General features: G+C 67.9%; 50 protein-coding genes (1 of these 50 cut by a window edge). 21 read left to right on the forward strand and 29 right to left on the reverse strand.

What is annotated here, in order from left to right; genetic code table 11:
• Positions 1-108: 108 nt before the first annotated feature.
• From HNR24_RS11425 to HNR24_RS14415, 7 genes are all read right to left on the reverse strand, one after another.
• Positions 109-804 carry a hypothetical protein gene (locus HNR24_RS11425; RefSeq protein WP_182495846.1) on the reverse strand — a complete coding sequence of 232 codons (696 nt, stop codon included), beginning with the start codon at positions 802-804 and terminating at the stop codon, positions 109-111.
• Positions 805-1,081: 277 nt separating this feature from the next.
• Entirely contained in the window at positions 1,082-1,309 is a 228-nt protein-coding gene (locus HNR24_RS11430) for a hypothetical protein (protein WP_182495847.1), read from the reverse strand.
• 123 nt (positions 1,310-1,432) lie between these two features.
• Positions 1,433-3,169, reverse strand: a complete 1,737-nt coding sequence (locus HNR24_RS14410) for a TniQ family protein (protein ID WP_375139279.1) — start codon at positions 3,167-3,169, stop codon at positions 1,433-1,435.
• Positions 3,105-3,668, reverse strand: a complete 564-nt coding sequence (locus HNR24_RS14140) for a TniB family NTP-binding protein (RefSeq protein WP_310735438.1) — start codon at positions 3,666-3,668, stop codon at positions 3,105-3,107. The genes HNR24_RS14410 and HNR24_RS14140 overlap by 65 nt, the downstream gene beginning before the upstream one ends.
• A gap of 12 nt (positions 3,669-3,680) precedes the next feature.
• Complete coding sequence (locus HNR24_RS14145) at positions 3,681-4,172, reverse strand: hypothetical protein (protein WP_259392449.1); 492 nt, start codon at positions 4,170-4,172, stop codon at positions 3,681-3,683.
• Positions 4,172-6,154, reverse strand: coding sequence for a TnsB C-terminal domain-containing protein (locus HNR24_RS11445; protein WP_182495849.1), 1,983 nt, complete (start codon positions 6,152-6,154; stop codon positions 4,172-4,174). The genes HNR24_RS14145 and HNR24_RS11445 overlap by 1 nt, the downstream gene beginning before the upstream one ends.
• Positions 6,154-6,888 (reverse strand): TnsA-like heteromeric transposase endonuclease subunit, encoded by a 735-nt coding sequence (locus HNR24_RS14415; protein ID WP_182495850.1) that lies wholly within the window; start codon positions 6,886-6,888, stop codon positions 6,154-6,156. The genes HNR24_RS11445 and HNR24_RS14415 overlap by 1 nt, the downstream gene beginning before the upstream one ends.
• Positions 6,889-7,111: 223 nt before the next feature.
• Here HNR24_RS14415 and clpB point away from each other — a divergent pair, with 223 nt between their 5' ends.
• Positions 7,112-9,721, forward strand: a complete 2,610-nt coding sequence (gene clpB / locus HNR24_RS11455; RefSeq protein WP_182495851.1) for an ATP-dependent chaperone ClpB — start codon at positions 7,112-7,114, stop codon at positions 9,719-9,721.
• A gap of 87 nt (positions 9,722-9,808) precedes the next feature.
• On the opposite strand, the gene HNR24_RS11460 is transcribed toward clpB, so the two are convergent.
• From HNR24_RS11460 to HNR24_RS11470, 3 genes are all read right to left on the reverse strand, one after another.
• Complete coding sequence (locus tag HNR24_RS11460; RefSeq protein ID WP_058889544.1) at positions 9,809-10,384, reverse strand: dihydrofolate reductase family protein; 576 nt, start codon at positions 10,382-10,384, stop codon at positions 9,809-9,811.
• 148 nt (positions 10,385-10,532) lie between these two features.
• Positions 10,533-11,138, reverse strand: coding sequence for a methylated-DNA--[protein]-cysteine S-methyltransferase (locus tag HNR24_RS11465; RefSeq protein WP_058889545.1), 606 nt, complete (start codon positions 11,136-11,138; stop codon positions 10,533-10,535).
• Between the two features lie 60 nt (positions 11,139-11,198).
• Entirely contained in the window at positions 11,199-12,425 is a 1,227-nt protein-coding gene (locus HNR24_RS11470; protein WP_182495852.1) for an NAD(P)-dependent malic enzyme, read from the reverse strand.
• Positions 12,426-12,788: 363 nt separating this feature from the next.
• Here HNR24_RS11470 and HNR24_RS11475 point away from each other — a divergent pair, with 363 nt between their 5' ends.
• The 5 genes from HNR24_RS11475 to HNR24_RS11495 all read left to right on the forward strand — a co-directional run bounded on the left by HNR24_RS11475 (position 12,789) and on the right by HNR24_RS11495 (position 16,824).
• Complete coding sequence (locus tag HNR24_RS11475; RefSeq protein WP_182495853.1) at positions 12,789-12,992, forward strand: DUF3073 domain-containing protein; 204 nt, start codon at positions 12,789-12,791, stop codon at positions 12,990-12,992.
• 3 nt (positions 12,993-12,995) lie between these two features.
• A complete protein-coding gene (locus HNR24_RS11480; RefSeq protein WP_058889548.1) occupies positions 12,996-13,955 on the forward strand; it encodes a Sir2 family NAD-dependent protein deacetylase in 960 nt (319 codons plus the stop codon).
• 33 nt (positions 13,956-13,988) lie between these two features.
• Entirely contained in the window at positions 13,989-15,527 is a 1,539-nt protein-coding gene (locus HNR24_RS11485; RefSeq protein ID WP_058889549.1) for an MFS transporter, read from the forward strand.
• A gap of 61 nt (positions 15,528-15,588) precedes the next feature.
• Positions 15,589-16,203, forward strand: coding sequence for a TetR/AcrR family transcriptional regulator (locus HNR24_RS14325; RefSeq protein ID WP_058889550.1), 615 nt, complete (start codon positions 15,589-15,591; stop codon positions 16,201-16,203).
• Between the two features lie 9 nt (positions 16,204-16,212).
• Positions 16,213-16,824 carry a LysE family translocator gene (locus HNR24_RS11495; RefSeq protein ID WP_058889551.1) on the forward strand — a complete coding sequence of 204 codons (612 nt, stop codon included), beginning with the start codon at positions 16,213-16,215 and terminating at the stop codon, positions 16,822-16,824.
• Between the two features lie 40 nt (positions 16,825-16,864).
• On the opposite strand, the gene HNR24_RS11500 is transcribed toward HNR24_RS11495, so the two are convergent.
• Genes HNR24_RS11500 through HNR24_RS11515 form a run of 4 tightly spaced genes read right to left on the reverse strand, consistent with a single transcriptional unit; the run spans position 16,865 to position 21,271 of the window.
• Positions 16,865-18,385 (reverse strand): ATP-binding cassette domain-containing protein, encoded by a 1,521-nt coding sequence (locus HNR24_RS11500; protein ID WP_182495854.1) that lies wholly within the window; start codon positions 18,383-18,385, stop codon positions 16,865-16,867.
• On the reverse strand, positions 18,378-19,160 hold the full coding sequence (locus HNR24_RS11505; protein WP_058889553.1) for an energy-coupling factor transporter transmembrane component T family protein: 783 nt from the start codon (positions 19,158-19,160) through the stop codon (positions 18,378-18,380). Before HNR24_RS11505 ends, HNR24_RS11500 begins: the two co-directional genes overlap by 8 nt.
• Positions 19,138-20,142 carry an ECF transporter S component gene (locus HNR24_RS11510; RefSeq protein ID WP_058889554.1) on the reverse strand — a complete coding sequence of 335 codons (1,005 nt, stop codon included), beginning with the start codon at positions 20,140-20,142 and terminating at the stop codon, positions 19,138-19,140. The genes HNR24_RS11505 and HNR24_RS11510 overlap by 23 nt, the downstream gene beginning before the upstream one ends.
• Complete coding sequence (locus tag HNR24_RS11515; RefSeq protein WP_058889555.1) at positions 20,129-21,271, reverse strand: nucleoside hydrolase; 1,143 nt, start codon at positions 21,269-21,271, stop codon at positions 20,129-20,131. The genes HNR24_RS11510 and HNR24_RS11515 overlap by 14 nt, the downstream gene beginning before the upstream one ends.
• 147 nt (positions 21,272-21,418) lie before the next feature.
• Between HNR24_RS11515 and HNR24_RS11520 the strand changes: the two genes are divergently transcribed.
• From HNR24_RS11520 to HNR24_RS11535, 4 genes are all read left to right on the forward strand, one after another.
• On the forward strand, positions 21,419-22,471 hold the full coding sequence (locus HNR24_RS11520) for an iron ABC transporter substrate-binding protein (protein ID WP_058889556.1): 1,053 nt from the start codon (positions 21,419-21,421) through the stop codon (positions 22,469-22,471).
• Positions 22,472-22,540: 69 nt separating this feature from the next.
• Positions 22,541-24,076: an ABC transporter permease gene (locus HNR24_RS11525; RefSeq protein WP_058889557.1), complete on the forward strand. Its 1,536-nt coding sequence runs from the start codon at positions 22,541-22,543 to the stop codon at positions 24,074-24,076.
• Positions 24,073-25,347, forward strand: a complete 1,275-nt coding sequence (locus HNR24_RS11530; RefSeq protein ID WP_182495855.1) for an ABC transporter ATP-binding protein — start codon at positions 24,073-24,075, stop codon at positions 25,345-25,347. Before HNR24_RS11525 ends, HNR24_RS11530 begins: the two co-directional genes overlap by 4 nt.
• A gap of 75 nt (positions 25,348-25,422) precedes the next feature.
• Entirely contained in the window at positions 25,423-27,327 is a 1,905-nt protein-coding gene (locus HNR24_RS11535; RefSeq protein WP_182495856.1) for a heavy metal translocating P-type ATPase, read from the forward strand.
• A gap of 40 nt (positions 27,328-27,367) precedes the next feature.
• On the opposite strand, the gene HNR24_RS11540 is transcribed toward HNR24_RS11535, so the two are convergent.
• On the reverse strand, positions 27,368-28,105 hold the full coding sequence (locus HNR24_RS11540; protein WP_157075521.1) for a Crp/Fnr family transcriptional regulator: 738 nt from the start codon (positions 28,103-28,105) through the stop codon (positions 27,368-27,370).
• Positions 28,106-28,303: 198 nt separating this feature from the next.
• Between HNR24_RS11540 and HNR24_RS11545 the strand changes: the two genes are divergently transcribed.
• The 3 genes from HNR24_RS11545 to HNR24_RS11555 all read left to right on the forward strand — a co-directional run bounded on the left by HNR24_RS11545 (position 28,304) and on the right by HNR24_RS11555 (position 31,171).
• Entirely contained in the window at positions 28,304-28,537 is a 234-nt protein-coding gene (locus HNR24_RS11545) for a heavy-metal-associated domain-containing protein (RefSeq protein ID WP_106123558.1), read from the forward strand.
• 94 nt (positions 28,538-28,631) lie between these two features.
• Entirely contained in the window at positions 28,632-30,632 is a 2,001-nt protein-coding gene (locus HNR24_RS11550; RefSeq protein ID WP_106123557.1) for a heavy metal translocating P-type ATPase, read from the forward strand.
• Positions 30,633-30,745: 113 nt separating this feature from the next.
• A complete protein-coding gene (locus tag HNR24_RS11555) occupies positions 30,746-31,171 on the forward strand; it encodes a cupin domain-containing protein (protein ID WP_058889562.1) in 426 nt (141 codons plus the stop codon).
• Between the two features lie 28 nt (positions 31,172-31,199).
• On the opposite strand, the gene purM is transcribed toward HNR24_RS11555, so the two are convergent.
• The 7 genes from purM to HNR24_RS11590 all read right to left on the reverse strand — a co-directional run bounded on the left by purM (position 31,200) and on the right by HNR24_RS11590 (position 38,548).
• A complete protein-coding gene (gene purM, locus HNR24_RS11560; RefSeq protein WP_182495857.1) occupies positions 31,200-32,387 on the reverse strand; it encodes a phosphoribosylformylglycinamidine cyclo-ligase in 1,188 nt (395 codons plus the stop codon).
• The gene (gene purF, locus HNR24_RS11565; RefSeq protein ID WP_058889564.1) at positions 32,384-33,952 is read right to left on the reverse strand and encodes an amidophosphoribosyltransferase; all 1,569 of its coding nucleotides are present in this window, start codon (positions 33,950-33,952) and stop codon (positions 32,384-32,386) included. The genes purM and purF overlap by 4 nt, the downstream gene beginning before the upstream one ends.
• Entirely contained in the window at positions 33,939-34,262 is a 324-nt protein-coding gene (locus HNR24_RS11570) for a hypothetical protein (RefSeq protein ID WP_058889565.1), read from the reverse strand. Before HNR24_RS11570 ends, purF begins: the two co-directional genes overlap by 14 nt.
• 80 nt (positions 34,263-34,342) lie before the next feature.
• Positions 34,343-34,702 carry a sterol carrier family protein gene (locus tag HNR24_RS11575; RefSeq protein WP_182495858.1) on the reverse strand — a complete coding sequence of 120 codons (360 nt, stop codon included), beginning with the start codon at positions 34,700-34,702 and terminating at the stop codon, positions 34,343-34,345.
• Between the two features lie 13 nt (positions 34,703-34,715).
• Positions 34,716-36,092 carry an NAD-dependent succinate-semialdehyde dehydrogenase gene (locus HNR24_RS11580; protein WP_182495859.1) on the reverse strand — a complete coding sequence of 459 codons (1,377 nt, stop codon included), beginning with the start codon at positions 36,090-36,092 and terminating at the stop codon, positions 34,716-34,718.
• 223 nt (positions 36,093-36,315) lie between these two features.
• Positions 36,316-37,281, reverse strand: coding sequence for a DNA topoisomerase IB (locus HNR24_RS11585; RefSeq protein ID WP_182495860.1), 966 nt, complete (start codon positions 37,279-37,281; stop codon positions 36,316-36,318).
• A gap of 178 nt (positions 37,282-37,459) precedes the next feature.
• The gene (locus HNR24_RS11590; protein ID WP_083505027.1) at positions 37,460-38,548 is read right to left on the reverse strand and encodes an asparaginase; all 1,089 of its coding nucleotides are present in this window, start codon (positions 38,546-38,548) and stop codon (positions 37,460-37,462) included.
• A gap of 79 nt (positions 38,549-38,627) precedes the next feature.
• On the opposite strand from HNR24_RS11590, the gene purD reads away from it, so the two are divergent.
• A complete protein-coding gene (gene purD / locus HNR24_RS11595) occupies positions 38,628-40,865 on the forward strand; it encodes a phosphoribosylamine--glycine ligase (protein ID WP_182495861.1) in 2,238 nt (745 codons plus the stop codon).
• A 36-nt stretch (positions 40,866-40,901) separates the two neighbouring features.
• Here the strand turns inward: purD and HNR24_RS11600 are convergent, their stop codons facing one another.
• Positions 40,902-42,077, reverse strand: coding sequence for a MarP family serine protease (locus HNR24_RS11600; protein WP_182495862.1), 1,176 nt, complete (start codon positions 42,075-42,077; stop codon positions 40,902-40,904).
• 224 nt (positions 42,078-42,301) lie between these two features.
• Here HNR24_RS11600 and HNR24_RS11605 point away from each other — a divergent pair, with 224 nt between their 5' ends.
• Complete coding sequence (locus tag HNR24_RS11605; RefSeq protein WP_058889571.1) at positions 42,302-42,979, forward strand: Crp/Fnr family transcriptional regulator; 678 nt, start codon at positions 42,302-42,304, stop codon at positions 42,977-42,979.
• 164 nt (positions 42,980-43,143) lie between these two features.
• Here the strand turns inward: HNR24_RS11605 and HNR24_RS11610 are convergent, their stop codons facing one another.
• Genes HNR24_RS11610 through sp36 form a run of 3 tightly spaced genes read right to left on the reverse strand, consistent with a single transcriptional unit; the run spans position 43,144 to position 45,116 of the window.
• On the reverse strand, positions 43,144-44,475 hold the full coding sequence (locus HNR24_RS11610) for a carboxylate--amine ligase (RefSeq protein ID WP_259392451.1): 1,332 nt from the start codon (positions 44,473-44,475) through the stop codon (positions 43,144-43,146).
• Positions 44,465-44,938, reverse strand: a complete 474-nt coding sequence (locus HNR24_RS11615) for a RidA family protein (RefSeq protein WP_182495863.1) — start codon at positions 44,936-44,938, stop codon at positions 44,465-44,467. The genes HNR24_RS11610 and HNR24_RS11615 overlap by 11 nt, the downstream gene beginning before the upstream one ends.
• 10 nt (positions 44,939-44,948) lie before the next feature.
• The gene (gene sp36 / locus HNR24_RS11620; RefSeq protein WP_166645872.1) at positions 44,949-45,116 is read right to left on the reverse strand and encodes a Sp36 family protein; all 168 of its coding nucleotides are present in this window, start codon (positions 45,114-45,116) and stop codon (positions 44,949-44,951) included.
• Between the two features lie 104 nt (positions 45,117-45,220).
• Here sp36 and HNR24_RS11625 point away from each other — a divergent pair, with 104 nt between their 5' ends.
• From HNR24_RS11625 to HNR24_RS11640, 4 genes are read left to right on the forward strand one after another with little or no spacing between them, the layout of a single operon-like run.
• A complete protein-coding gene (locus HNR24_RS11625) occupies positions 45,221-47,521 on the forward strand; it encodes a transglycosylase domain-containing protein (RefSeq protein ID WP_220477225.1) in 2,301 nt (766 codons plus the stop codon).
• Positions 47,522-47,541: 20 nt separating this feature from the next.
• The gene (locus tag HNR24_RS11630) at positions 47,542-48,429 is read left to right on the forward strand and encodes a metallophosphoesterase (protein ID WP_310735439.1); all 888 of its coding nucleotides are present in this window, start codon (positions 47,542-47,544) and stop codon (positions 48,427-48,429) included.
• A gap of 12 nt (positions 48,430-48,441) precedes the next feature.
• Positions 48,442-50,325: an ABC transporter ATP-binding protein gene (locus tag HNR24_RS11635; RefSeq protein WP_058889575.1), complete on the forward strand. Its 1,884-nt coding sequence runs from the start codon at positions 48,442-48,444 to the stop codon at positions 50,323-50,325.
• Positions 50,318-52,249: an ABC transporter ATP-binding protein gene (locus tag HNR24_RS11640; protein WP_083505029.1), complete on the forward strand. Its 1,932-nt coding sequence runs from the start codon at positions 50,318-50,320 to the stop codon at positions 52,247-52,249. The genes HNR24_RS11635 and HNR24_RS11640 overlap by 8 nt, the downstream gene beginning before the upstream one ends.
• Positions 52,250-52,272: 23 nt before the next feature.
• On the opposite strand, the gene aroQ is transcribed toward HNR24_RS11640, so the two are convergent.
• Both aroQ and acs read right to left on the reverse strand, forming a co-directional pair.
• Positions 52,273-52,725, reverse strand: coding sequence for a type II 3-dehydroquinate dehydratase (gene aroQ, locus HNR24_RS11645; RefSeq protein WP_182495864.1), 453 nt, complete (start codon positions 52,723-52,725; stop codon positions 52,273-52,275).
• Between the two features lie 132 nt (positions 52,726-52,857).
• The gene (acs, locus tag HNR24_RS11650; protein WP_182495865.1) at positions 52,858-54,870 is read right to left on the reverse strand and encodes an acetate--CoA ligase; all 2,013 of its coding nucleotides are present in this window, start codon (positions 54,868-54,870) and stop codon (positions 52,858-52,860) included.
• Between the two features lie 118 nt (positions 54,871-54,988).
• Here acs and nth point away from each other — a divergent pair, with 118 nt between their 5' ends.
• Together nth and HNR24_RS11660 are read left to right on the forward strand one after the other, a co-directional pair.
• Entirely contained in the window at positions 54,989-55,771 is a 783-nt protein-coding gene (gene nth, locus HNR24_RS11655; RefSeq protein ID WP_058889577.1) for an endonuclease III, read from the forward strand.
• The gene (locus HNR24_RS11660) at positions 55,764-56,549 is read left to right on the forward strand and encodes an NUDIX hydrolase (protein WP_220477226.1); all 786 of its coding nucleotides are present in this window, start codon (positions 55,764-55,766) and stop codon (positions 56,547-56,549) included. The genes nth and HNR24_RS11660 overlap by 8 nt, the downstream gene beginning before the upstream one ends.
• 83 nt (positions 56,550-56,632) lie before the next feature.
• Here the strand turns inward: HNR24_RS11660 and HNR24_RS11665 are convergent, their stop codons facing one another.
• A protein-coding gene (locus HNR24_RS11665) for a PIG-L deacetylase family protein (RefSeq protein ID WP_182495866.1) crosses the window boundary here: on the reverse strand, positions 56,633-56,893 show its 3' end. The gene runs 477 nt beyond the window's last position; the window shows 261 of its 738 coding nt (coding positions 478-738); its start codon lies off the right edge, out of view; its stop codon occupies positions 56,633-56,635.

Consider the following 56,893-nt stretch of genomic DNA (forward strand, 5'->3'; position numbering starts at 1 on the left):
GTCATGGGAAGAGCCCTATGTTGGGATCTTCCAGTCGTCGGTCCGTCATGGTGAGGATCGAGCGAAGCGATACGTGAGATTCGCTCCTTGAGGACCTCATCACTGCCGTCACGCGACCGACGCTTCGAGCCTGATGAGATGGACACTGCGTTTATTAAACTGCCGGATGGGGGAGAACCAACCGTCGATGTTCTTTGGCTCCGCGTTCTCGTCGCATGGTTCGCCGGGGCTTGACTGACACGCTTCGCAGGGCCGGTTCTCAACGGCGAGGTCGTACAGTTTAGTCAGTTCTTCGCGTTCCTCTGGGGTGAGGTGTCGCCAACATGCTGGGCCACGTGTCCGGCCTGGCCACGTGACTGTCCGGGTCTGGCAATTATTGCCACGCCCGCACGTAGATGAAGCCGCGGCATGTTGTCGGTACGACCTGGCCACGTGCTTGGCGTAGTTGCTGTCGGCCTGGATGCGAAAACCTAGGCTATCTGGGCTCGCCTGTTCCATCAGTCTGAAGGCTTGATTGATAGTGAGCGGGGTCGTCCAGAAGTTGCCGCGCGGCGTCGTGGCCGCCACAGAGACGCCGGAGTCGATGAGGCGCATGACTTCGAGGGCACTGGCGAGCTCAGCACGCAACGATTCCCTCGCGTCGGTCATGGCCTGGGTGGTGGGCAGTTCGAGATCTGGCTGAGCGTTCAGATAGTCCTCAAACGCGCTGCCGAACCGCAGGAGCTGCTTGTCGAGTTCCTGGCCAATTTTGGCAAGTCTCAGGAGCTCTTTGGAACCACCAGAAGTTGCTGCAGTCATGTTCATGGGCTCTCCGTCTGGGCGACTGGAGTTGGGAAGGTACCCCGTTCGCACGTTCGCCTCGATCGCTCTTGAGCCTATTCCTGGTAGACGCGGAGCGCCAGAGACTGCAAAGCCCCGTTCCCGGGCGAAGAAGGGCAAAGCGCACCTTAAACCGGTGGTGCGTTTGCTCCAGTGATGACTGATGCCCGAGGAGACACGAGCCGTGGCAACAACGGGCACTAGCTTCATTCCGTAGGTCAGGAGCGCAGCCTTCCCAAGGGGAAGCCCATGAGCAGTCTCCTCAGAAAAGGTACTTGTGGAGCTCCGGGTAGAACCCAAATACTTCGAAACCTCTGAATTCGCGGAGCATTTGGTCCTGGTTAATTTCTAGCCATGGGGTGTTGAGCGTGTAGAGCAGCTCTTTATCGTTGTCTCCGCCGCCGCGCAGGTTCCTGATATCAGTAGCATCGTGTACTGCCAGCCAGTGCTCTTCCAGGGTAATTCTTGGGCACAGTGCTCGATAGTTCATCCGCTCCTCACGCAAGGCCTCGGCGAGATCGCTTGCATGCTCTTCGTGAGCTCTAGACCGATGCATGGCGGCGGAAGCCCGTGGGTCAAACGCGGGAAACGTCAGGGGTCTCTTGTCATCTCTTCAAGGGGGAGTCCAGTAGAGCGGTTCGTCGAAGTACGTCTCCAAGGCGCAGCTCAACCGGTTGAGCAGGGCGGGCGCTGGGGTTCGAGGTGTGACGCGTCGAGCCAGATTCTCGCGCTGCTGAGGTGGAATGAGATTGCAGCTACTTTGAGTGGAGAAAGACCACATCCACAGCAGCTCGTCGTCGTCCAACCCTTCCGTCACCCCGAGCTGGGGGAGCAACATTCTGACTGCTTCTGGAGAAGGGAGAAGCTCCCGTCTCCGTTGATAGTTGATCGGCGGGGGTTCATCTTGGAGGGCCTCTGCCAGCTCGACGAACTTGGCCTGTAGGGAGCGCCACCCCGAAGGCTCTGCCAATCTCCGCCATGTCCTCGTCGCAAATCGTGCTGAGGCCTTGGTCGCGCCGAGGTCCTCTGCGATGGAGGCCAGGGTCATCGAACGGCCGACGTTGCAGATCGCCAGACTCATCGCGAACCGCTCGAAATCGGTGAGATCCCGATTCGCAACTTCGAGGCCGTCTGCCCACCAGAGCTGCGGCACTCGGTGGAGAGCCAACGCCGGAGTGCTCCACCGAGGAAAGTGGACTGGCGTCTCGCGTTGGGGGACCCTCACGCCTTGCGGTGCGCGAGGCCAAGTCGACTCCAGCTGGTACGTCAGATGCATAGTCAAAGGAAGCTGATCGCGAATGCTCTCGAGGAAGAGGGCTTGGATTATGGGATGGGCGGCCGGAAAGGGTATGCCCTTTGGGGCGGGCGTGATCATGCCGACGTGACCCAAGTGGCCACGCAGAATCCGATACTTCATGGCGTGTGCAGCAGCTTCACAAAGGGTGGGCTTATCCAGCACTTGGTAGGCGATGCTCAGGGCTGATCTGATGTTGTCCCGCGTGGGTTTGGTGGAGTGGTCGCCTGACAGGCCATGAACGAGGAATATCAGAGATTCTGCTGCCTCTTGGTTGGATGCGGGGAGGCCGGCGGCTCTTCTCGGTCCGCGGGGGTCTGAAGTGCCTTTGAACAGAAGAGCGCAAGCCGCGACGGTCATCGGATCAGCCTCAGGGCAACAGGCGTTACGAAGGTCTGCTCCGCACTTCGTGAGTTTAGTTCGGGCTCTTCTTTGAGGGTCTGGGCGGTTCTCGGGGCATTCGGTGACGGGTCTTTCGTTCATTGCCCACGCGGAGGTCGCGAATGGTTCTTGGCCGCAGGCATGACACGTTCCGGCGAGGAGAATGCGATGAATCGGGCACGCGACGGTGAGAGGGTCACGCCAAGCGATCCGCCAATATGGATCCGAAGCTAAGCACTGTGGACAGAACCGGCTTCCCTTCAGGCCGGGAGGACGCGGGGGATACACAAGGAAGTCGCCTAGCATTCGTGGTGGCTCCCTATAGTTCAGCAAATGGGCGAGTCGTGCTTCATCACTGAAGTTTGTTCTGAGTGCCACTTCGTTTTCAGTGGACGCCAGCGTCCGCTCGACGACCCGAAGGCGGTAGTAGGTGAGCTTGACTTGGAGTGCTCGAAAGAGCGCAGCGGGGGACATGCCGTAGCGGTGCGCCAGCCGGCCGGCCCAGCTCGTCAGAGTTTCGTCGTCAAGAATTGGGACTGCGATTGGCCAAGCTTCTAGATCGTCTCCACCTGGAACGACCCGCAGTCGCGGACGCCCGGCTGGGGTGCGTTCAGGCTGTGCGGCGGCTGGTTTCGGCTGCATTGTCCGCTTTCGCTGCGGCGAGGACGTCGGCATCAATATTCTCGACGCCTGAGCTGATGGCCAGATAGCTCGCGTGATCGAGCAACATCGTCAGTGAGCCGATGTTGCCTTGTGTTCGGATGAAGAGTTCTTTGGCGAGTTGTACCAACATGTGTGGTTTCTTCTTGAGCAGAAGAATGTGGTCCCCAAAAACCCCCAGCAGGTCGCACCAGGCTCTCATCCCATCGGTCGTCAAGTTGGTGAACGGAGACACAGGGACTCGGGTGGCACGACGGGAGGTCTGAGCATACGCGGCATCTTCACCCAAGAGGCCTTCGTCGAAGAACCGTTTGGATCTGAGGTTTACGCCGACGTAGATGAATGTCGCAGGCATCTCATTCGCGAGCCCTTTGAGATGGTTGCTTACTTCTTGCCCTCGTTGGCGCCGGAAGTCGACGAAGTGGAGGTCATCGATCACGATGAGCCTGGTCTGGCAGGTGCGAACACAGTCGACGGCCAGGGCAGCCAGACCAGACGTGGTTGCCTTGTGCACAGCGGGGTGGCCCTAGAAGCTGAGAATTTTTTGGTTGAGGCTCTTCAACGTGACTGATGATTCCAGCGGTATGAACGCGACGGGGATTCTCTGGCTACCGTCAGCCGTCTGACTGCCGTACTCCTCGAGATTGTCGAGGTGAAAGTTGCGGGCATAGTGGGTGGCGATGGTCGTTTTTCCCAGGGCGGGGGCGGCATCGATGACTGCTGAACCTCGTAGGCGGTTGCTGTCGCGGTGGTTCGAGGCCATGACTTGGTCCAAGATGTCGAAGGCGTGATTCAGCTGAGCGGTTCTCATCGGAGGCGGGTTGGCGTTCCAGACCGCTCGTACCTTTTCGTAGTCCTGGCGTTCCTCATTGCTGAGCTGTGCATAACTCTCCGCCGTGACAACAGGCGGTGCCGGTCGTGGTCCTGACTTGCAGAAATCGAACCACCCGGCTTTTGAGGCCATGTTGAAGTCTCTAGCGCCGTTGTCGCCGAGCCAGCGTGAGAATTCGTTTCTCATCAGTCGAGCACCTCCGTGGTCCCCTCAGGATTCGCCGCAACATACTTTGAGAAGACATCATCGAGATCGTCTTCCACTGGTTCTTGTTCCCGCCGACGGTCCAGGTGCGTAAATAGGTCGATGACCTCAGGTGAAGCGTTGGGCTTCGACTTATTGGCCTTCTTCCTTGGGGGGCTGGTTGAGCTGGCAGCGAGACGACGTGCGAGGCTCCGTTCCCGCTTCTCCGTTATGGAACCGGTGCTGTGTCGCTGCAATAGCTCTGCGATCGCGCTCCCGGGGTCAACGTGACGATTCGCCTTGACGCTCAATCGGCGAGTGTATTTCGCCGCTTCAGCGCTGAATGGCGCGTCCAGACCGGGGGCGTGTTCCCATTCCAGGCCGTGCCATGTCCGCGTGACTGGATCCTGGAAGAAGATCTTCCGCACGTCGTCCAGGTCCATCATGAACGGCCAATGTCCTGGGTGTGCGCCCCCGTACTTGGACTTCGTGCCTCGATAGAGGTTCAAGCTCGGCCCGTCGTAGCGCCGCCCATCGATTTCGACACCATAGTGCTGGATAGTTCGCCACGCGACGTCGAGGAACTCCATGCGCAGATCCTGGCTGGCCGGGAGTCTGAATACGCCGGCGGTGGCGACTCCGCGAGCAAACATTTCTGCAGGTGACAATTGGACCTCGGGAAAATGGGGATCGCAGAGTCCGCGGTGAGCAGTGTGATGGTAGATGCCTACCCATTCGCGGATTATCGTTTCGAGCTCTGATACGTAGTAGAAGGCTCCGTCCTCCACATTCTTGCCTCGAGAGGCGACATCGGGCCCCTTGTAGGCGGGAAGACCTTCCAGGAGTTGCTGGCGGAGTGTTCGGAAGAACCTCTCGACCGTTGGTTTGTCCGTCGGTTTGTGAGGGATCGCCGGTTGGATGTTGATTCCGAGCCGCTGGCATACGGCTTTAGTCCGTGCTGCCAGATACACCTTGCCGTGGTCGACAACAATGGTGTCGGGCAGGGCGCCCGTGGATTGAGTTATGAGGTTCTCCGGGACTCCTGCATAAGGTGCTGGTGCCTCGTCGGTCATTGGGCCCCATCGCTGTGGCGTAACGACTTGGTAAAGCACTGAAGCAACGTCTTGGGCTGTTGTCGATTCGACGCGCAGCACAAGCCCGAGAATGCACCGAGAGTGCAAATCCATCGCCACGGTGAGTTCCGTGTTTAGCCAGCGGCCAGTAAGCGGCTCCATGGCGAACACGTCCAATCGAGTCGTATCCAGAACGACGTACTGTCCAGGTCTGTCAGCCCTCAGCCGGCCGAGCATGCCTTGAGGTCGCTGCGCCACAGATCGTCGTTGTTTAGCCGCTCCGAAGGTGTAGCGGCCTGCATCGAGTTCCTGAATGCGTCGATATGCTACCGACCGTGAGGGTGCGACTCCCTGAGGGTTCTGGTCACCGAAGAGTGCATTGGTCTTTTCCAGTACTGCCTTCATCGTCGGGTTTGACCGATCGCGATAGCTCTCGAGCACCTCGATGCACGCGGTATCCCATTGCGGGTCGACTGAGTGGCGTCGAGGACGAATTAGTCGAGAGTCAACTAGGCCCACGAGTCCCTCCGCCGCGTATCTCTGGCCACGTCGATAAGCAGTCCGGAGCGAAATCCCAAGCTCGTCCGCCACCGCTCGGTAGAGGTCGTTCGTTGGTGTCTGAGTCGCATCAAAAATGAGCTCGTCGAATACATGTGCCTGTCGTTCGAGCTCTGTGCGCTGGGTTGAGCTCAGAGCACCGAGGATTACGGCGTGTAGCTCTGAGTCGTCGCGCGGGGTCTCAGAATCATCGAGTGGTTCAGCGACATCCACGAGGGAAGTCCCATGAACCCTTTTCAGGTGGTCTCCCGAGCGGAGAGTCACACTGGTTCCGTCGTGCTCGACGACAGTCCAGGCGCTCCCGTCGTGCCAAATTCGGGACCCCACTGAGAGATCGAGGTATTGAGGTTCCATCACGTCGCCTGATGTCTGGGGCTGAGTATTGTCCGGGCGCTGAGGGGGACTCGAAGGTCGGCTTCTACTTCGCCGAACCAAATGCAGCTAAGGACTGCGACGCGCCACATGTTTTCTTCGCAAGACGCAGGTCTGCGCGCTATAGCGTCACCCAGGGCGACGCTACGGCTGAGAAGAGCGACTCGGGCCTCTTGAACGTGTTCTGGGGGTATGCGTTCTCGGTGTCTTCCGATCGCGAGGGCGCGGACGTTGCGGAGTTCAACGGGGTCACCTCCGGTGAACACCTCATAATTCCAACCCTTCGTCCGGCAAAGACTCCGGGTTCGGTCGAACTGCGCTTTGACCGCGGGTTTGCTGATGAAACCCTCTGGCTTCACATCAATGACCGTGACGGTATTGTCCGCTTCGACGAGCATGATGTCGGGTACGTGTTTGAACGCGTCGAGACCATTTCCGCTTCTGACCTCGAAAGGTTGGGTTGCGATCCGCTCAACTGTGGGGTCGAAATCTGCGAGCCATAGGCGGTCGAGCTCAAGCAAGCTCTCGTAGACCAGCATCCGACGATGTGTCGAGGCCCAAAACAGGCCTGGGTAGCTTCGTTGCCGCCGGAAGCTGGGCGGGATGCGAACAGGGAGGCCATCGACGATGTCGTGGGCGCGTGCCAGATCCCAAGTCGTGGTGACCTCGTCACCGGCGACATTGCAATACCGCAAGGAATCCTCGCGAGTGCTCACATGCTAAGTCTGCCCCCCTGTCAAATAGATGAGACTACTGACACGCCGCTGTCAAATCGATGACACTACTGCCAACTTAGCGGGATCCTACAGTGGTCGAGGGCGTGGACTTCAGGAGATGACGGCGGAATACTTCCGCTCGCCCCAAAGTTGAGTAGGATGGACTCAAGTTTATTCGACGCCGTCGTGCAACCGGCGTCAACTAGCACTGGGAGGGGAAGACATGGACGTCAAGCTCACGACCAAATCGCAGGAGGTCGTCTCTGCGGCCGCAATGAACGCCAACACCGCGAGCAATCCGCAGGTGGAACCGGCGCACATCCTCAAGGCGCTGATGGACCAGCGCGAGTCCATGGCTGTCGCGCTGCTCAAGGCCGCCGGAGCTGATCCCGACGCCGTGAGCACCCGCGCCTCCGCCATCATCAAGTCCCTGCCTGCCACCAGCGGGGACTCCGTCGCCGCCCCGCAGTTCTCACCCGCCGGACTCAACGTCATCAAGGCCGCCCAGGCCCAGGCCGAGGACTTCGGCGACGACTTCGTCTCCACCGAGCATCTGCTGATCGGCGCCGCCACCGACGGCGGCGCGGTCGGTCGGGCGCTCGCCGACGCCGGCGCCACGCTGCAGGCGCTCAAGGCAGAGCTCCCGGGGCTGCGCGGAGACCGCAAGGTCACCACCCCGGACCCGGAGAACACCTTCCAGGCCCTGGAGAAGTACGGCACGGACATGACCGAGATCGCGCGTTCGGGCAAGCTGGATCCGGTCATCGGGCGCGATTCAGAGATCCGCCGCGTGGTGCAGGTGCTCTCCCGCCGCACCAAGAACAACCCGGTCCTGATCGGTGAGCCCGGCGTCGGCAAGACCGCCGTCGTCGAAGGCCTGGCCCAGCGCATGGTCGCCGGCGACGTCCCCGAGTCCCTGCGCGAGAAGACGCTGATCTCCCTGGACCTTGGTGCGATGATCGCCGGCGCGAAATACCGGGGCGAGTTCGAGGAGCGGCTCAAGGCGGTGCTCGAGGAGATCAAGGCCGCCGAAGGTCGGATCGTGACCTTCATCGACGAGATCCACACCGTCGTCGGCGCCGGCGCCTCGCAGGGCTCCATGGACGCTTCCAACATGCTCAAGCCGATGCTCGCCCGCGGGGAGCTGCGCCTGATCGGTGCGACCACCCTGGACGAATACCGCGAGAACATCGAGGCCGACGCCGCGCTGGAGCGCCGCTTCCAGCAGGTCTATGTCGGCGAGCCCTCCGTGCCCGACGCGATCGCGATCCTGCGCGGGATCAAGGAGCGCTACGAGGCGCACCACAAGGTGGGCATCGCTGACAGCGCGCTCGTCGCCGCCGTCACCCTCTCAGACCGCTACATCAGCGGCCGCCAGCTCCCGGACAAGGCCATCGACCTCATCGACGAGGCCGCCTCCCGGCTGCGCATGGAGATCGACTCCGCTCCGGTGGAGATCGACGAGCTGCGCCGCGTGGTGGACCGGCTCACCATGGAGGAACTCGCGCTGCAGAACGAGACCGACGCCGGCTCCGCCGAGCGGCTCATCACCCTGCGCGAGGACCTGGCCGACCGCAAGGAGGAGCTCGCCGAGCTCACCGCCCGCTGGGAAGCAGAGAAGGGCGAGCTCAACCGCGCCGGTGAGCTGCGCGTGACCCTGGATGAGCTGAAGTCCGCCGCCGAACGCTTCCAGCGTGACGGCGACCTCGCCGAAGCGTCCCGACTGCTCTACGGCGAGATCCCACAGGTCGAGAAGGACCTGGCCGCCGCCGAGGAGGAGGACGCCTCCACCCCGGCACCGGAGAAGAAGATGGTCGCCGACGAGGTCGACGCCGACGGGATCGCCGGGGTCATCTCGGCCTGGACCGGGATCCCCGCCGGGCGGCTGCTCCAGGGCGAGACCGCGAAGCTGCTCCAGATGGAGGACCTCATCGGGTCCCGGCTGATCGGGCAGACCAAGGCGGTCGGGGCGGTCTCCGACGCGGTCCGCCGCGCCCGCACCGGGGTCTCCGACCCGGACCGGCCTACCGGCTCCTTCCTCTTCCTGGGCCCCACGGGCGTGGGCAAGACCGAGCTGGCCAAGGCGCTCGCGGAGTTCCTCTTCGACGACGAGCGCTCCATGATCCGCATCGACATGTCCGAGTACTCCGAGAAGCACTCTGTGGCCCGCCTGGTCGGAGCGCCTCCAGGCTATGTCGGCTTCGACCAGGGCGGACAGCTCACTGAAGCGGTCCGGCGTCGTCCCTATTCGGTGGTGCTGCTGGACGAGGTGGAGAAGGCCCACCCGGAGGTCTTCGACATCCTGCTCCAGGTCCTCGACGACGGCCGGCTCACCGACGGGCAGGGCCGCATGGTGGACTTCCGCAATACGGTGCTGATCCTGACCTCCAACATGGGCTCCCAGTTCCTGGTGGACCAGACCCTGGAGACCACGATCAAGCACCAGCGGGTCATGGACGTGGTCCACGCCTCCTTCAAGCCCGAGTTCCTCAACCGGCTCGATGACATCGTGATGTTCGATCCGCTGAGCATGGAACAGCTCGGTGGAATCGTTCAGCTGCAGATCGGGCTGCTGCAGGAGCGGATGGCGGCGCGTCGTCTGGTCCTGGAGGTTACCGAGGCCGCTCGGGACTGGCTGGCGTTCACCGGCTATGACCCCGCCTACGGCGCCCGTCCGTTGCGCCGACTGGTCCAGCGCGAGATCGGCGACCAGCTGGCCCGCGCGCTGCTCTCCGGCGAGGTCGAGGACGGCGACACCGTCCTGGTGGACCGGCAGGAGCTCTCCCTGGAGGGCGAGTCCATGCACGGTCTGACTGTCACCAAGAAGCCCTGACCCGTCATCGTGGGTGGTTGAGTTCTCTGGTCGGTACGTATCCGCCGGAGAACTCAGCCACCCAGGTGGCGTGGCTGGGTCAGCACGTCAGTGCCGGACGTCGTAGATGGCCTTGAGGACCCCGTTGGAGTAGTGCGCGGAGTCGCGCAGAGTCAGCTTCGTCGCGTCGCGGTCCTCAGCAGTGAAGAGGCGTTTCCCTGCGCCCAGCAGGACGGGGAATATCAACAGGTTGTACCGGTCGAGCAGGCCGACGTCCATCAGGCTTCGCGCCAGCGCGGCGCTGCCGTGGATGAAGATCGCGCCGCCGTCGTCCTTCTTAAGTGCGGCGATGTCTTCGATGGAGCGCAGAATCGTGATCGAGCCCCAGTCATCGACCAGCGAGTCCTCGTCCAGTCTCGTCGAGACGACATACTTCGGCAGCTCCCGGTACGCGGCATGATCCTCTGAGCCCGGCCAGATCCGGGCAAAGGCCTCGTAGCTGCGGCGCCCGAACATCAGCGCCGTCGTCTCCTGCAGCTCCTCGCCCTTGAGCGAGAACGCCTCCGGGAGGAATCGCGTGCCGAGCACCCAGCCCCCGCTGCGGTGCCCCTCGCTGCTGGAACCCGGCGAATCCACGACGCCATCAAGGGACATGAAGCCGGTCCATACCAATTCCCTCACCATGGGTCCTCCTGTGCCGAGAAGCCCGAGTCTGCACCAGCGGTCAGCACACTGTCACGGCCCGAAGGCCGCGGACTCGCACCGGCCCGCCCGGCCGGTTGAGTTCTCCGGTCGGTACATAACCGCCGGAGAACTCAACCACCCAGGATAGTCAGCGGGTCAGGTGCAGGCCCTCGCGGGCGAGCAGGGCGCGCTTGGTCTCGATGCCGCCGAAGCCGTAGCCGCCGAGGCCGCCGTCCGCGCGGATCACGCGGTGGCACGGCACCGCGAAGGCCACCAGGTTGTTGGCGCACGCGCTCGCCGCGGCGCGGTGTGCCAGCGGGCGGCCCGCCATCTGCGCGAGCTCCGCGTAGGAGACCGTCTCCCCGGCCGGGATCTCCCGCATCGCCGCCCAGACGTCCTGACGGTAGGCCGAACCCGGCTGCACCACGGGAAGCTCATCCAACGCGGCATGGCTCCCCGCGGCGTAGGCGGCGACTGCTTCGGCGACCCGGCCCCTGTCTGCGGGCAGCGGCTTCATCTCCCGGGCCGCAGTCGCAGGGGCCAGGGCCTCGAGCTGGTCCATCAGCTTCTCCAGCACCCGCCCGATCGCCGCCACCTCAGGCTCCTCGCCGGTGGCCTGGGCCAGGGAGGCCGCGCGGATCGTGTCGTCCTCGGGGGAGTAGATCACCACGATGGCGCCGACCCCCTCCAGCGAGGCGGAGCACCAGCGCAGCTCGGGCAGATCGGACTCCGGCAGAAGCGGTGCATCAGTCATAGAGCGAATTCTCCACCGCTCGCCGAGCCAGGTCCACCTCGGGCACCTCCGCCGCCGCCGCTACGTCGGCAACTGGGCCGCGACGCCCTCCGCCGGCGTCGCGCCCGGCACCTCCACCTCCGACGCGTCCATCACCGCTCGCGCCACGGCGGGGGCCACCCGGTCATCCAGCGCCGAGGGCACGATGTGCTCCGGGCTGAGATCGTCTCCGACGAGGTCGGCCAGCGCCGTCGCCGCCGCGATCTTCATCTCCTGGGTGATCCGGCGTGCTCCGGCGTCCAGCGCGCCGCGGAAGATCCCCGGGAACGCCAACACGTTGTTGATCTGATTGGGAAAGTCCGAGCGCCCGGTGGCGACCACGGCCGCGTGGCGGTGTGCGACCTCGGGCATCACCTCGGGATTCGGGTTCGAGAGCGCGAAGATGATGGCCCGATCGTTCATCCGGGCGAGCTCCTCCTCGGGAACCTTGGAGGAGGAGACGCCGATGAAGACGTCGGCACCTTCCAACGCCTGGGCGAGCTGGCCCTCGACCTGCCTGCGGTTGGTGCGCCCGGCGTAATGGGTCTTGATCTCGCTGAGCCCCTCGCGTCCTTCATGGATCACCCCGCGGGAATCGGTGAGGATCACCTCGCCCACCCCGGCACCGAGCAGGATCTCGGTGACCGCGATCCCAGCGGCACCGGCCCCGGCGATCACCACCCGCATCGAGGCGAACTCGCGGTCGGTCACACGGGCCGCGTTGGTCAGAGCCGCCAGGACGACGACGGCGGTTCCATGCTGGTCGTCATGCATCACCGGACAGTCCAGAGCCTCGATCAGCCGTGCTTCGAGTTCGAAGCAGCGCGGAGCCGCCACATCCTCGAGATTCACGGCCCCGAAGCTGGGGCGCAGCCGCACCATGGTCTCCACGATCTCGTCCACATCGTTGGTGTCGATCACCAGGGGGATCGAGTTGAGTCCGCCGAAGGCCTTGAAGAGGGCAGACTTGCCCTCCATGACCGGCAGCGAGGCGGCCGGTCCGATGTCACCCAGGCCCAGGACGGCGGTGCCGTCGGAGAGCACCACGACCAGGCGGTCGGCCCAGGTGTGGGTGGCCTGCAGCTGCGGGGTCTCGTGGATGGCGCGGGAGACCTGCGCCACGCCCGGGGTGTATGCGATGGAGAGTGCGCGCGTGGAGTCCAGCGGCATGGTGGTCTCGACGCTGAGCTTGCCGCCCTCGTGGGCGGCGAAGATCTCGTCGGTGGTGGGTGCCGTGGGCGCCGTTGCCGCGCGGTCAGATATGGACATGGAGGTGTCTCCTGGAAGAAGGGTGAGGGGGCTGCACGTGCCGAGCGGACCCGCAGCGGCCACACCCGCGGTTCACGGCGGGGGCCAGGGGCTCAGCTTGAGGTGCATCTTCTGCCACGCCACCGAGATCGTCGGAGGGCGTTGTCGCAGCGGTCGATACTTTCTTTGGACCGTGCGGAACAGAGTACGTCATCTTGGTGTTGAAAGGTGTGATCGTGCTCGCTGGAAGTGCAGACCGGACGACGACGAAGCGCCAGTCATGTTAACCTAGGGATCACGAACTACTTCATATACAGCTAATCCCGCGATAGCGCCTGCCCGGCATCGCACGAGGGATACGAGAAGACAGAGGGGGTCTCGCTTATGGGGCGTGGCCGTCAGAAGGCGAAAGCTACGAAGAAGGCTCGGGAGATCAAGTATTACACTCCGGACACCGACCTGACTGCTCTTGAGAGGGAGCTCGCCAAAACTCGAGGTGACAGGGAATCGTCCAGCCGCTCAGCCCGGCCGGACACCGACGAGCGCAGCCGCGGCTTTGACCCGTACGAGGACAAGTACGGGCGCTGACCCGTGGATGAGACGACTCCAGCGGCCTTCACCAGACCCGTCGAGAACGCCCACCGGGCGGCTCTGCGCTCCATAGCACGGGTGGTGGAGGACACCGCCGAGCCTCAGCCCGAGGAGATCGCCCGAGAGGGCATCAGGCGGATGCTCGAGCGCGGCGACGTCCTCGCCGTCACCGGGGCCGGGGTCTCCACCGACTCAGGCATCCCGGACTATCGCGGACCCCAGGGCTCACTCCACCGGCACCGGCCGATGACCTACCAGGAGTTCCAGCACGACTCCTCCTCGCGCCGCCGATACTGGGCTCGCGGCTTCGTGGGATGGCGCCAGATGCACCGCGCCGAGCCCAATGAGGCCCACCGGCTGCTCGCCGAGTGGCAGTCCGAAGGCCTCCTGAGCGGACTGATCACCCAGAACGTGGACGGACTCCACCGCGCCGCCGGGGCGGATCCGGTGATCCACCTGCACGGCGACATGGACTCCGTGATCTGTCTGAACTGTGGCAGCCGCGAGGTCCGCTCCTCGCTGGACGCCCGGCTGCAGGAGGCGAACCCCGGATACGCCGAGGCAGCGTTCGCGGCAGCCGAGAACATCAACCCCGACGGCGACGTCACCTTGGACCAGTCCTGGGTGGAGAAGTTCCACATGGTCACCTGTCTGGTCTGCGGCTCCGAGAAGCTCAAGCCCGACGTCGTGTACTTCGGGGAGTCGGTGCCCGCCGAGCGCAAGGCCGCGGTCGACGAGCTCGTCGCCGCCTCCTCCGCGCTGCTGGTGGTGGGCAGCTCGATGGCCGTGATGAGCGGATTCAAGATCGCGCTGACCATGCACCAGTCGAGTCGCCCGATCGGCGTGATCAACGGCGGCCCCTCCCGCGCCGACCCCAAGGCGGACTGGCGCTGGCGGACCCGGATCACCCCGGCGCTGCAGAGTCTGAACACCCTGCTGGGTGACCAGACCCACCAGTAACTGTACCGGACGTATAGTATTGTTGCTCCGGTGATGACCCTTCCTTCTGCGCATGCAGCACAGCGCCATGCCCTCACCGCATGGCAGCGATGGACCATGCTCGCCATCGTCTCCTCGGCGCTGCTGCTGATCGCCCTGGACAACACGATCCTCTACACGGCGCTGCCCACGCTCACCACGGAGCTCGGCGCCTCCTCCTCCGAGCAGCTCTGGATCATCAATGCCTACCCGCTGGTCATCGCGGGGCTGCTGCCCGGCTCCGGCGCGCTGGGGGACAGGTTCGGGCACAAGCGGATCTTCCAGGTCGGCCTGGGGATCTTCGGCGTGGCCTCGATCCTCGCCGCGTTCTCGGGCAGCTCCGAGATGCTCATCGCCTCCCGCGCCCTGCTCGCGGTGGGCGCGGCCGCGATGATGCCGGCCACCCTTGCGCTGATCCGGCTGTCCTTCGCCGTGGAGCGTGAGCGCAACATGGCCATCGCCATCTGGGCCGCCGTGGCCACGGTCGGCATGGCGCTGGGTCCGATCGTCTCCGGAGTGCTGCTGGAGTTCTTCTGGTGGGGCTCGGTGTTCCTGGTCAATGTGCCCATCGTCGCCGCCGCCCTGGTGCTCATGCTCGTGGTCGGGCCGGCGAACATCGCCAACCCCGGTCGCCGCTGGGACTGGCGCTCCTCCGCCCAGGTCATGATCGGACTCACCGCCGCCGTCCTGGCGATCAAGACCATCGCCGCGACCCCGGTGGACTGGCTGCTCTTCGTGGGCTCCACTCTCGTCGCCGTCGTGATGCTCACCGTCTTCGCCCGGCGTCAGGTGCGGCTCACCCGCACCGCAGAGCCGCTGGTGGACTTCACGATCTTCCGCAACCGCGGATTCAGCGGCGGAGTCATCGCCGCCGGAGCAAGCATCTTCGCCATCGTCGGGGTCCAGCTGGGCACCACCCAGCGCTTCCAGCTCGTCGAGGGCTTCTCCCCGCTGGAGGCCGGGCTGATCGTCTCGGCTCTGGCCGTGGGCTCGATGCCGTTCGCGCTCTTCGGCGGAGCGATCCTGCACCGGGCAGGGCTGCTCGCGCTGATCGGCGGCGGCACGGGACTTGCCGCGGTGGGCGCGCTGGGCTCCATCTATGCCGCCGTGGACGACTCGCTGGTGCTGCTGGTGATCAGCTTCGGCGTCCTCGGCGCGGGACTGGGCGCCTCCATGTCGGTGGCCTCGACGGCCATCATGGGCAACGTGCCGCCGCACCGGGCCGGAATGGCCGCCTCCATCGAAGAGGTCTCCTATGAGTTCGGCGGTCTGGTCGGGGTCGCCCTGCTGGGCAGTCTGCTGACCTTCGTCTACACCCGCGTGCTGGTGCTGCCCGCCGGTGCTGAACAGCACGCCGGGCAGGCCCCTGCGGCGGTGCTCGAGTCCGGGGACGCTCCGGCGATGGCCGCTGCGGCCGAGGCCTTCGACGTCGCCTACCTGGGCGTGCTGATCGGCGTGGCCGTGGTGCTGGTCCTCTCCGCGGTCGCCTCCGCCTGGATGCTGCGCCGCTACACCCCGGGCACCGAGTCCCAGGCCTACCCCGAGAATCACTGAGACGCATTCGAGCAGCTGTCCGAGAAGCACCTGAGCATCCACTGAGCGGAGATCCGACCCTGTGCGACCTTCGAAACGCCGTGAGATCCTCGACGCCGCCACCCGTGTGGTCCAGCGCGAGGGCGTGACCACGCTGACCTATGAATCCGTGGCCGCCGAGGCCGGGATGACCAAGGGCGGGCTGCTGTATCACTTCCCGTCCCGCGAGGAGCTTCTGCTCGGCCTGCACCGGCACGTGGCGCAGAACTGGGAGCTGGCGCTGGAGGCCCAGGCCGGAGGCGCCGCACACGAGCTCAGCCGCGACGAGCGTTTCCGAGCCTTCGTCCGGCTCTCGCAGAATCCCGAGCGCGCAGAGCTGCTGCTGATGCTCGAGGCCTCCGAGGACCCGGTGGCCAACGCCGCCTGGGATGAGATCTTCGCTCGCTGGGCGCCGCAGCCCCCCGAGGTCCCGCAGCCTTCAGACGCCCGAGACCCGCACGGCGCCCAAGACCCCCAGGTCCCCGACGACGACGCCGTCCAGGCCGCTGCGGTCCAGCGCTTCATCGCGCGGCTGGCCGCGGACGGGCTGTGGTTCTACGAGGCGCTGTCCACCGAGCGGCTCGACCCGCGGCTGCGCGAACGGGTCACCGAGGAGATCATCGCCCTGGCGCAGGGCGCCGCCGTCCCGGCAGAGTAGGCTCGACCAGTGGCGATTCTCTCTCTGATGCTCTTCGTGGTGGCCGGCGCCGGCACCCCGGGGCCGAACAACACCATCGTGATGGCCTCCGGAGCAGCGTACGGGTTCAAGCGGACGATCCCGGCGATCCTCGGAGTGAACCTCGGCTTCCCCTCCATGATGCTGCTGGTCGGAATCGGACTGGGCCAGGTGCTCGAACAGTGGCCGGTGATCCTCGACATCCTGCGCCCCATCGGGATCCTCTACCTGCTCTGGCTCGCGTTCAAGATCGCCAACGGCCCCACCGCCCTGGCCCCGAAGCCCGGAGCCAAGCCCCCGGGATTCATCCAGATGGCGCTGTTCCAGTTCGTGAACCCCAAGGCCTGGACCCTCTCAGTGGCCGCGCTGAGCACCTTCACCGGCTTCTGGGACTCCTTCATGCTCGAGGTCGTGGTGATCGCACTGGTGGCCGGCACCTTCGGCGCGCCCTGCACAGTGGCGTGGACCCTGCTCGGAGTCGGTGCGGGCCGCTTCATCTCCCAGCCCAGGCACATGCTCATCTTCAACCTGATCATGGCCGGTCTGCTGGTGGCCTCGGTGGTCCCCGCCATGGTGGACACCTGGGAGTCGCTGCCGCTCTAGGCGTGCCGGAGCTGGTCGCACCCCAGACAGGCAGGACCAGCTACGTGTCCGGCTGCAGGCGCCCCGAGCGCAGGACCAGCTGGTGATCGCTGATCTCCGCCGCCCAGCGCTGATCGTGGGTGGCCACCAGCACCGCCCCTCCAGCGGTGGTGAACCCGCGGACCAGCGAGCTCAATCGATGCATCCCGGCGGCGTCACGGCCCAGGGTGGGCTCATCGAGCAGCAGCACCGCCGGCTTCAGCAGCAGCGCGGAGGCGATCACACAGTCCTTGCGCTGCGCGGGCACCAGGTCGTAGGGGTGCTCCTCGGCCTGCGCGCTGAGCCCTGCGGCTCGCATCGCCTTCTCCACCTCCAGCACCCGCTGGGACTGTGCGCGCGCTCGATCCTCACGCCGCAGCCGCCGTCCGCCCGTCCCCAGCGGAACGGCGCGCAGCAGCTCTGCCCACACGGTCGACGCGGAGAGCTGGTCCCCGGGATCCTGCCCCACCCAGGCCAGGTGGCCGGCCCGACGATGCGCCGGCTCTTCGGCGAGCTCCACCCCGCCAGGTCCGGTGATCCTGACCCCGTGCTCAGCCGGCAGCAGTCCCGCCAGCGCGCTGAGCAGCGTGGACTTCCCCGATCCGTTGGCGCCCAGCAGCGCGGTGACCTCGCCGGCGCGGAGGTCCAGCTCGATGTGGTCCAGCACCCTTGTGGTCTCGCGCTGGACGGAGAGCTTCCGCACGCTGAGCAGCGCGGTCTGGACTCGGCCCGGAGTCGCAGGCTGAGACTCGTCCCGCGGGACAGGCGCCCTGCGCGCATCCCAGACTCCGTGCTGCTCCAGCTCTCCCGGTCCGGCCATGCAGGGGCGGCCCTGGTCCAGAAACAGCGCCTCGTCACAGGCGGCTGTGAGGTCATCGTGCTGGTGCCCGGTGAGCAGCACGGCTCCGCCGGCGTCCCGGAACTCCCGCAGGGACCGGGCCAGTCGTCGTCGTGCCCCAGCATCCAGTGCCTGGGAGGGCTGATCGAGCACCAGGACGCGCGGGCGGAGGCTGAGCAGCCCGGCCAGGGCGGTGAGCTGGCGCTCCCCGCCGGAGAGCGTCGCCAGCGCGCGCTCTGCCAGTGCCGCGATGCCCAGCGCCTGCAGGCTGGAATCCGCGCGATGCAGGCACTGATGCAGCGGCAGGCCCAGAAGCCGCCCGGGAAGCGCGGCCTCCTCTCGGACGGTGCGGGTCAGTCCGGTGAGCTGAGCCTCCGGATCGTCGCCGAGCATGCCGACACCGCTGTGCCCGTGACCCCCGCCGGCCCCGGGGGTGGCACAGGGGAGCGCGCCGAGGACGGCACCGCCGCGCAGCTCGCGCGCTCCGGTGCTGCGGCCGTGTTCCCCGAGCAGCCCGGCGACGGCCCGGGCCAAGGTGGAGGTGCCCGCACCCTGGCGGCCGAGGACCGCGACGGCGTCGCCCGGCCACAGCGTCAGGTCCACGGACTCCAGGGCGGGGGTCTCGGCGCCGCGATAGCTGAAGCCGAAGTCTGTCAGGCGGATCAGCGGCGGCACGGGTGGGGAGGAGGGAGCAGGATCAGGCATCGAGGACTCCGAGCAGGTCGGTGGCCGAAGGCAGAGGCAGCAGTCCGGCGAGTGAGGCCCCCACCAGCAGGCCCGAGCCCACGACGGCGCCCCAGCGCAGTCCGCGCTGGACCGCGCCTCCGGGATAGTGCTGCGCGGGGGTGGGACGAGGGGCCTCTCCGAACCCGCGCTGGGCCAGGGCGTCGTGGCGCTGGTCCAGCTGCGTGATCGCAGAGACCAGCAGCCCGGTGAGCACTCCGGTGAGCAGCCGCACCCGCACCGGCAGTCGGCCGGTGTCCCAGCCTCGGGCGGAGCGGGCGGCCAGCGCCGCCCGGACCTGGTGCTGGGCGAGCGGGATGAGGCTCATCGCGGCGGCGCAGACATAGGCCAGAGACAGCGGAACGCGAAGCCTGAGCAGGCCGTCGAACGCCCGCGACGGGTCAGACCCGAAGGCGAACAGGGCGCACACCGCCACCATCGCGGCGACCCGCAGCCAGAGCTGGATCGCCAGGGCGAGGCCCTCCACCGTGACCGCGGCAGGACCGAACTCCGCGAGGACCTCGGCCTGCTCGCCCGGGTAGAAGAGTCCCTGGATGATGCCGACCATGACCAGCATCGGCCCGGCCAGCACCACCAGGGTCAGCAGCCAGCGGCGGAACCGGACCCGCGGGGAGACCCCCGCCCCGGCCGTCGCGCACAGGAGCACGGCGGCGGGGATCAGCGGGGAGGGGACTCCATAGACGAGCAGCAGCGCACAGCCGAGCAGGACCAGCTCAGTGGCCGGATGCAGCCGCATGCGACGATCCTGCGGTCTCCGGCGTCGTGCGCGCCCTGGAGGACTCCTTCGCAGCGGCGCGGCTCCCGGCGGCTCGCCTCACCGCAGAGTGCTCGGTGAAGGGGAACCGGCTGCGCAGCCGCTTCGGCAGCGCGGCGATCACCAGGAAGGCGAGCGCGAAGATGATCGCCTTATCGGCCACGTCGCTGCCGAGCCCCTGGATGGTGGCAGCACCCAGCATGGACGCTCCTGCGCCCTGCAGCGCGGCGACGACGCTGCCGGTGCCCACGCCGAGTCCGCCGCCGAAGATGAAGGCCGCCACCGGGGTGGCGATCAGCCCGGTGGGGATCCCGGCCAGGGCGCCGGCGATCACGGCCCACCAGATGCGGCGGAAGCCACCGAGCCGGGCGGCCCAGCCGGCGGCGGCGCCGATGAAGGCGGAGCCGGCGGTGAAGGCGATGACGGTGGGGTTGATCGTCACGCCCCAGATGACGTTGGTCAGAATCCCGGTCAGCGCGCCCGCGGCGGGGCCGGCGATGACGCCGACGATCACGGTGCCCAGGGAATCCAGGTAGAGCGGGATCGGGGTCATGGTGCCCACGATCTGGCCGGTGGCGATGTTCAGCGCGATCATCACCGGCATCAGGGCGAGCACGCTGCGCGGGATCCGCGGCAGCGTGCCGGCTGCGATGAGCGCGGCGCCCAGCAGGTAGCCGACCATCACGCCGAGCGTGGTGTGGCCCAGGTCGGCGCCGAGGGTGGCGGGCTGGCTGGTCAGCACCCAGAGATAGGTGCCCAGGATGACGGCGGCGCCGGCGGTGAGCGCCAGAACCGACCACAGTGGGGGAGCGGGGCGGAGCGGGTTGCCGGCCCGGTCGGTTTCGCGAGTCTTGGCGGTGCGAGCTTCAGGGGTGCGGGTCTGCTGGGGGTGCGTCTTCGGGGTTTCTCCGGGATCCGCCGCGGTGACGGACCCCTGCCCAGAGTGCGGGTCAGTGTGAGTCATGGTGTTGTGGTCCTCTTCTCAAGGTGGTGGTGAGGTGATCCAGGAACGCCTCGGCGTCCAGGCTGCGGATGATCTCCGCATTCGGCGCACGGCCCCAGCGGCCCAGCCAATCGGCCACTGTCTCGCCACGGGTCAGGGAGCCGATGAGTTCGACGTCGACCGCTGCCTGCTCGGTCTTGCGCGCCCAGGGAATTATCCCGTCTGCCGGAGGTGCGGACGAATCTGGGTCAGCCTCCGCCGCTGGTGAGGGGCTTTCCTGGTGGAGCTGGCCCGGGGTCTGCGGCTGGTGCTGAGCCTGGTTCCGCGCCCACAGAACTGCGGCGGCGGTGACATAGGGATCGTGGACATGGGCGAGGTAGCCGTGGCCATCGCTCTCATGGAATTCGAAGTAGAACCGCAGCGCCTCGGCCAGCTGCTCCAGAAAGGCTGACCACTGCGCGGAGCAGGGACCTTCCAGCATCTGCTGCAGCCGTTCAGGGGTCAGTGCCACCGCCTCGGTGGCCTCGATGGGGCCGATCACCGGCAGTCGGGCGGAGGCACCGAAGGCGTCGAGCACGGCCTTGGTGGCTTCGGGGTCGTAGCTGATGTTCCACTCGGTGGTGGGCCGGGTGTTGCCCCGGTAGTTGAAGGCCCCGCCCATGATGAAGAGCCGCTTGAGCAGCTGCGGGAGCCGGGGCTCCAGCTCCAACGCCAGGGCCAGGTTGGTGGCCGGTCCGGTGAGCACTCCGATCAGCTCACCCGGATGAGCGTGGGCCGCCCGGACCCAGGCCTGCGCGGCGGGAAGCGCATCGGCGGTGAATCCGTCGGGAGTCTCGCCGGGGTTCCCGCCGGCGATCCCGCCGGTGGGCAGCTGGGCATAGCCGGCCCCGGTATCGCCGTGGGTCTCCTCGGCGTATTCACTGACTCCGGCCAGCGGATGCTCTGCCCCGGCGTGCACACGCAGGTCGGTGCGCCCGGCCAGCTGCAGCCAGCCCAGCGTGTTCCTCAGCACCTGGGCGGTGGAGACGTTGCCGCCGCTCGCCGCAATGCCGGTGATCTCGACGTCGTCCTGGCAGAACAGCCAGCCCAGCGCGAGCGCATCATCGATGCCGGGGTCACAGTCGAGGAAGAGAGGGATCACGCGTCCCATTGTGCCGGGTGCACCCGAAGGCCCCGCTACATAGAGAGCCTTATTCAATTAAGACACACTGGCCTTGCGTATCTTAGGGTAACCTTGGATCAGATCAATCAGGCTCCGGACGGGTGAGCCTGCGATGCGAGAAGAAGGAACACAGCTATGCGCAGAACTTCCCTGGCGGTCACTCTGGGCGCGATCCTCGCGCTGACCGTCACCTCCTGCGGCGACACCGCCGAGTCCGACGCAGACGCCGAAGGCGGGGAGGCCAGCGCCGAGGCGCAGAGCCTGGTGCTGTACTCAGGCCGCAATGAGGAACTGATCCAGCCGCTGATCGACACCTTCTCCGAGGAGACCGGCATCGAGGTCGAGGTCCGGTACGGAGACACCGCTGAGCTCGCCGCGCAGATCCTGGAGGAGGGGGAGGGCTCGCCCGCCGATGTCTTCCTCGCCCAGGACGCCGGAGCACTCGGAGCCGTGGCCGCCGAGGACCTCTTCGATGAGCTCGACGCCGAGCTTCTCGAGCAGGTGCCCGAGGCCTACCGCGACGCCGAGGATCAGTGGGTCGGTCTCTCCGGCCGTGTCCGCACCCTGATCTACAACACCGACACCGTGGATGAGGCTGACCTTCCTGCGAGCGTGGATGAGCTCACCGGCGCCGACTACACCGGCCGGGTCGGAGTCGCCCCCACCAACGCCTCCTTCCAGTCCTTCGTGACCGCGCACCGCGAGATCGAGGGCGAGGAGCAGACCCAGAGCTTCCTCGACGATCTGGCCGCGAACGATCCGCAGATCCGCGAGGGCAACGGTGAGATCGTCACCGACGTCGCCGAGGGTGTCATCGATATGGGTCTGGTGAACCACTACTACCTCTACAGCCGCGCCAAGGAGCTCGGTGAGTCCCCCGAGGAGCTGAACGTGGCGAACCACCTCTTCAACGACGGCGACGTCGGCTCGCTGGTCAATGTGGCAGGTGTCGGCGTGCTGAACTCCGAGAACCCCGCTGCAGCCTCCCTGGCCGAGTTCATGCTCAGCACCGAGGGTCAGACCTACTTCGCCGAGGAGACCGCGGAGTACCCGCTGATCGAGGGCGTCGACGGGCCCGAGGGCATGCCCAGCCTGGAGGAGCTCGACGCCCCCGAGATCGACCTGAACCAGCTCGATGACCTGGAGACCTCCGTGGAGATGATCATCGAATCGGGTCTGGTGGGCTGACCCATCTCCCCGCAGCTGCAAGCACCCGCGCGCACCGCCGCACGCTCCGTCTCCGCAGGGAACGGGCGCGTGGCGGTGCCGCTGTGGCTGCGCGCCGCCGCACTCATCGCCACCTCGGTGGCGCTGCTGCCGCTGATCTACCTGATCATCCGGCTGGCCCAGTTCCCGCTGCCGGACTTCCTGGACACCGTGTTCAGCGCGCGCAGCGCCCGACTGGCCTACACCTCCCTCACGCTCACCGGCACCGTCACCGTGGCCTGTCTGGTCCTCGGGGTGGGACTGGCGTTCCTGGTCACCCGCACCCAGCTCCCGGGGCGGCTGATCCTCGGGGTCGCCGCAGCGCTGCCGCTGGCGGTACCCAGCTACGTCGCCGCGTTCGGCTGGCAGTCCATGAACGCCCTTATCAACCCGGGCACCAGCTTTGAAGGCTTCCTCGCCGCGGCGATCGTGATCACCTCGGTGACCTACCCGTATATCTACCTCCCGGTGGTCGCCGCCCTGGTCTCGGTGGACCCGGCCCAGGAGGAGGCGGCCCGGGCGCTGGGCCGCGGCCCCGTAGACACGTTCTTCCATGTCACGGTCCGGCAGGCCGCGCCGGCGATCACCGCGGGCACCCTGCTCTGCGCGATCTACGTCATCGCCGACTTCGGTGCGGTCTCGATCCTGCGAGTGGATACCTTCACGCGGGCCGTGTTCACCAGCTTCTCCATGGGCTTCGACCGGCTCGGCGGGGTCGCGCTGTCCTCGGTGCTGCTGGTCTTCACGCTGTGCCTGCTGATCCTCGAAGGCCGGGTCCGCCGCACCGGGACCCGGTACTCCACGCTCTCCGGCGAGGGACGCGCCCGCCCGGCCCGTTTCAGCATGGGCCGGTGGGGGCTCCCGATCCTCGCGCTGGCCTGGGCGCCGGTGCTGACCGCGCTGGCGGTCCCGCTCTCCGCCCTGCTGGTCTGGAGCCTGCGCGGGGTCTCCCGGCCCGGGTCGCTGGCCGAGGTCGGCTCGGCGCTGCTGAGCTCGCTCTGGGCAGCCGGTCTCGCCGCGCTGGCCACCACCGCGATCGCGATTCCGCTGGCGCTGTGGCTGGCGCGGCGCCCCTCACGCCTGGCCCGGCTGCTCGAGCGCACCGCCTACCTGGCGCACTCGCTGCCCGGCGTCGTGATCGGACTCTCGGTGGTGATGCTCGGGATCGCCGTGCTCCCCGCGCTGTATCAGACCATGTGGATGCTGACCCTGGCCTACTGCGCGCTGATGCTGCCACTGGCCCTGGGACCGGTGCTCGCCTCCGCGCTCTCGGCGCCGCCGGAGTTGGAGGAGGCCGCGCAGTCCCTGGGCAGCAGCCCCGGCATGGGCTATCTGCGCGTGACGCTGCCGCTGATGCTGCCGGGGATCCTCTCTGGCGCGCTGCTGGTGCTGCTGACCACGATCAAGGAACTCCCGGCTACCCTGATGCTGCGCCCCACTGGCTTCGACACCCTGGCCACCCGGCTGTGGACCTACACCGGCGGCGAGTCCTATGCCGCCGCAGCTCCGTTCGCCGCGCTGCTCGTGCTCCTCGCAGCGGTCCCGGCCTGGATGATGATCTCGCGACTACTCAAGGAGGTCCGATGAATGCCACCGTTCGCGACACCCCTGCTGCTGGCCCCACCCCCGCAGGCACCGTCGCTGACGCCGGTGCCACGATGCTCGAAGTCTCGGGCGTCCAGGTGCGGTTCGGCGACCAGCCGGTCCTGCATGGGATCGACCTGAGCGTGCAGACCGGGACGACGACGGCGATCGTCGGCCCCTCCGGCTCGGGCAAGACCTCGCTGCTGCGGGTGATCGCCGGGTTCCTGGTGCCTGAGCGCGGAGCGGTCCGGCTCCATGGCGCCGACGTGACGGCAGTGCCCGCGCACCGGCGCAGCATCGGACTGGTCGCCCAGGACGGGGCGCTGTTCCCGCACCTCGACGTGGCCGGGAACATCGCGTTCGGGCTTCCGCGCGGCACCCCCCGCCGAGAACGGCAGCGCCGGGTCGCGGACCTGCTGGAGCTGGTCAGCCTCACCGGAGATCACGCCGCCCGACGCCCGGACCAGCTCTCCGGCGGGCAGCGTCAGCGCGTCGCACTCGCCCGGGCGCTGGCCCGGCAGCCGGAGATGATCCTGCTCGACGAGCCGTTCTCCGCCCTGGACGCTGGGCTGCGCGAGAGCACCCGGCAGGCGATCCGCGAGATCCTGCACGTCACCGGGACCACCACCATCCTGGTCACCCACGACCAGGACGAGGCGCTGTCCTTCGCCGATCAGGTCGCAGTGCTCAAGGACGGGCGGCTGCGCCAGATCGGTGCCCCCGAAGAGGTCTACACCCGGCCCTGCGACGTGGAGACCGCCCAGTTCCTCGGCGATGCGGTGCTGCTGCCCGGAGAGCTCATCAGTCAGCTCCCCTACCCGCTCGGCGCAGTCCACCCGGACCACCAGTCCGGCCAGACCCGCACGGCATGGGACGCCGCCACCGCCCTGGGCAGCGTGAACGTGGAGCTGGTCTGCCCAAACCTGGACAGCGCCCACGGGACCGTGCGCGGCGCCACAGGTCAGGTGATGCTGCGCCCGGAACAGATCACGCTCAGCGACCACGGTGTGGCAGCCACGGTGCTCAGCTCGCAGTACTTCGGTCACGACACCACCGCCCTGGTGAAGCTCGAAGGTGTGGCCTCGCCGCTGCGGCTGCGCCGGCTCAACGCGGTGCCGCTGGCCCCGGGCACCCAGGTCCAGCTCACCGTCGAGGGCGCAGGAGTCTTCTACCCGGCCTTCTCCAAGTGCCAGTCCTGCTCGGCCGGCCCCGCCTCGGTGCGGATCAGTTCCCGTCCCGAGGGGGACGCCCTCGTGGGGGCGCACCGGGAATAGCCCCTGAGAGCTGGCCATAATGCGGCCAGTGACGCCTTGCTATACAGCCGGGTGATTCCGGCGTATCAATGAGGCATGCGCAAGACCGCGCTCGGCCTGGCACGCTACCCGATGGTTCTCGCCACCGTGGCCGTCGGTCTGCTCGGAGGCGTCCTGGAGATCAGCGGCCAGTCCGACGGCGCGCGCTGGCTGATCTCCGGCTTCGCGGTGCTCATCGCGCTGCTCCAGGCCCGACGGATGATCAAGGATCTGCGCGCCGGAACCTACGGCATCGACCTGCTGGCGATCACCGCCATCGGCTCCACCGTGGCAGTGGGGGAGTACTGGGCCGCCCTGGTGGTGTGCCTGATGCTCTCCGGGGGTGAAGCCCTGGAGGACTACTCCGCCGGCCGCGCCCGCCGGGAGCTGACCGGGCTCCTGGAGAATGCTCCGCATACCGCCCACCGCCTGCGAACCGGCGGCGGACCCGAAGATGTCCCGGTGGAGGAGGTCGAGGTCGGAGACCGTCTGCTGGTGCGGCCCTTCGAGGTGGTGCCGGTGGATGGTGTGCTGCTGAGCGCCGCGGCCACCTTCGACGAGTCCTCGCTCACCGGAGAGTCCCTGCCGGTGGAACGCACCCGGGGGGAGGAGCTGCTCTCCGGCGCCGTCAACGGCGGTGAGGCGATCGAAGTCCGCGCCGCCGCCAACGCCTCCGAGTCCCAGTACCAACGGATCATCGCCCTGGTGCGCGAGGCGCAGGAGTCCAAGGCGCCCTTCGTCCGGCTCGCCGACCGGGTCGCGGTGCCGTTCACCCTGGGTGCGCTGGCGCTCGCCGCCGGGGCCTGGGCGGTCTCCGGGGATCCCTCCCGCGCCGCCGAGGTGCTCGTCGTGGCAACACCCTGCCCGCTGATCATCGCGGCACCGGTGGCCTTCATGGCGGGGATGTCCCGCGCGGCCAGCAACGGCATCATCGTCAAGAGCAGCGGCACCCTGGAGCAGCTGGCCCGGGTGAAGACCGCTGCCTTCGACAAGACCGGCACGCTGACCCACGGCAGGCCCCAGGTCACCGAGGTCGACGCCGTCGGGATCGGCCCAGACCAGATGCTCGCGCTGGCCGCCGGAATCGAGCAGTACTCCTCGCACCCGCTGGCCGCCGCAGTGGTCGCGGCCGCCCGGGGCAAGACCACCGGTGTGCCGCGCGCCCAGGACGTCACCGAGGTCCCGGCCAACGGGGTCCGCGGAGTGGTGGCGGGCCGCGCCGTCGTCGTGGGAAGCGGCCGGTTCATCACCGCAGAGACCGGTGAGCGCACTGAGCCCCCGCCGGCGGGTGCCAGCGGCGTGCACGTGGCGGTGGACGGCGCCTACGCCGGGTGCATCGCGCTCGCCGATGAGCTGTGTCTGGAGACCCGGGCCACGATGGCCTCGCTGCGCCGCGCCGGGATCGCAAGCACCGTGATGCTCACCGGCGACGGCGAGCACGTCGCCCGGCACATCGCGCAGCAGGCAGGGATCGACGACGTGCGAGCAGAGCTGCTGCCCGAGGACAAGGTCGCCGCAGTGCGTGCCGCAGAAGCCAGGCCGGTGATGATGGTCGGTGACGGGGTCAATGACGCACCTGTGCTGGCGGCCGCCGACGTCGGGGTGGCCATGGGTGCGCGCGGCTCCAGCGCCGCCAGCGAGTCCGCCGATGTCGTCATCACCGTGGACGACCTCGCGCGCAGCGCCCGGGCTGTGCACATCGGGAAGCGGACGATGCGCGTGGCGTGGCAGGCGATCTGGATCGGCGTCGGAATGTCGGTGCTGCTGATGCTCATCGCTGCGGCGGGCCTGCTGCCAGCCATCATCGGCGCCTGGCTGCAGGAGGTCGTCGACCTCGCCTGCATCCTGTGGGCGCTGCGGGCGATGCGTCCGAGCCGGATGGAGCGCGAGGAGGCGCGGCGGATGACCCGGGAGGTCGAGGCGTCCCGCAGCCAGCTCCCGCGCAGCCTGTCCTTCAGATGACCTGCGCAGATGACCTGGTGCAGATGACCTGCGCGGGGCGTCACGTGCGGATCACGACCTCTTCCAGGCCGGAGATGTCCCGCAGGGTGATGACGTCAGCATTGACGGTGATCAGCCCGTCATCGGAGAGGCGTGCCAGGGCCCGGCTCAGCGACTCCGGGGTCGTGCCGAGCATCGACGCGATGTCCTTCTTGCTCAGCGGCAGGCGGACTCGGGAGTCTCCGTCCTGAAGGTCCTCTCTGGTCCCGGCCTGGGAGGATCGGCGCAGCAGGGGCTGCTCGAGCAGGAAGTCCGCGACCCGGACGTCGACGTCGAGCGTGCTCAGCGCCAGCCGACGCTCAGCCTCGGCCAGCCGCTGCCCGAGGTTGCGCAGCATCTGCACCCCGATGCTGGGATGTTCGGCCATCAGATCGGCGAGGGCGTCATGAGAGAACACGCACAGCCGAGCATCAGCCAGCGCTTCGGCCTCCTCGAGCGTGCTGCCCCCGGTGAGGAAGCCGTGCTCTCCCAGGGACTGCCCAGGCCCGACCACCCGCACCAGGCGGCGGTGCCCGCTGGGCAGGGAGCGGCTGAGCTTGATCTGCCCGCTGTGCACCACGGACAGCTGGTGCGTCCGCTCCCCGGAGCCGTGCACCAGCTCCCCGGCCGCGAGCACCATGGGGCGGGCCAGGGACCCGACCAGGTCCTGCTGGTCCTGGGTCAGCCCGGAGAAGAGCGGGACCCGGCGCACACAGCTGACCTCGTCCCGATGGAGTGCTCGCAGCGGAAGAGTACGCATGATCACCGATTCTCCCCGGTCCTGCCGCGAGGTCAAAGCTGCGCGACCCTTCGGGCGCCGGCGATGCAGACGACACGCCCAGGCTCACGCCCATCCTCATCAACTTGACGCACGTCAAGGCCCCGTCAGTCCCCGATGGATACTGTGAAGGTGTACCAGTGAAGACAGAGACGATCACAGACGAGGAAAGGGCACACCATGTCGACTGCCACCACCACCCACACCACGTTCCGCGCCGAGGGCTTCTCCTGCCCCTCCTGCGTGGCCAAGATCGAGAAGCAGGTCAAGAAGCTCAAGGGCGTCGAGAACGTGGAGGTCCACTTCGCCACCGCGCGCGTCGAGGTCGACCATGACGCGTCGGTCACCTCGACCGACGACATCGTCGCCGCCATCGCCAAGGCCGGTTACAAGGCCGCTCCCTCCGCCTTCTGAGCGGACCCGGCCCGCGATCGAAGGATCGCGGGCTGACCGCGGCGCAGTTCCGGCTCTCGCGCACAGCCACAGATTTCTCAGAAAGGTCGCCTTCGTGAACAGGCTGCAGCAATGGGTCCTCAGCAGCTGGACCGTCCCGGTCATCTCCGGGGTGCTCATCCTCCTCTCCTTCGGGGTGGGGCGCCTGGGCGGGGATGCCTGGAACCCGGTCATAGGGCCGCAGTGGTGGATCGACGCCGGTGCCCACGCCCACGGATCGGGCGACGTCTTCGTGCTGGCCGACCTCTTCATGCTCGCGGCCGCGGTGGTCGCGGGCTACGGGATCGTCCTCAAGGCGGTCCGGGCGCTGATGATCAAGGTCATCGGCATCGACCTGCTGGTGGCCATCGCAGCCATCGGCGCGATCCTGATCGGCAACTTCTGGGAGGCCGCGGCGGTCACCTTCCTGTTCGCCATCGGACACGCCCTCGAGGCGGCCACCATGAACAAGACGCGTTCAGCGCTGGCCGAACTGGTCGCGGTCGCACCTGACACGGCGATCGTGATGCGCGAGGGCGCGCAGGTCGAAGTCCCGGCCCACCTTGTGCGCATGGGTGAGATCGTGCTGGTGAAGAATGGGGCCAAGGTCCCGGTGGACGGCCACGTCGTCTCCGGCACCGGCGCCATCGACGAGGCCTCCATCACCGGAGAGTCCATCCCGGTGGAGAAGGGCAAGTCCGACCAGGTCTTCGCGGGGACGGTCTCTCGAGGCGGCTTCCTCCAGGTGCTGGCCACCGGCATCGGCGCTGACACCACGCTGGCCCGGATCATCCACCGCGTGGAGGAGGCCCAGGACGCCAAGGCCAGGACCCAGGCGTTCATCGACCGCTTCTCCGGCTGGTACACCCCGGCGGTCATCGTGCTGGCCGTGCTGACCTGGCTGATCACCCAGGACGTGGTCCTGGCCCTGACCCTGCTGGTCATCGGCTGCCCCGGCGCCCTGGTGATCTCCATCCCGGTCGCGATCGTGGCAGGCATCGGCCGGGCGGCCCGCAACGGCATCCTCATCAAGGGAGGCGAGTACCTGGAGACCTCCGCGAAGATCTCGGTGGTCGCCGTGGACAAGACCGGAACCCTCACCCAGGGCAGGCCGCAGCTGACCGACATGGTGGTCCTTGACCCTGCGCTGGACCGCACCGAGGTCCTGCGCTGGGCCGCGGCCGCCGAGGCCGGCTCTGAGCACCCGCTCGCGAAACCCATCCTGGACTCCGCCGTCGAGGCCGGCGTCGGACCGAAGGGCACCCCGGGTGCGGTCACCCCCGTGCCTGGCAAGGGCATCGCCTCGGATCTCGACGGACAACGGGTGCTGATCGGCAACCTGCCGCTGCTGGACCAGTACGGCGTGCGCGACGACGTCGGCGCCGGCCCCGCGGCAGAGAAGCTCGCCGCGGCGGGCAGGACCCCGATGATCGTGGCAGTCGACGCCAAGGTCATCGGCGTGATCGCCGTGGCCGACGAGCTTCGCGAAGACGCCCCGGCCATGGTCGCCCGGCTGCATGATGCCGGGGTGGAGAAGGTCGTCATGCTCACCGGTGACACCCGTCTGGTGGCCGAAGCCGTGGGAGCCCGGACGGGGATCGACGAGATCCACGCCTCGCTCCTGCCGGAGGACAAGCTCGAGGCGGTGGCGCAGCTGCAGCGTGAGGGCCACACTGTGGCAATGGTCGGCGACGGGGTCAACGACGCCCCGGCCCTGGCCACGGCGGACATCGGTGTGGCCATGGGTGCCGCTGGTTCAGCGGTCGCCGTGGAGACCGCAGACATCGCGCTGATGGGCGACAATCTGATGAAGCTGCCTGAGTCCATCAGTCTGGCCAAGCGCACGGTGGCCGTGATGAAGCAGAACATCTTCATCGCCCTGGCCACCGTCGTGCTGCTGCTCGCCGGCGTCTTCGCGGGCGGGGTGACCATGTCGATCGGCATGCTGGTCCACGAGGCCTCCGTGCTGGTGGTGATCCTTAACGCCATGCGGCTCATGCGCAACGACCGGAACTCCACGGCCATGGCCAAAGAGCTGCGGAGCCCTGCCAGGGCCCGCGCAGCCGTGGACGCCTGAGCGCGACGGGCAGGTGAGCACGGCTGGCAGGGCGCTTGAGCGCAGCGGAGACGATGAGAGCTCCACGAAACCATCACCGGAGAACACGAGACGAATCGAGAAGGGAAGGCACCATGACTGAGAAGCACTTTGCCCTGGGGGGCAACGTCGAGCACTTCACCATTGCGGACATCGCCAAGGAGAACTCGAACTTCCGCAAGACGATCTGGACCGGGGAGCATGCACAGATCGTCCTGATGACGGTCCCCGCGGGCGGAGAGATCGGCGACGAGGTCCACGAGAACACGGATCAGATCCTGACCTTCATCTCCGGCAGCGGAGAGGCCGACCTCAACGGCGAGTCTCATCCGATCGAGGCGGGGGATCAGTGCGCGGTGCCAGCCGGCGCGCAGCACAACTTCCGCAACACCGGCGATGAGCCGCTGGTGCTCTACACGGTCTACTCGCCGCCGGAGCACGCCGCGGATGCCCAGTACGCGACCAAGGCAGAGGCCGACGCGGCCGAGGCCTCGGGCGAGGATGCCCCGCCGCAGGCCTGAGCCTCAGCAGCTCGGCCTCCGGGAGTTCTCAGGCGCCGTATCGGCCGGTCAGCAGCACGCCGCCGCCGTCGACGCCCTTGGCGCCCTGGACGAAGTCCAGACCGGCCTGGGTCACCCGTGACTCGTCAGCGCGGTAGGCGCTGACCTCCCCCATCACCCAGGCGCTCTGCCCGGCTGCGTTGAGCAAGGACACGGCGTCCTCGGCCCGTTCCGGGGCGACCACGGCGATCATGCCCACGCCCAGGTTCAGCGTGCGCTCCAGATCGGCCTGCGGGACCGAGCCGAGCCGTGCGATCAGGGAGAACACGGCGGGCCAGGACCAGGTGGAGCGGTCCACGGTCGCCATCAGTCCAGCCGGCAGCACGCGTGCCAGGTTGGCCGCGAGACCGCCGCCGGTGACGTGGCTGAAGCCGCGGACCGGAGCCTCCGGGGAGATCTCGGTCTCGGCCGGATCCCCGTTGAGTGCGGTGACCAGGTCCAGGCAGGGCGTGGTGTAGAGCCGGGTCGGTTCCAGCAGCTCCTGGCCCAGCGTCCGGCCGAACTCCTCGACCTCTCGCTCGTAGTCCCAGCCGGCGGAGGAGATCACCCGGCGGACCAGGGAATAGCCGTTGGAATGGATGCCGGAAGACGCCATGCCGATGATGACATCCCCGGCGCGCACCCGCTCTGGGCCCAGCACGGCGGAGGCGTCGACCACGCCGGTGGCGGCACCGGCGACGTCGTACTCCTCCGGCTCCAGCAGCCCGGGGTGCTCGGCGGTCTCCCCGCCGACCAGCGCGGTGCCGGTCTCGGCGGCGGCCTTGGCGATGCCGGAGACCACCGCGGCGATCCGGGCGGGCTCCACCTTCCCGGTGGCGATGTAGTCGGTCATGAACAGCGGCTTGGCGCCCATCACCACGATGTCATCGACCACCATCCCCACCAGGTCGAAGCCGATGGTGTCGTGGATGTCCATGGCCTGGGCGATGGCCACCTTGGTGCCGACCCCATCGGTGGAGGTCGCCAGCAGCGGCCGCGGCAGCCGCTTGAGCTCAGACGCGTCGTAGAGCCCTGCAAAGCCGCCCACACCGCCCATCACCTGCGGGGTGTGCGTGGCCTCGATATGGGCCTTCATCAGCTCGACCGCGCGGTCCCCGGCCTCCACGTCGACTCCGGCGGAGGCATAGGTGATCGGCGCGCCGGAACCTGATGCGGCGCTGGTGTTCTGTGCAGTCACTTCTTGGCCTCCGCGAGGGGGATCTCGTCGATGTCGAATTCGGCGTCCGGACCGGGGTCACAGCCGCCACCGGGGTTCTGCGTGGAACCGGCGTCTGTGGCCGAGGGCGTCTCCAGCAGCATCTTTCCGCGCCGGCTCTCCGGCGGCAGCTTGATCGGGTAGACCCCGGAGAAGCATGCGGTGCACAGGGTGGAGCGCGGCTGCTGGGTGGCCGCGATCATCCCGTCCTCGGAGATATAGGCCAGCGAGTCCGCTCCCACTGCCTGAGTGATCTCCTCCATGGTGGCGCCGTTGGCGATCAGCTCCGCGCGGGAGGCGAAGTCGATGCCGTAGAAGCAGGGCCACTGCACCGGCGGCGAGGAGATCTTCACGTGGATCTCGGCGGCACCGGCCTCCCGCAGCATCCGCACGATGGCGCGCTGGGTGTTCCCGCGCACGATCGAGTCATCGACCACCACCACGCGTTTGCCGCGCACCACGTGCTCCTGGACGTTGAGCTTGAGCCGGATCCCGAGCTGGCGCAGCGTCTGGGAGGGCTGGATGAAGGTCCGGCCCACATAGGCGTTCTTGATGAACCCCTGCGCGAAGGGCAGCCCGGAGGCCTCGGCGTAGCCCACCGCGGCCGGGGTGCCGGATTCCGGGACCGGGATCACGATGTCGGCGTCGTGAGTGTCCTCGCGGGCCAGCTGGCGGCCCATCTCCACCCGGGACTCGTAGACCGAGCGGCCGTTGATGTTCGCGTCCGGGCGGGCCAGGTAGACGTATTCGAAGACGCAGCGCGCCGGAGTGGCGGCGGCGAAGTGGTGCGAGCGCACGCCGTCGGAGTCGATCGCGATCAGCTCACCGGGCTCGATCTCCCGGATCACCGAGGCGCCCACGGTGGCCAGTGCGGACTGCTCTGAGGCGACCACCCAGCCGCTGGCCAGGCGGCCCAGCACCAGCGGGCGCACCCCGTGCGGGTCCCGGGCGGCGTAAAGCGTGTTCTCGTTCATGAACACCAGGCAGAACGCGCCTTCCAGGGTCGGCAGCAGGGCCATCGCCTGGTCTTCCAGGCTCTCCCCGGGCTGATCCTTGAGCAGCGCGGTGACCAGCGCGGTGTCGGTGGTGTTGCCCTGATTGAGCTCGCCGAAATCGGCGCGCCCGTGACGTTCGATGATCCGCTCGCGCAGATCTGCGGAGTTCGTCAGGTTGCCGTTGTGACCCAGCGCCACGGTCCCGTGCGGGGTGTCCCCGAGGGTGGGCTGGGCGTTGGACCACTGGCTGGCCCCGGTGGTGGAGTAGCGGCAGTGCCCCACCGCGATGTGCCCGGTCAGCGAGTTCAGCGTGGACTCGTCGAAGACCTGGGAGACCAGGCCGATGTCCTTGTACACCCGGATGCTCTTGCCGTCGGAGGCCGCGATCCCGGCCGATTCCTGACCGCGGTGCTGCAGGGCGTAGAGCCCGTAGTAGGCCAGCTTGGAGACTTCCTCCCCTGGTGCCCAGACGCCGAAGACTCCGCATTCATCCTGGGGCAGCGGGTCCTCGTCGAGCAGATTGAAGTTCAACCGACCATCATTCCGGGTCATGCGCAGGAGTCCTCTCTGCAGAGTCGATCTTCTGCAGGTCATAAGTGCGGGTGCGCTTGCGTGAGCGCCAGTCGATGAACAGCCAGGTCACAGCGCCCAGGGCGAGCCCGGGCATTGCGAAGGCCACGGTGAGATAGCCCAGCGAGCCGCGCAGCGAGTAGTCGTCGGCGGGGCCGGTGACCAGCACCACGACGACGGCGGCCAGCACGGCCGCAACCACGCCGGCGATCAGGAACGGGCTCAGTCGCGGGGTGGGGCGGACGGTCACCTGCCGGGGCTGCGGCTCGCCCGTCTGCTCACGTGATGACATGTCCTCCATGCTACCGGCCCTGCCTGGGTGCCGGCTCAGCCCGGCCCAGCCCCTGGGTCAGCCTCGCGCCAGCCCCTGGGTCAGCCTCGGGTCAGCGGCAGCAGCGCCGAGAGGTCCGCGCGGGTGCCGGAGGCGGAGATCCGCCCCTGGGCTCGCGCGCTCTGCCAGTCCGTGACCCCGGTGGCCAGCTCCAGCCAGTCCTGCGGGGCCAGCTCGACAACGTTCGGGGGAGTGCCGCGGGAGTGGGAGAGCCCTTCGACGCACTGGGTCACCCCGAAGGGCGGGACTCGGACCTCCACGGAGTTCCCAGGCGCGGTCTCGGCCAGCTCTTCGAGGAAGTACCGCACAGCAGTGGCCACGGTCCGGCGCTCGGAGTCTCCGGACTCCCATGCGCGGACCGCGGCCATGCCGTCGTCGGCGGTGATCCGACGTCGTGCCATGTTCAGCGGCTCGTCATCCGGCGATCTTCACCAGACGCTTGTTCACGAACTCCGCCATGCCGTAGGGGCCCAGCTCGCGGCCCACACCGGAGCGCTTCACGCCGCCGAAGGGAAGCTCCGCGGAGGTTCCTGGAGGCTGGTTCACGAAGACCATCCCGGTCTGGATCCGCTCTCCCACGCGCTGGGCGCGTGCTTCGTCGGTGGAGTAGACCGAGGCGGAGAGACCGTACTGGGTGTCGTTCGCCAGACGGATGGCCTCCTCCTCGTCGGCGACCTTGTAGACCATCGCCACGGGCCCGAAGAGCTCCTCGCCATAGGCGCGCATCTCCGGGGTGATGTCGGTCAGCAGCGTGGGCTGGTACCAGGCGCCGCCGCGTTCATCGAAGTCCCCGCCCATGTGCAGGGTCGCGCCCTGCTTGACGGTGTCCTGGACCTGTTCGTGCAGGTCCTCGGCTGCGGAGACCGAGGACATCGGACCGATGAAGGCCTCCTCGGAGAGCGGATCGCGCAGCTCGATCTTGCCCAGGGACTCCCGGAACGCCTCCATGAACTCGTCGTAGAACTCCTCGAGCACGATCACCCGCTTGGCGGCGTTGCAGGCCTGTCCGGCGTTGGCCATCCGACCGGAGACGGCGCCCTTGACCGCCTTGGGCAGGATCTCGCGATCCAGCACCAGCAGCGGGTCGTTGCCGCCGAGCTCGAGGACGACCTTCTTGAGGTTCTCCCCCGCGGTGGCGGCGACCTTGGTGCCGGCCCGCTCAGACCCGGTGAGCGAGACGCCCTGGACCCGGGGGTCGGGGATCACGATCTCCGCGATCTGCTGGCTGGAGACGTAGACGTTGGTGTAGGCGTTCTTCGGGAAGCCGGCGTCGTGGAAGATCTCCTCGATCGCGGCCGCAGACTCAGGGCACTGGGAGGCGTGCTTGAGCAGGATGGTGTTGCCGATCATCAGGTTCGGCGCAGCGAAGCGTGCCACCTGGTAGTAAGGGAAGTTCCAGGGCATGATGCCCAGCAGCACGCCCACGGGCTCGCTCTGCATGAAGGCACGCCCGTCGGGGGCGTCGGTGATCTCCTCGTCCTGCAGGAACTCTGCGCCGTGATCGGCGTAGTAGTTGAAGATCGAGATCACGATGTCCAGCTCCGAGCGCGCCTGCTTGACCGGCTTGCCCATCTCACGGGTGATGATCTCGGCGAGCTTGTCCTTGCGCTCCTCATAGAGCTCTGCGGCGCGGCGCAGCAGCTGCGCGCGCTCGGAGAGCTCGGACTCGGACCAGGAGGTGAAAGTCTCGGCGGTGCGGTCCAGGGACTCGCGCAGCTGATCGTCGGTGAGGGTGGCGAACTCCGCCTCGACCTCTCCGGTGGCTGGGTTGGTGACTTTATAGTCGGCCATGGGAATCTCTGCCTCGCTTTTCAGTGGTCGATCGGTGACCTGCCCGCCGAAGCGGCGGACCCCTCGACGCTATGATCCCGAACCGGCTGGCACAAGCCGATCCGGCGCTGGGAGGGGCAGTTCACCGATGCGCGAAATGCACCCGGGGTGCGGAATAAAAACCCGGGTTGGTGCTGTCACCTCAGTGGACGGGCCGGCTCAGGCGGCTCAGGTCTCCAGCGGCTCAGCGGGTGAGCAGCAGGGACCGCAGCGCAGACTCCGGGGCCCGCGAGGTGTCCAGGACCTTTCCCCGGCGGTACCGAGCGAACACCCGGGGATCGATGTAGGAGCCCCGCGCCACGGCGCTGGTGTTGCCCAGCGCTTCGGCCACCGCGGCCACCGCGGCGCGCTCCGCGCGTTCCCGCTCCCGCTTGGTGCCGGGGTCCCCGATCTCGGCCAGGGTCTGCGCGGCGATGATCGTCCCGCGCAGCGTGCGGAAGTTTTTCGCGGTGAACTCACCGCCGGTGAGCTCACCGACATAGCGGTTGACCTGCTGCGGGGTGAGCGCCACCCGGCGCCGTCCCTCCTTCCAGGCCAGCAGCGGGGCGCGCTGACCTGCCGCGACCAACGAGGTCATGGAGAGAGCCAGCTCGGGGTCCTCCACCACGATGGCTTGGCGCTGCCCGGACTTGCCGGGGAAGGTGAAGGAGATCTGCGACTCCTCGATGCGCACGTGCCGGCACTGCAAGGTGGTCATGCCGCGGCTGCCGGTGCGGGAGAGGTGCCGCTTGGAGCCGACCCGCAGCGCCGAGACGTCCAGGAGCCGGAAGGAGGTTGCCAGCACCAGGTCCCGGTCCACCGTCTCCGCGCGGAGCGCCACCGTGACCCGAGCCCGAGCCCGAGGGAGTGCCGAGGCCAGGGTCAGCGCCTTCGCGTACTTGCCGCGGTCTCGACGGGAGGTCCAGTCCGGGTGGTACAGGTACTGGCGGCGTCCCGCCTGGTCGGTGCCCACGGCCTGGACGTGTCCGTGCGGCATCGGGCAGATCCAGACGTCGGTCCAGGCGGGTGGGATCACGAGCGCCTCGATGCGCTCGAGATCCGCTGGACTCGGGGGTGCCCCGGCGTCGTCCTGGTAGCTGAACCCAGATTCTCCGGCGATCCGTTCGATGCCCGGGTCTTTGCCGGGCAGCACCCGCTTCAGGCGTGGCATGCGTGGTTCTCCTCATCAGCCGCCCGGGGCACAGACGGGGTCGTCGGGGTCCGGGCGCGGTTCTCGGGTGCCGCTGCGGGCAGCGACTGCGCAGACCTCATTGGACGGCAGGAACCTGAATGTCAGCTACAAACCGACGGGTTCTCCTGAGCTGCAGGTTCTGCGCCGCAGGTGCATCTCAGAGCCGGTCGATCAGGGCAGGCGCCAGCCGGATGCTGCCGACCTGTTCACTGGCGAGACCGCCGGTGATCGGCTTGACGATCTTGCGCAGCACCGGGCCCAGCGCCTCGACGTCGATCACGCCGCGGGCAGCGAGCAGGCTCAGCGCGACCAGGTTCGTGGCGCGGGAGGAGCCGTCGAGGACCTTGACCGCCGCGGCGGTGCCGTCCGGTGCGGCGACCACCAGGACACCTTCCGCACCGAGCTTCGCGGTCAGCCCCAGATCTTCGAGCACCACGGTGTTGGCCTCGCCCCGGCCGTGCACCGCCCAGGGGTAGTCCAGCATGGCCTGGTTCACCGTGAAGGCGTGGACCTCGGCGTCGCGGCGCGAGGTGGCGGCGGCCAGCTTGGAGAAGCCCCTGGCCAGCCCGGTCAGGGAGAGCGCCGGGGCCGGGGCCCCGCAGCCGTCGACTCCGACCTCGGTGGGCTCCTCGCCGCAGTACTCGGCGATCACCTCCATGATCACCTGCTGCAGCGGATGCGAGCGCTCCAGGTAGGTGGCCAGGCGCCAGCCGTTGGTCCGGGTGGCGGCGAGGAACGCGGCATGCTTGCCGGAGCAGTTGAAGGCCAGCGGCGTCTCGGCCTTGCCCGCCTGCAGGTGCACCCGCAGGTCTTCGTGGCGCGCGGGCCAGGCGCTGGGGCATTTCAGGGCGGACTCGTCCAGTCCTTCGGCCTGCAGGACGCTGGCGGCGAGTTCCTGGTGCTTGCGCGAGCCCACATGGGAGCCGCAGGCCAGGGCGACCGCCTCCGGCGAGATCAGGGCTCCCGAGCGCAGCGCGGCGATGGCCTGGAAGGGCTTCAGCGTGGAGCGTGGGAACATCAGCCGCTCTGGGGCGCCGATGGACTCCAGCACCTCACCGCCGGGTCCCACCAGCACCGCCGAGCCGATGTGGCGGGACTCCACGACGCCGGCGCGGGTCACCACCGCGAGCTCGGCCGACTCTGCGACCGAGGCCGGCTGCAGCTCCCGCTGATCAGGGGAACCCACGGCGGAGCCGTGCGGAGCGGGCACCGAGGGTGCAACGGGGGAGCGGCGCGCATCAGTCATGGCCTCAGTCTACGGAAGCGGCCAGGCCGCGCGCCGCGAGACAGACCGGCACAGGTCGCCGTTCGATAGGCTGAGCGGCGTGAAGGTACTTGTAGTCGGCCCCGGAGGCCGCGAGCACGCCATCGTCCGAGCACTGCTGCGTGATGAAGCAGTCACCACCGTGGAGGCCGCACCGGGCAACGCCGGGATCGCGGCGCAGGTCCGCTGCCACGACCTCGACGCCCAGGACGGGGCCGCGGTGGCGGCGCTGGCCGTGGCCGGCGGCTTCGATCTGGTGGTCATCGGCCCCGAGGCGCCGCTGGCCGCAGGTGTGGCCGACGCGGTCCGCGAGGCCGGGATTCCCGCCTTCGGACCCTCTGCGGCCGCAGCCCGGCTGGAAGCCTCCAAGGCCTTCGCCAAGGAGGTCATGTCGGCTGCCGGAGTGCCCACCGCCGGAGCCATCCACGTCAGCGAGCTCAGCGCCGCGCAGGCCGCCATCGATGAATTCGGTGCGCCCTATGTCATCAAGGACGACGGGCTGGCCGCCGGCAAGGGCGTGGTGGTCACCGAGGACCGCGCCGAGGCGCTGGCCCACGCCCAGGCCTGCTTCGCCGCGGGCGGCACTGTGGTTGTCGAGGAGTTCCTCGACGGTCCCGAGGTCTCGCTCTTCGTGCTCTCCGACGGGGTGGACCTGGTCCCGCTGTCCCCGGCTCAGGACTTCAAACGGATCTTCAACGACGACGCCGGCCCCAACACCGGCGGCATGGGCGCCTACACCCCGCTGGACTGGCTTCAGGGGTACACCGAGACCGACGCCGCGGGCACCGAGCGTGACTTCGTGGAGATCGTGGTGGACACCGTGGCCGCCCCGACCCTGGCCGAGATGTCCCGCCGCGGCACCCCGTTCGTCGGGGTGCTCTACTGCGGGCTCGCCGTCACCTCCCGGGGTGTGCGGGTCATCGAGTTCAACGCCCGCTTCGGAGACCCGGAGACCCAGGCGGTCCTGGAACGACTCGCCACCCCGCTGGGAGCGCTGCTGCTGGAGTGCTCCACCGGCTCGCTGGGACCGGGACGCACCCTTGAATGGGCACGAGGCTACGCCGCCGACGTCGTGATGGCCGCCGAGAACTACCCGGAGTCCCCCCGCAGGGGTGACCCGATCACCGGGATCGCCCAGGCCGAGAGCCTCGAGGGCGTGGCGGTGCTGCACGCCGGCACCGCCCTCGACGACCAGGGCCGGCTCATCACCAACGGTGGCCGAGTGCTCGCCGTCGTCGGCACCGGGGACTCGCTCAGCGATGCAGTGCGAGGCGCCTACGCCGGGGTCCAGGAGATCTCCTGGGACGGGGAACAGCACCGCACGGACATCGCCGCGAAGGCGCTCGCCGGTCAGATCGCGCTGACCGTTCAGGACACGACGGGGCAGGCGCACCCGCGGGAGGACGCGACCGAGGACCTGCCGGGCTGGGTGCATGTCTCCTCCGGAAAGGTCCGTGAGCTCTACCGCCCGGCGCCGGGTTCGCCCTGGGACGGGCAGGACGTGGTCCTGATGGTCGCCAGCGACCGGATCAGCGCCTACGACCACGTGCTGAGCAGCCCGATCCCGGAGAAGGGCATCATCCTGACCCAGCTGAGCCTGTGGTGGTTCGACCAGCTCGAGGCCGCGGGGATCTCGCACCACGTGGTCTCCGTGGAGGTGCCAGAGGCCGTGGCCGGGCGCGCGATGATCTGCCGGAACCTGCAGATGGTGCCCGCAGAGTGCATCGCTCGCGGCTACCTCACCGGGTCCGGGCTCGCTGAATACCGTTCCACCGGCACTGTGACCGGGCTGCAGCTGCCCGAGGGGCTCACCGATGGCTCTGCGCTGCCGGAACCGATCTTCACCCCCTCGTCGAAGGCGGAGCAGGGGGATCACGATGAGAACATCAGCTTCGAGACGCTCAGCGAGCAGGTGGGCGCAGAGCTGGCGGCGCGGCTGCGCGAAGCCACGCTGCGCATCTACGCGCTGGCCGAGGGGACCTGCCGGGAGGCGGGCGTGATCCTGGCTGATACCAAGCTGGAGTTCGGCTTCGACCCGGCCGGGGCGCTCACCGTCGCCGATGAGGTCCTGACCCCGGACTCCTCACGCTTCTGGCCTGCCGAGAGCTGGGAGCCCGGCACCGCGCAGCCCTCCTTCGACAAGCAGTTCGTCCGGGACTGGCTGACCTCGGCGGAATCCGGCTGGGACCGGAACTCCGGCCAGGCGCCCCCGGAGCTGCCGCAGGAGGCCATCGCCGCGACCCGTCGGCGCTACCTGGATGCCTATCAGCGCCTCACCGGCACCGAGCTGCTGCTCTAGCCGCGGCCACCGGCCCATCTGGAGCTTGGGGGCAGGTCAGCGGTCGGTGCACTGACCGGTGGAGACGGTCTCGGTGTAGCGGTCGGGGTCGGTCAGCACGCTCCCGGCCTGGTCCGCGGTGATCGCGAAGCCGACGTTGCTGCCCTCCACCGCGCGGGCGAACACCACCCCGGCCACGTCCCCGGACGTATCGATCAGCGGACCGCCGGAGTTGCCCTGCCGCACATCCGCGCTGAGCTGGAAGATCTCCAGCGAGCCCGGGGAGCTGCCGTAGATGTTGTTGACCTGGGAGACGTCGCGAGCCTGCACCGTGGCGCTGCCTGCGGAGAACGGCCCCCCGGCCGGGTAGCCCATCACGTAGCCCGAGTCCCCGACGTCGATCCCGTCGCTGACCTGCAGCGGCTCCACGCCGAGGCCGTCCACCGCGATCAGCGCCAGGTCGGAGGCGGGGTCAAAGTGCACGGCGCGGCCGGTGAGCACCTCGCCGTCGGGCATCTCCACCGCAGGTTCGCCCACTCCGGCGATCACGTGGGCGTTGGTCACCACCCGGGTGGGGGACACGGCGAAGCCCGAGCCTGACTGGGACTGCCCGCACTGCTCGGCCACCCCGGTGATCCGGCCCACGGAGGCTGCCGAGGCGAGCCCGGCGTCGTTGAGGTCCTGGCTCTCTGGCGGCTCTGCCGACTCCGGCACCAGCTGGGCGATCTCCGGGATGTCAGACTCCAGGACCGCCGAGCGGACCTGCGCGAACCAGGACTCCGCCTGCTCCGGCACCGCCGAGTCGATGGTCTCCAGCACGGTGGACTGCCTCATCGCCTGGTTCACCGCCGGGAACCCCATTGCGGAGATCGAGAAGGAGAGCAGCGCGATCACGAAGCAGGCGACCACCACGTTGAGCACACCACCGATCAGCGCGCTGATGCCACGCACGGCGCGGGAGCGGAACATCCGCTGGATCTCGGCGCCGGCGGCGGATCCCAGTCCATGACCGGCGGCCACCAGCACCACTGCCGCAGCGATCACCGCGATCACCCGCCAGAGCGGGTCCGCGACCCAGGAGGCGACCAGCGGGATGGCGAAGAACGCCGCGGTGGCCCCCACCAGGAACCCGAAGACCCCGCCCAGGGTGGCCCAGACGCCTCGGCGCAGTCCCGCGATCAGGAAGCCCAGAAGCACCGCCACCAAGATCACGTCGAGCAGGGTGATTCCCATCAGTGGCGGGCTCCTTACGGTCCAGGGTGGTCTGTGCAGCGGGGTGCCTTCTCGGGCAGCTGCAGGGGTGCAACCCCGGCGCGCGGGGGCCGCAGAATCGCTGCTTCAAGAATGACATAGAATCCTTGGCCGCCTGCCGAACGTTTCCGCACGTCGAGGCGAACTGGTAACTTCTAAGCACCGAGAGTCTGTCATCTCACACATCCAGGAAGAACGGATCGCCCATGGACCTTGAAGTACTGCGCCGCGCACCGCTGTTCGCCACGCTCGACGACGACGTCTTCAGCGCCCTCATCAAAGAGCTCAATGAGGTTGACCTCTCCCGTGGCTCCTCTGTCTTCCACGAGGGTGACCAGGGTGATCAGCTGTACTTCATCATCTCTGGGAAGATCAAGCTGGGACGCACCACCCCCGATGGTCGCGAGAACCTGCTGGCCGTGCTCGGCCCGGGTGAGATCTTCGGCGAGATGGCCCTGTTCAACCCGGCCCCTCGCACCGCCACGGCCACCGCCGTGTCCGAGACGCGACTGGCAGGCCTGCGTCACGAGAGCCTGCGCAACGTCATCACCACCAACCCCGAGGTCTCGGTCCAGCTGCTGCAGGCCCTGGCCAAGCGCCTGACCCGGACCAACGAGTCCCTCGCGGACCTGGTCTTCTCCGACGTCCCAGGCCGCGTGGCCAAGGCGCTGCTGGACCTGGCTGACCGCTTCGGCCGCCCGGCGCCCGACGGCGTGCTGGTGGCCCACGAGCTCACCCAGGAGGAGCTGGCCCAGCTGGTCGGCGCCTCCCGCGAGACCGTGAACAAGGCGCTGGCCGAGTTCGTCCAGCGCGGCTGGCTGCGTCTGGAGGCGCGCGCCGTGGTGATCCTGGACATCCAGCGGATCCGCCAGCGCTCCCGCTGAGCTGACCCGGCTGGCAGCGACCAGCGCTGACTCCCGAGAGATCGGTCCCAAGACATAGAAGGAGCGCCCGGCAACATGCCGGGCGCTCCTTCTATGTCTGCCGTCTGGTGTCTGCCGTCTCTGTGCGGCGTGCGGAGCCGGTGGGACTCCGACCCGCTGGGCCCTTACTCCCCGGTGACGCGCGAGGGCGGGTAGAACCGCAGGAACTTGCGCACCAGCGAGGCCTGGGCGGCGAGCAGCAGCCCGATCCGTCGCGGACTGCGGTCAGCGGCATAGAAGAACGGGTTCCGCGTGCCACCGGAGCGCAGCACGCGCCGGATCCGGCGTCGTCGGTCCGGGTCCGAGACGTAGCGAGCCGCCAGCCATCCCGGCAGCACGGTGTAGACCGTCTCGGCCTGGTCCTCCACCCGGGAGGTCCCGCCGTCGGCGGAGAGCTCGCCGCGGATGAAGTCCCGCACGTAGTACTCCACCGGATTGTTCCCTGCCCCGGTGATGTAGTAGCTGGAGCGGCCCAGCCGAGGGTTCAGCTCGAAGAACTTGGTCTTGGAATCGCGCGGATCGTATTTCAGGTCGAAGTTCGCATAGCCCACCCAGTCCAGCTCGGTGAGCAGCTTCTGCGCCTGGTCCACCGCTTCGGAGTTCTTCGTCGTGAGGATCACCGAGGGGTTCCCCAGCGCGGCGGGGGAGTGATCCTCCACCACGGTCTCGCCCCAGGAGGCGAAGCGAATCCGCGAGTTCTGATCGGCATAGCAGGTCAGGACCCGCATGTTCTGGTCATCGCCCGGGACCTCCTCCTGCACCACGAAGCTGGCCCGGTACCCGGCCGCGTGGACCTTGCCGAAGAGCTCGGCCAGGTCATCAGGGGTCTCGACCCGGTGCACCTTGTGCTTGCCCTCGAACTCGGTCCAGTACCAGGCCGTCACATCGGCCGGCTTCGCCCAGACCGGGAAGCTGAGATCCAGCGGCAGCTGGGTGTCCAGGTCCGCACTGAAGTCCACCACCCGGGTGACCGGGTGGTCCACGCCGAGCTTCTCGGCCAGCGCGGTGAAGTTGTCCTTCACGGTCGCGGCGTCGAACCGGGCCCGGTCCACATAGGGGACGACGACGTCCTCGACCAGGTCCTCCGGGTGAGCCTCGCGCAGCTCGATGATCGCCTGCACGGTGGAGTCGATCGCGCCCAGGAGCAGGATCGGGATGCCCTGATCGCGCAGTCGCCGGATCGGTGCCAGGTTCAGCCCGGTGCGCACATGCTCCATCACCGTGCCGTTCTCGATCTCGAGATGCGTGATGATCTTGGAATGCTTGATCATCCACATCTGGTGCTTTGAGAGCACCAGCGAGGTGATGCCGTAAGCCTCATGGAACGCCCGGGCGGCCCCGTAGGCTCCGGCGTCACCGCCGATGATCACCGGGGCGAAGCCGACGGCGGCCCAGGCGCGCTCCTGCTTCTGCCACCGGCTGTCCTGAGTCAGGACCACGGCGGGCTCAGCGGACATGGGCGATGAGGTCGACTTCCACCGGGGTGTCCAGCGGCAGCACCGTCACGCCGACGGCGCTGCGGGCGTGCTGCCCAGCGTCGCCGAAGGCCGCGCCGAGCAGCTCCGAGGCGCCGTTGAGCACCTTGGGCTGACCGGTGAAGCTCGGTGCCGAGGCGACGAAGCCGCCGACCTTGGCGATCCGGGTGACGCGATCCAGATCGCCCAGTGCCGACTTCAGCGCGCCGATGCAGTTCAGCGCACACTGGCGCGCGAGCTCATAGGCCTGCTCCTCGGTGACCTCTGCGCCGACCTTGCCGGTCATCGGCAGGGCACCGTCGACGAAGGGCAGCTGCCCGGAGACGTAGACCACGCCGTCGGCGATGACCGCCGGCTGGTAGGAGGCGACCGGGGGAACCACCTCGGGGACGCTCAGGCCGAGCTCGGCCAGGCGGGATTCGACTGCAGAGACCTGCTCAGCCACGCCGACCTGCTCAGTTCCGGGGGCGCTTGAGATAGGCGACCGGGGCGTTGCCCTCTGGTCCGGGCAGAACGGTCACCAGCTCCCAGCCGTCCTCGCCCCACTGGTCAAGGATGCCCTTGGTGTTGTGGATGATCAGCGGAATCGTGGCGTATTCCCATTGGGTCTCAGATGCACTCATATCCTCAGACTAACGGACGCTCGCCGTCAGCCTGAAGGGACGGCCCCGATCACCTCGATGTCACCTCACACGGCCGCTTGGACCTTGCCGGTAAGATACAGCCCATGGCGTCTCGTAAATCTCCCCTGTTTGATACTGCCACCACGGTCGGCAAGATCATGTCCTTCTTGGGCGTGAGTGCTCTCTGCGGCCTGCTGGCAGCAGGGCTGATCTTCCCGCTGGCCGCCTCCGGCGGCGCCGCCGCGGCAGCCGGCACGGACATCCTGGAGGACATCCCCGCCGAGCTGGCGGAGGAGCCGCTGAGCGTGCCCTCCTACATCTACGCCTCCGATGGCACCGAGCTGGCCACCTTCTACGCGGAGAACCGGCAGCCGGTCGCCCTGGAGGACATCTCACAGGAGATGATCGACGCCATCATCGCGATCGAGGACGAGCGCTTCTACCAGCACGGGGGCGTCGATGCCCGCGGCCTCTCCCGCGCGCTGGTGCACAACGCCACCTCAGACTCACAGCAGGGCGCGTCAACCCTGACCCAGCAGTATGTGAACAACATGCTGATCAACGCGGTGGTGCTCACCGGCGAGGGTCGGCTCACCATCTCCGGCACCGGACAGAAGACCTACGCGGACAAGCTGCGTGAGATGAAGCTCGCCGTGGCCGTGGAGCAGGAGATGACCAAGGACGAGATCCTCGAGGGCTACCTGAACATCGTGCTCCTCGGTGGCCGCACCTACGGTGTGGAGGCCGCTTCGCAGTACTACTGGGGGATCCCGGCCTCGGAGCTGAACGCGGCGCAGGCCGCCGTGCTGGCCGGCATGGTCCAGTCGCCCAACGGCTACAACCCCGAGGTCAACCCGGAGGCATCCCAGGGGCGCCGCGACGTGGTGCTCGGCGCGATGCTCGACGAAGGCGCCATCTCCCAGGAGGAGTACGACGAGGCGATCGCCTCAGACCTGGGCCTGGACATCAACCGCGAAGAGGTCGGCTGCATCTCCGCCACTATGGGCGAATACTTCTGCGACTACGTGCGCCGCGAGATTCTCGCCAGCGACACCTTCGGGCCCGATGAGGAAGCCCGGGCAGAGCTGCTGGACCGCGGTGGCCTGCGCATCACCACCACCCTGGATCCAGATGCCCAGATGGCTGCCGAGGAAGAGGTCGAGGCCACCGTCCCGCGCGACGATGAATCAGGCGCCGGCGCGGCCATCTCCTCGGTCGAGCCCGGCACCGGAAACATCCTGGCCATGGCGCAGAACCGGGAATTCAGCCCCGGGAACGAGCGCGGACAGACCACCATCAACTACAACGTGGACCAGGAAGATGGCGGCGGCATCGGATTCCAGTCCGGCTCTTCATTGAAGCCCTTCGTCGTGGCCGCGCACGTGGAAGAAGGCGGCGCCACCGACGACGTGGTGGATGCCTCCGGGGACGAGTGGGCCGACACCGAACGCTGGGAAGCGAGCTGCCTGGATGGCGGCTTCGCCCGGACCGACGGCGAGTGGAACGTGGAGAACGTCGAAGAGGACTCCAACCGCCGCATGACCATCGATTACGGCGTCTACTTCTCCGTGAACACTGCAACGATCGCCACGGCCTCGGATATGGACCTCTGCGCCATCACCGATCTCACGGACCGACTGGGAATCCACCGGGCTGCAGACACCAGCCTGGGCCTGTCCCCGCAGAACCCTTCCTTCGTGCTGGGCACCGATGAGATCGCCCCGCTGACCCAGGCCGCCGCCTACGCGGCCTTCGCCGACGACGGAAACTTCTGCGAACCGCGCGCCATCCTCGAGGTCACTGACACCCACGGCAACGAGTACGACGTCCCCGAGGCCAACTGCGAGCAGGTCATCGACGAGGACGTGGTCGCTCAGGTCAACGACATCACCATCAACATCGCCGAGGGAACGATTGCCGCCGGGAACCCGCCGTTCCCGATGGCGGGCAAGACCGGCACCTCCGAGGACTACGCCCAGACCTGGTTCGTCGGCTTCTCCTCCGGAGTCTCCACCGCCAGCTGGGTCGGGAACCCCGAGGGCAGCACCGGTTACCGGGACCGGGTGATCAACGGAGAGCGCTATGAGGAGCTCTTCGGATCCACCCTGGCCGCCCCCATGTGGCTGGAATTCATGGAGCGAGTAGGCGGAGACTACGACACCTCGGACTTCCGTGAGGCCGATGATTCGCCCTTCGATGATCGTCGCGACCGCGCACGCTACCGCGACGGCGGCACCGTCTCGCGAGGGGGAGACTCCAGCGAGAACGAGTCCGATGAGGATTCCGGGAACAACTCCAACAACGCAGGCGGGAACAACTCCAACAACAACGGCGGCAACTCCAACAACGGAGGCGGGAACAACTCCAACAACAACGGCGGCAACAACGGCGGGGACGACAACTGAGCGCCGTCGCGTCCCTGAAGGTGGTCGGCCTGGGGGTCACTGACTTCCGGACCCGCCGCCTCGTGCTGCCGCTGCGAGCCGGCGCGGGACTGCGGATTCTGCACATCTCGGACATCCACTATGTCCCGGGTCAGCGGAAGAAGTTCGCCTGGCTGCAGTCCCTGGCGCAGCTGCAGCCAGATCTGGTCGTGAACACCGGGGACAACCTCTCGCACCCGAACGCCGTGGGTGAGGTGCTCGAGGCGCTGGAGCCGCTGCGCCAACTGCCCGGGGTCTTCGTCGGGGGATCCAATGACTACTACGCGCCCACCTGGAAGAATCCGCTGCGCTACTTCCGCGGCCCCTCCAGCCTGGATGCGCACCCTGAGGATCTGGACTGGCAGCGCCTGTTCAGCAGCTTCGAATCCAGCGGCTGGAAGAACCTCAACAATCAGACCGCAACACTCAGCGTGGCCGGGCAGCCGCTGGCCTTCTCCGGGGTGGATGATCCGCACATCGGTCGCGACGATTTCCAGGGCTGGCCCACGGACGCGGGAGCCTCGCCGGAACAGGACTCGAACACCGGTCCGCTGCGCATCGGTGTGGCCCACGCCCCGGTCTCCGGCGCGCTGAACACGCTGGCCGGCAGCGGGGCCGAGCTGATCCTCGCCGGGCACACCCACGGTGGACAGGTCTGCCTGCCTGGCGGCCGCGCCCTGGTCACCAACTGTGACCTGCCGCGTCCGCAGGCCAAGGGGCTGAGCTCGGTGCACGTTCCGGCACGGAAGCCGCCAGGCCATCCGGAGCAGCCCGCCCGGTCGGTCCCGCTCCATGTCTCCGCAGGCATCGGAACCTCGCGGACCGCGCCGGTGCGGCTGTTCTGCCCACCCGAGGCCACACTCATTGAAGTTCAGCAGGAAACCACATAGGTTAGTTGCTTGATGCAACGAGCGACCGGGGTGGAGAAGGCTGAGACCGACGGGGGCCGTCGTACGCTCTTCCAGTCGCTTGCGCGGTTAGGGCCCTACCTCGAGGGTCTGAAGCTGCGCTGGACCCTGGGGTTGATCGCGGCGATCGGCGCCGGCGTCGTCGCGCTGTCCATCCCTCAGGTGCTCCAGGTCCTGGTCAACTCACTGCTCGACGACGGCGCCCAGGTCAGCGCGGTGTGGGCCGCCGGCGCGGTGATCCTCGGTCTGGGCATCCTGGAGGCCGGGCTGGTCTATCTGCGCCGGTTCTTCGTGATTCCGCCGGCCTCGGACGCGGAGACCTCGATGCGCACCGGGCTCTTCGACAAGCTCCAAGACCTCTCCGCCTCCTTCCACGCCGCCTGGGGCGCCGGGCAGCTGCAGTCCCGCGCCATCGCAGACCTGAACCTGCTGCGCCGCTGGTTCGCCTTCGGCTCGCTGATGCTGATCACCTCGGTGGTCAGCCTGGTGGTCGGCTTCACCCTGATGGCCACGCTCTCCCCGCTGCTGGCAGTGGTGTTCCTCGGCGCCGCGCTGCCGATCATGATCATCGGACCGAGGTTCCGGCAGAAGTTCGTGCACTACTCGCGTGCCTCCCAGGACCAGGCCGGCGACGTGGCCACCAAGGTGGAGGAGTCCGTCCACGGCATCCGGGTCCTGAAGGCCTTCGGCCGCGGCGACCACGCGCTGCAGGGCTTCACCGAAGAGGCCGATGAGCTGCGCGACCTCGAGGTCTCCAAGGCCCGCACCCTGGCGAAGTTCCTGATGGCCATGGTGATCCTGCCCGAAGGGATCCTGGGGCTGTGCCTGCTGATCGGACTCTGGCAGGTCGCCAACCAGGAGAGCACCGGGGTCAGCGTCGGCGCACTGGCCGCGTTCTTCGCCACCGCCGCCGTGCTCAAGGGCCCCATCGAAGGCGTGGGCATGATGCTGGGCATGACCTTCACCGCGAAGACCGCCATCGACCGGCACGTCGACGTCATGGACACCCGCACCGAGATCACGTCCCCGGCCTCGCCGGTCCGCGCCCCGGAGCGTGGACTGCTCGAACTCGACGACGTGCACTTCCGCTACCCGGACACCAAGACCGGGGAGCGTGACCTGATCAACGGGGTCACCCTGCAGGTGCGCCCCGGAGAGACCATGGCCCTGGTCTCCGCCACCGGTGGCGGAACCTCCACGCTGCTGAACCTGATCCCCCGACTCTACGAGGCCACCGGCGGTGCCATCCGGATCGACGGTGTCGACGTGAAGGACTTCAGCCTGGCGGATCTGCGCTCCCGGATCGGGGTGGCCTTCGAGGACCCGATCCTGTTCTCCACCTCGGTGAAGTCCAACGTGCTGCTGGGCACCTCCCATCTGCGCGACGTGGACGATCCCCAGGACCCGCACCGCGACGCGGCCCCCGCCCCGGAGGAGCTCGAGGAGGTGCTGCGCCGCACGCTGCTCACCGCCGATGCCGAGTTCGTCGAGACCCTGCCCCAGGGCGTCGACACCCCGGTCGGGGAGGAGGGGCTGAGCCTCTCCGGCGGTCAGCGCCAGCGCCTGGCACTGGCCCGTGCCATCGCCGCCGCACCCTCGGTGCTGCTGCTCGATGACCCGCTCTCCGCCCTGGACGTGCGCACCGAGGAGGCCGTGACCCACCGGCTGCGCGAGGTGCTGCACCGGACCACCACGTTGATCGTCGCGCACCGTCCCTCCACCGTGGCGATGGCCGATCGGGTGGCGCTGCTGGAGCACGGCCGGATCAGCGACGTCGGCACCCACGCCGAACTCCTGGAGCGCAGCACCGCCTACCGCGAGGTCATGAGCGCGAGCATCCGCCCCGTCAGTGCCGAGGAGGTGCTCAGCCATGAGTGACTCCAGCCGCCAGACCCGCAAGAGCGAGGAAACTCGGAGCCTGCCCGGGCTCAGCGAGGCTGGGCTCAGCGAGACTTCCGCGCAGTCCGGTGACCCAGAGTCGGATCGTTTCGCGCACCTGCGCGGCACCGCCGGCGAGGAGCAGATCCAGCTGGACAAGCAGGAGCGCGGATTCATCCGACACCGCTCCTGGAGGCTGCTGGTCCAGCTCTCCGTCGGAGTCCGGCGCAAGCTGCTGATCACCGCGCTGTTCGTGGTGATCGCCCAGGCCGCACAGGCCTCGATCCCGCTGATCGTCGCATGGGCCATCGACTGGGGGCTGCCCAGGATGACCGAGGGGGACAGCTCCGGGATGTGGCTGCCGGGACTGTCCTACATCGCCTGCGCGGTCACCGCAGGGGTGCTGATCTTCCACTACACCCGGATGACCGCCGAGGCCTCGCAGCAGATGCTCTTCACGCTGCGCGGGGAGGTCTTCCGCAAGACCCAGGCGCTGAGCCTGGACTTCCATGAGGACTACACCTCCGGGAAGGTGATCTCGCGGCAGACCTCGGACCTGGAGTCGCTGCGCGAGCTGCTCGACGGCGGGGTCAACTCGCTGGTCCAAGGCGTGATGTTCATGTTCTTCACCGCCGTGACCATCTGGATCATGGACTTCCGCTCCGGGCTGGTCCTGGTGGCGGCGCTGATCCCGATCACGGTGCTCGCCCGCTGGTACCAGCGCAACTCCGAGGTGGCCTACCGGCGCACCCGGGTGTCCTCGGCGAGGATGATCGTGCACTTTGTGGAGTCCATGACCGGCATCCGCGCCGTGCAGGCGTTCCGCCGGGAGGATTCCCGGTCCCGGCAGTACCGCCGCCTGGCGGCTGACTACCGCGATGACATGGTCCGTTCGATCTCGCTCTTCGGCGTGCTGCAGCCCTCGCTGATGCTCATCGGCAACGTCACGGTCACCGTGGTGCTGCTCTGGGGCGGATACCGGGTGCTGGAGGGGGATCTGGGCATCGGCGTGCTCGTGGCCCTGGTGCTGGCGAGCAAGCGAGTGTTCCAGCCGCTGGACATGATCGCGATGTTCTACAACTCCCTGCAGTCCGCCACCGCGGCGCTGGAGAAGGTCTCCGGGCTGCTTGAGGAGAGTCCCACGGTCACCGAGGCGCAGCACCCGCGACGCCTTCCCTCCGCCCGCGGAGACTTAGAGTTCGCCCAGGCCACCTTCCGGTATTCCGAGGATGGCCCCGAGGTGCTCCATGCCCTGGACCTGCATATCCCCGCCGGTCAGACGGTGGCGGTGGTGGGGCGCACCGGGGCGGGGAAGTCCACCCTGGCCAAGCTGCTGGCGCGTTTCTACGATGTCAGCGACGGTTCGGTGAGCCTGGACGGCGTGGACCTGCGAGACCTCTCCGTGGCCGATCACCACCGGCACGTGGCGATGGTGACCCAGGAGGCGTTCCTCTTCTCCGGGACCATCCGGGGCAACATCGCGCTGGGCCGCCCGGAGGCCACCGAGTCAGAGATCATCGCCGCGGCCAAGGCCGTGGGATGTCACGAGCTGATCATGGACCTTCCCGAGGGCTACGACACCGATGTGAACAAGCGCGGCGGTCGGCTATCGGCCGGTCAGCGCCAGCTGATCTCCTTCGCCCGCGCCTTCCTCGCCGACCCCGCGGTGCTGATCCTGGATGAGGCGACCTCTTCGCTGGACCTGCCCAGCGAGGCGCTGGTGCAGCAGGGGCTGGAGCGGCTGCTGGGCAACCGCACCGCGCTGATCATCGCGCACCGGCTCTCCACGGTGGCGATCGCCGACCGGGTCCTGGTGATCGACGACGGCCGGGTGGTCGAGGACGGGGCTCCCGCAGATCTGGCGGCCCAGGGCGGCTACTACGCCAAGCTCGACGCCGCGTGGCGCAGCTCCATGGGGAGCTGAGCGCTCAGCTCTGGTGCAGCAGCTCAGTCTTCGTGCAGCAGCGAGGCCAGGTGATCCACAGCGTAGCGGTAGCCGTTGATCCCGGCGCCGGCGATCACCGCGACCGCGGCGGGGGAGACGTAGGAGTGCCGGCGGAACTCCTCACGGGAGTGCACGTTGGAGAGGTGCACCTCCACCACGGGAAGCTCCACCGCGCGCAGCGCATCGGCGATGGCCACCGAGGTGTGGGTGTACGCCGCGGGGTTGATCACGATGCCCACCGCGTTGTTCCTGGCAGCCTGGATCGCGTCGATGATGACGCCCTCATGGTTGGACTGCAGCAGCTCGGCCTCGAAGCCGAGCGCTGAGGCCGATTCCCGGCACAGCTGCTCGACGTCGGCCAGTGTGGAGGCCCCGTAGATCCCCGGCTCACGGGTGCCCAGCAGGTTCAGGTTGGGGCCGTTGATGATCAGCAGGCGGGGAGTCTCAGTGGGCATGGACACACTTTACCGGCCCGCAGAAACCCCCACCACGCGCTGAGGGGCGGATTCTGCGAGCATCTCATCCCCTTGCGAGGTCAGAATGCCCGGAGAATCCGCCCCTCAACGAGGTGGGGAGACCCGGTGGAGCTAGGACGCGCCGTGCTTGGCGCGCATGTCCTCTGCGATCTGCAGCATGACCGTCGGATCAGCCAGAGTGGAGGCGTCGCCGGCCTCCCGGCCCTCGGCCACGTCCTTGAGCAGCCGCCGCATGATCTTGCCCGAGCGGGTCTTCGGCAGCTCAGGGACCACCAGCACGTTGCGCGGCTTGGCGATCGGGCCGATCTCCTTGCCCACATGAGCGCGAAGATCCTGCTCCATCTGCTCCTTATCGCCACCCTCGGAGTCACCGCGCAGGATCACGAAGGCCACCACGGCCTCGCCGGTGGTCGCGTCCTTGGCGCCGACGACGGCGGCCTCGGCCACCGCCGGGTGGGAGACCAGCGCCGATTCGATCTCGGTGGTGGAGAGTCGGTGCCCGGAGACGTTCATGACGTCATCCACGCGACCCATGAGCCAGACGTCGCCGTCCTCATCGGTGCGCGCTCCGTCGCCGGCGAAGTAGACGTCCCCGAAGCGGGACCAGTAGGTCTCCTGGTAGCGTTCCGGGTTCTTCCAGATGCCGCGCAGCATGGCGGGCCAGGGCTCCTTGATGACCAGCAGCCCGGCCTCGCCCTTCTCAAGGGGTGTGCCCATCTCATCGACGATGCCGATCGAGATCCCCGGGACCGGGGTCTGCGCGGAGCCTGGCTTGGTGGCGGTCACACCGGGCAGCGGCGCGATCATATGCGCCCCGGTCTCGGTCTGCCACCAGGTGTCCACGATCGGGGCCGGCTCCGCCTTGGGGTCCTTGCCGACGCCGTTGTTCGCGCCGATCACGTCGCGGAACCACAGCCACGCCTCGGGGTTGATCGCCTCGCCCACAGTGCCGAGCACGCGCAGCGTGGAGAGATCGAACTGGTCCGGGATCTCCCGGCCCCATTTCATGCAGGTGCGGATCAGCGTCGGCGCGGTGTAGAACTGCGTGACGCCGTACTTCTGCACGATCTCCCAGAGCCGCCCCTTGTGCGGGGAGTCGGGGGTGCCCTCGTAGATCACCTGGGTGGAGCCGTTGACCAGCGGGCCGTAGACGATGTACGAGTGCCCGGTGACCCAGCCGACGTCGGCGGTGCACCAATAGACATCGGTCTCTGGACGCAGGTCGAAGCTGTCCCGGTGGGTCACCGCGGTCTGGGTCAGGTAGCCGCCGGTGGTGTGCAGGATGCCCTTGGGCTTCCCGGTGGTCCCGGAGGTGTAGAGGATGAACAGCGGGTGCTCGGAGTCGTGTGCCACATAGGAGTGCTCGGTGGACTGCTGGGGCACCACATCGTGCCACCAGACGTCGAGGTCCTCGTTGAACGCGACCTCCTCACCGTTGCGCTTGACCACGATCACGTGCTCCACGGTGTGTCCGGGCTCGGCGAGCGCGTCGTCGACGGCTGGCTTCAGGGTGGAGGGCTTGCCGCGGCGGTAGGAGCCGTCGGCGGTGACCACGAGCTTCGCCTCGGCGTCGTCCACGCGGGAGCGCAGCGCATCGGAGGAGAACCCGCCGAAGACCACGGAGTGGATGGCGCCGATGCGGGCGCAGGCCAGCATGGTCACGATGGTCTCGGGGATCATGGGCATGTAGATGGCCACCCGGTCACCCTTGGTGAGGCCCAGGGACTCGAAGGCGTTGGAGGCGCGGGCGACGTCGTCGGCCAGCTCCTGGTAGGTGATGCTGCGCGAATCTCCGGGCTCGCCCTCGAAGTGCAGCGCGACGCGGCTGCCATGGCCGGCCTCGACGTGGCGGTCCACTGCGTTGTAGGCCGCGTTCACCTCGCCGCCGACGAACCATTTGGCCACCGGGGCCTCGGACCAGTCCAGCACCTCGGTGAAGTCCTTGTCCCAGCTGAGCACGGAGCGGGCCTGCTCGGCCCAGTAGCCCAGTCGATCCTTGGATGCGCTGTCATACCGGTCCTGGGTGGCCACGGCGTTCTTCGCAAAAGTCTCGCTCGGGGGGAATACCTGACCCGATTTCTGCATCGAGTCCAATGTGTTCTCTTGCTGGGGATTCTGGGTCATGCGGCTCCTCCTTGGATACTCCTGTGTTCCCGCTCACAATACATCTTCCGGGCCGCCAGGTCTGAGGTGGATATCACATAGCGGACGCACCCATGAGGCTTTCGTAGAATGGTCTGCGATGAGTCAAGAGACCCTGCTGGGGAAGAAGCGCCGCGTGCGCCGGATCAATCGCGTCCTGGGGGAGGTCTACTCCTACGCCGTGGCCGAGCTGGACTTCAACAACGCCTTCGAGCTGCTGGTCGCCACGGTGCTCTCCGCGCAGACCACCGATGTGCGGGTCAATGCGATCACCCCGGAACTCTTCCGCCGCTGGCCCGACGCCCACGCCATGGCCCACGCCGAGGAGCATGAACTCGCCGAGGTCATCCGGTCCACGGGCTTCTACCGGGCCAAGACCCGCTCGCTGCTGGGGCTCTGCAACGCGTTGGTCACCGAGCACGACGGCGAGGTGCCCGGTTCCCTGGATGCGCTGGTCAAGCTGCCCGGGGTTGGCCGCAAGACCGCGTTCGTGGTGCTCGGGGACGCCTTCGGCAAACCGGGACTCACCGTGGACACGCACTTCGGCCGGCTCGCCCGACGGCTGGGGATGACCCAGCAGCAGGACCCGGTGAAGGTGGAGCAGGAGGTGGCCGAGCTCTTCGAACGGCGCGACTGGACCGACCTGTCCCACCGCCTGGTCTTCCATGGGCGGCGGATCTGTCATGCCCGGCGTCCTGCCTGCGGAGCCTGCCCGATCGCCTCGCTGTGTCCCTCCTTCGGCGCCGGGGAGGTCGATCCGGAGACGGCGGCCACCCTGTTGAAATACGAGCTGGCCCCGGGGCGCGAGGAGCTGCTGGCGAAGATGCAGGCCGGGCATACCCGCCGGGAGCTGCGCGCGCAGGGATACCTGCTCAGTGCGTGATGCCGAGGCCGCACGGCACGGACCCGATGTGCTCGGCGGGGGAGTCCCTGCGGAGTTCTCGCTGACCGGCACCGCGGTCCCGACCCGGCTCGAGGCCCTGCTGCAGCAGGGGCGCGATTACGCGCGCACGCATCCGGAATCCTCAAGCTCCGGCGGCTGGTGGAATCCGCGCCCGACCACCCGGCCCCCGCGTGAGACTCCGGCAGGTATGGAGAACGCCCGGCAGGCCGCGGTGCTGATGCTCTTCTGCGCCCCCACCCCCGACGAGGACCAGGCGCACCTGCTGCTGACCGAACGTTCCCCGGGGCTGAAGAAGCACCCCGGGCAGATCTCCTTCCCCGGCGGGGCGCAGGAGAAGTTCGATCGCGATCCGACCGCCGCGGCACTGCGGGAGGCCCAGGAAGAGGTGGGCCTGGACCCCGCCCGGGTCCAGGTCTTGGGCTCGCTCCCGCCGGCTCCGGTGCCGATCAGCGGCTTCATGGTGACACCGGTGATCGGCATGGCTGGGCATACCGGGGTTCTGCGTCCGCAGACCGGTGAGGTCGAGCGGGTGCTCACCGTGCGACTGGATGCCCTGATCGAGCCGGAGAATCGCCGGATGACCGTTCTGCCTCGCGCAGGAACCGTGTTCAAGGCACCGGCGTTCCTCGTGGGTGGCACGCTGATCTGGGGTTTCACTGGGATCCTGGTGGACCGGGTGCTCAACCGGCTGGGCTGGGAGCAGCCCTGGGACCCCGAGCGCAGCGTGGACCCGGGGGAGTACCTGCCCGGGCTCTAGGTCCCGGTGCCCAGGCGGGCTCGCCCGCTGCAGATGAGTCCGGGTTTCAGGGTCGCAGTGGGCTCGGGCTTCAGGGTCGCAGGTCAGCTCATCCGGTGCACGGCCACGCCGAGGGCATGGTCGACTCCGGGCAGATCCGCCGCCTGCTCTGCAGCCATGGACTCCAGCATCTGCCGGGTCTCCGCGGCGCCTCCCAGCTCCTGAAGGTACTGCTCGTGAGCCTCCAGCGAGGCCAGGCCCTGCTGAAGCGGCTCCCCGCTGATGTCGATCACATGGGTCGGTGCCGAGCCGAAGACCAGCAGCTCACGCACCGCCCACGGTTCGAGCCGCTCCTGCTCGAGAAG

It is taken from the genome of Nesterenkonia sandarakina (genome assembly GCF_014138825.1).
GTDB classification, from domain to species: Bacteria; Actinomycetota; Actinomycetes; order Actinomycetales; family Micrococcaceae; genus Nesterenkonia; species Nesterenkonia sandarakina.

Bases quoted from the DNA above. Each gene is read 5' to 3' on its own strand.
- HNR24_RS11425 (WP_182495846.1), bottom strand. From the start codon at position 804: ATGAACATGACTGCAGCAACTTCTGGTGGTTCCAAAGAGCTCCTGAGA.
- HNR24_RS11430 (WP_182495847.1), bottom strand. From the start codon at position 1,309: ATGAACTATCGAGCACTGTGCCCAAGAATTACCCTGGAAGAGCACTGG.
- HNR24_RS14410 (WP_375139279.1), bottom strand. From the start codon at position 3,169: ATGCCGACGTCCTCGCCGCAGCGAAAGCGGACAATGCAGCCGAAACCA.
- HNR24_RS14145 (WP_259392449.1), bottom strand. From the start codon at position 4,172: ATGAGAAACGAATTCTCACGCTGGCTCGGCGACAACGGCGCTAGAGAC.
- HNR24_RS11445 (WP_182495849.1), bottom strand. From the start codon at position 6,154: ATGGAACCTCAATACCTCGATCTCTCAGTGGGGTCCCGAATTTGGCAC.
- clpB (WP_182495851.1), top strand. From the start codon at position 7,112: ATGGACGTCAAGCTCACGACCAAATCGCAGGAGGTCGTCTCTGCGGCC.
- HNR24_RS11460 (WP_058889544.1), bottom strand. From the start codon at position 10,384: ATGGTGAGGGAATTGGTATGGACCGGCTTCATGTCCCTTGATGGCGTC.
- HNR24_RS11465 (WP_058889545.1), bottom strand. From the start codon at position 11,138: ATGACTGATGCACCGCTTCTGCCGGAGTCCGATCTGCCCGAGCTGCGC.
- HNR24_RS11470 (WP_182495852.1), bottom strand. From the start codon at position 12,425: ATGTCCATATCTGACCGCGCGGCAACGGCGCCCACGGCACCCACCACC.
- HNR24_RS11475 (WP_182495853.1), top strand. From the start codon at position 12,789: ATGGGGCGTGGCCGTCAGAAGGCGAAAGCTACGAAGAAGGCTCGGGAG.
- HNR24_RS11485 (WP_058889549.1), top strand. From the start codon at position 13,989: ATGACCCTTCCTTCTGCGCATGCAGCACAGCGCCATGCCCTCACCGCA.
- HNR24_RS11500 (WP_182495854.1), bottom strand. From the start codon at position 18,385: ATGCCTGATCCTGCTCCCTCCTCCCCACCCGTGCCGCCGCTGATCCGC.
- HNR24_RS11505 (WP_058889553.1), bottom strand. From the start codon at position 19,160: ATGCGGCTGCATCCGGCCACTGAGCTGGTCCTGCTCGGCTGTGCGCTG.
- HNR24_RS11510 (WP_058889554.1), bottom strand. From the start codon at position 20,142: ATGACTCACACTGACCCGCACTCTGGGCAGGGGTCCGTCACCGCGGCG.
- HNR24_RS11515 (WP_058889555.1), bottom strand. From the start codon at position 21,271: ATGGGACGCGTGATCCCTCTCTTCCTCGACTGTGACCCCGGCATCGAT.
- HNR24_RS11520 (WP_058889556.1), top strand. From the start codon at position 21,419: ATGCGCAGAACTTCCCTGGCGGTCACTCTGGGCGCGATCCTCGCGCTG.
- HNR24_RS11530 (WP_182495855.1), top strand. From the start codon at position 24,073: ATGAATGCCACCGTTCGCGACACCCCTGCTGCTGGCCCCACCCCCGCA.
- HNR24_RS11535 (WP_182495856.1), top strand. From the start codon at position 25,423: ATGCGCAAGACCGCGCTCGGCCTGGCACGCTACCCGATGGTTCTCGCC.
- HNR24_RS11540 (WP_157075521.1), bottom strand. From the start codon at position 28,105: ATGCGTACTCTTCCGCTGCGAGCACTCCATCGGGACGAGGTCAGCTGT.
- HNR24_RS11545 (WP_106123558.1), top strand. From the start codon at position 28,304: ATGTCGACTGCCACCACCACCCACACCACGTTCCGCGCCGAGGGCTTC.
- HNR24_RS11555 (WP_058889562.1), top strand. From the start codon at position 30,746: ATGACTGAGAAGCACTTTGCCCTGGGGGGCAACGTCGAGCACTTCACC.
- purF (WP_058889564.1), bottom strand. From the start codon at position 33,952: ATGACCCGGAATGATGGTCGGTTGAACTTCAATCTGCTCGACGAGGAC.
- HNR24_RS11570 (WP_058889565.1), bottom strand. From the start codon at position 34,262: ATGTCATCACGTGAGCAGACGGGCGAGCCGCAGCCCCGGCAGGTGACC.
- HNR24_RS11575 (WP_182495858.1), bottom strand. From the start codon at position 34,702: ATGGCACGACGTCGGATCACCGCCGACGACGGCATGGCCGCGGTCCGC.
- HNR24_RS11580 (WP_182495859.1), bottom strand. From the start codon at position 36,092: ATGGCCGACTATAAAGTCACCAACCCAGCCACCGGAGAGGTCGAGGCG.
- HNR24_RS11585 (WP_182495860.1), bottom strand. From the start codon at position 37,281: ATGCCACGCCTGAAGCGGGTGCTGCCCGGCAAAGACCCGGGCATCGAA.
- HNR24_RS11590 (WP_083505027.1), bottom strand. From the start codon at position 38,548: ATGACTGATGCGCGCCGCTCCCCCGTTGCACCCTCGGTGCCCGCTCCG.
- HNR24_RS11600 (WP_182495862.1), bottom strand. From the start codon at position 42,077: ATGGGAATCACCCTGCTCGACGTGATCTTGGTGGCGGTGCTTCTGGGC.
- HNR24_RS11605 (WP_058889571.1), top strand. From the start codon at position 42,302: ATGGACCTTGAAGTACTGCGCCGCGCACCGCTGTTCGCCACGCTCGAC.
- HNR24_RS11610 (WP_259392451.1), bottom strand. From the start codon at position 44,475: ATGTCCGCTGAGCCCGCCGTGGTCCTGACTCAGGACAGCCGGTGGCAG.
- sp36 (WP_166645872.1), bottom strand. From the start codon at position 45,116: ATGAGTGCATCTGAGACCCAATGGGAATACGCCACGATTCCGCTGATC.
- HNR24_RS11625 (WP_220477225.1), top strand. From the start codon at position 45,221: ATGGCGTCTCGTAAATCTCCCCTGTTTGATACTGCCACCACGGTCGGC.
- HNR24_RS11635 (WP_058889575.1), top strand. From the start codon at position 48,442: ATGCAACGAGCGACCGGGGTGGAGAAGGCTGAGACCGACGGGGGCCGT.
- HNR24_RS11640 (WP_083505029.1), top strand. From the start codon at position 50,318: ATGAGTGACTCCAGCCGCCAGACCCGCAAGAGCGAGGAAACTCGGAGC.
- aroQ (WP_182495864.1), bottom strand. From the start codon at position 52,725: ATGCCCACTGAGACTCCCCGCCTGCTGATCATCAACGGCCCCAACCTG.
- acs (WP_182495865.1), bottom strand. From the start codon at position 54,870: ATGACCCAGAATCCCCAGCAAGAGAACACATTGGACTCGATGCAGAAA.
- nth (WP_058889577.1), top strand. From the start codon at position 54,989: ATGAGTCAAGAGACCCTGCTGGGGAAGAAGCGCCGCGTGCGCCGGATC.